This window comes from Crossiella sp. NPDC003009 (assembly GCF_053591555.1).
In genome coordinates, this window is record NZ_JBSFUA010000042.1 from 1 (window position 1) to 56743 (window position 56743).

Consider the following 56743-nt stretch of genomic DNA (forward strand, 5'->3'; position numbering starts at 1 on the left):
CACCCCCGCGGCCCAGGTCGCCCCGGCCCCCGCCGAACGGCCGGCGGCGGCTCCTGCCACCGCCGCGCCCGCCGCCGGTTTTGCCGCCACCGCGTCCGCCGCTGGTCCGGCCATCGCCGCGCCTGCCGCTGGTCCGGCCGCCACCTCGGCCCCGGGTTCGCTCGCCGCGCGCAGCTCCCGTCCCGCGGCCAAGCCGCCGGTGCGCAAGCTGGCCAAGGACCTCGACATCGACCTGGCCACCGTGGTCGGCACCGGCCCGCAGGGCACCATCACCCGCCAGGACCTGTTGTCCGCCAACACAAACGGCGTCCCCGCCGCCGCGGCCGCACCCGCCCCTGTCGCGCCCGCCGCCACCCCGGCCGCCCAGCCCGCCTTCGACCCGGCCGCCCGCGAGGACCGCATCCCGGTGCGCGGGGTCCGCAAGCTCACCGCCGAGGCCATGGTGGCCAGCGCGTTCACCGCGCCGCACGTCACCGAGTTCATCACCGTCGACGTGACCCCGACCATGGAGCTGCTGGCCGAGCTGAAGACCAGCCCCGCCTTCGCCGGGGTCAAGCTCACCCCGCTGGCGCTGATCGCCAAGGCGCTGCTGCTCGCGCTGCGCCGCAACCCCTCGCTCAACTCGCGCTGGGACGAGGCGAACCAGGAGATCGTGCTCCCCCGCTACGTCAACCTGGGCATCGCCGCGGCCACCCCGCGCGGCCTGATGGTGCCCAACATCAAGGACGCCGACCGGCTCAGCCTGATCGAGCTGGCCAAGGCCCTCGGCGAGCTCACCCTGACCGCCAAGGACGGCAAGACCCCGCCTGCCGACCTGACCGGCGGCACCATCACCATCACCAACGTCGGGGTGTTCGGAGTGGACACCGGCACGCCGATCATCAACCCCGGCGAGGCCGCGATCCTGTGCCTCGGCGCGATCCGCAAGCAGCCGTGGGTGCACCGCGACGAGCTGGCGATCCGGCAGGTCACCACGCTGTCGCTGTCCTTCGACCACCGGCTGGTCGACGGCGAGCAGGGCTCGCGGTTCCTGGCCGACCTGGCCGCGATCCTGTCCGACACCCGCAACTTCGTCGCCTTCGGCTGAGTCGCGCGGGGACGGCGGAACGAACCGCTCCGCCGTCCCCGATCGTGCGATACTGGCACTGCTCCAACCGGGTGTCATAAGGGAAGGACGAGCGGAATGCCGTTCGTAGGCGTGTTCGGGCTGCTGCTGCTGGCCCTGTGGATCTTCTGCATCATCGACGTGATCCGCACGCCCGAGGGCGAGACCAACCACCTCCCGAAGATGCTGTGGCTGCTGATCGTGATCATCATCCCCACCGTCGGCTCGATCGTGTGGCTGGTGCTGGGCCGCCCGCAGGGCCTGCTCAGCAACGACGGCGGCGCCAGGGGCGCGAGCCCGAGGGCGGGCGGCCGATCCTCCGAGTACGACCGGCCGCGACGGCGCGTCGCGCAGAACCCGGATGACGACGAGGCGTTCCTGCGCAGCCTGCGCGAGCGGGTCGAGGAACAGCGCCGCGCGGCGCAGCAGAAGGACAAGAAGGAAGACGACCAGTAGTCGTGCTGCTGGACCCGGCCGACCGAGCCCGGGACCTGGACTGCGGCCGGTTCACCCTGCGCCGCCTCGACCCGGACGCCGACCTTGACCTGCTGCACGCCTGGATGAACGACCCCGAGGTGGCCCGGTTCTGGGAGCTGGCCAAGCCCCGCCCGAAGATCGCCGCCTACCTGCGCGCCCAGTCCGGCAACGGCTGGTGCGCGCCCAGCCTCGGCCTGCTGGACGAGGTCCCGATGAGCTACTGGGAGCTCTACGACCCGCACCGCGAGGGCCTGGCCGAGCACTACCCCGCCCAGCCCGGCGACGTCGGCCTGCACCTGCTCATCGGCCCCGGCTCGGCCCGCGGCCGCGGCCTTGGCGCGCCGCTGCTGCGCACGGTCACCGACTGGCAGTTCGCCCAGGACCGGCGGGTCCGCCGGATCGTGGCCGAGCCGGACGTGCGCAACCTGGCCTCCATCCGGGTGTTCGAGCGCGCCGGTTTCACCAGGCGCGGCGAGCTGGACCTGCCCGGCAAACGCGCCGCTCTCATGATCCGCGCCACCTGCTGAAGGCGATCCGGCCCGTCTAAGCTCAATCCGGGTGATCACGACGGAGGAGACGCGGATGGCGGAGCCGGAGCGCGGTGCCGATGCGGCCGCGGTGCAGAACCTGGTGCGCTGCTGGTTGCGGGAGTTCCCGGTGGACATCGAGGGCGAGGAGCTGACGCTGGCGCTGCCCAGCCTCGGGGTCAGCGTGCTGGTCCCGCTGGAGTACACCTCCGCGGTCGGCTGGCACCGTTTCGGCCCGGTCCGCCTGCACACCGGCGCCCGGCTGGACGCCACCACACTGGCCGCGCTGCTCTCCTTCGAGGCGGCCGCCCGCCGCCCGGACACCGCGGTGGACAACGCCGGGTTCGTCGGCCGAGTGGCCGACTCGCGCAGCCGGGTCGCCCGCCACCTCGCGGTGCGCGCCGGGATCGCCGAGGACGCCGAGCCGAACCCGTTCCTGCGCGCCGAACAGGCCGCCGTGCTCGGGCACCCGCTGCACCCCACGCCGAAGAGCCGGGAGGGCCTGAGTCCGGCGGAGACCGACGCCTACTCCCCCGAGCTCCGCGGCAGCTTCCCGCTGCACTACTTCGCCGCCGACCCCTCGGTGGTGGCCGAGGACTCCGCGCTGGGCCGCCCGGCGCACGAGCTGTTCGCCGAGCTCGCCGGCCCCGGGCTGCGGCTGCCGCCCGGCACCGTCGCGGTGCCCGCGCATCCCTGGCAGGCCAAGGAGATCCGCACCCGCCCCGGCATCCGCGCACTGCTCGAGGCGGGCCTGCTGCACGACCTGGGCCCGCTCGGCCCGCACTGGACGCCGACCTCCTCGGTGCGCACCCTGTTCCGCCACGACTCCCCGGTGATGCTCAAGTTCTCCCTCGGCATCCGGATCACCAACTCCAAGCGGGAGAACCTGCGCCCGGAACTGGCCCGCGGCCTGCAGGTGCACCGCCTGCTGGCGGCCGGCCTGGCCGAGGTGATCGCGGCCGCGCACCCCGGCTTCGGCATCGTCCGCGACCCCGCCTGGCAGGCCGTCAACGCCCCCGGCGAACCCGCCGAGAGCGGCCTGGAGGTGGTGGTCCGGGACAGCCCGTTCCGCGACACCGACCGGGTGGGCGTGGTCGCCGGGCTGATCGCCGAACGCCCCGACCAGCCGACCGGCCGCTCCCAGCTGGCCACCCTGGTGCACGAGCTGGCCGAGCGCACCGGCCGCCCGGTCGAGGAGATCGCGGGCGAGTGGTTCGACCGGTACCTGGAAGCGCTGATCGTCCCGGTGCTCTGGCTCTACGCCAGCCACGGCCTCGGCCTGGAGGCCCACCAGCAGAACACCCTGCTGGTGCTGGACGAACACGGCTGGCCGGTCGGCGGCCGCTACCGGGACAACCAGGGCTACTACTACTCCCAGACCCGCAGCCAGCGGCTGTACCGGTGGTTGCCGGACGTGGGCAAGGACCTCGGCACCTACTGCCCTGACGAGCTGATCGACGAACGCCTCGGCTACTACGTCGGCATCAACAACGTGCTCGGCATGATCGGCGCCCTCGGCTCGGCAGGCCTGGCCGACGAACGCGACCTGCTGGCCACCGCCCGCCGCACCCTGGCCCGCCTCTACGCCGAACACGGCGAGGACCTCCGGCTGGCCGCCCTGCTGCTGGACTCCCCGACCTTGCCCTGCAAGGGAAACCTGCTCACGCAGGCGCACGGCATGGACGAGCTGGTCGGCCCGCTGGAGCTGCAGTCGGTGTACGTGCCGGTGCCCAACCCGCTCGCGGTGCCGGGAGCCGTGGCGTGACCGCCTGGCGGGCGGCGGGAAAGGCGTTGGTGGCCAAGGCGATCGCCGAGTTCTGCTACGAGGAGCTGCTCACCCCGGTACCCGAGGCCGACCACTACCGCCTCGACTTCCCCGCGGCCACCTACACTTTCGCCGCCACCCGCGGCGCCTTCGGCGCATGGCGGGTCGAGGAGGACTCGGTGCGCCGCGCGCCGCGCAACGGCCCGCACCAGTCCGACCTCGGCCCCAGCTCGCCCGGCGGAAGCCTTGGCACGCCCGCCGAGGACCCGCTGCTCTTCCTCACCGACGCCCGCGCCGCCCTCGGCCTGGACGGCCCGACCACCGCCGAGGCGCTGCGCGACCTCACCGCCACCTGGACCGCCGACACCCAGCTGCTGGCCACCCTGCCCACCGCCGCGGGCCTGGCCGACCTGCCCTACGCCGAGCTGGAGTCCTGGCAGTCCGGCCACCCCTGCATCGTGCTCAACAAGGGCCGCCTCGGCTTCTCCGCCGCCGACGCCCGCCGCTACGCGCCCGAGCACCGCCAGACCTTCCGCCTGCCCTGGCTCGCCGTGCACCGGGACTTGGCCGCCTTCGCCGCGGTGCCCGGCCTGACCGCGGACACCCTGCTCGCCGAGGAACTGGCCCCGGAGACCCGCGCCGAGTTCGCCGCCCGCTTGGACCACGCCCGCCAGGAACAGGCCGAGCCCGCCGACGCGGCGGACTACGTGTGGCTCCCGGTGCACCCGTTCCACCTGGAGAACGCGGTGCGCCCGCTGTTCGCCCAGCAGCTCGCCGAGGGCAGTGTGGTCGAACTGGGCGAGGCCCCTGACCGCTACCGCGCGCTGGCCTCGGTCCGCACCCTGGTCAACGTCGACCACCCGGACAAGCACAACGTCAAGCTGGCGCTGCTGATCCGCAACACCCTGGTCTGGCGCGGCCTGCCCGCGGAGTCCGCCGCCCAGGCTCCCGAGATCACCCGCTGGCTGCACCGGCTGCCGCACCGCGACCCGTACCTGGCCGGCCGGATGGACCTGCTCGGCGAGGTCGCCTCGGTCGCCGTGCGCCACCCCGGTTTCGCCGCCGTGCCGGACGCCCCGTACCGCTACCACGAGCTGCTCGGCGCGATCTGGCGCGAACCCGCGACCGGCTACCTGACCGAGGGCGAACGCGCCCGCTCCCTGGCCACCCTGCTGCTCACCGGCGCCGACGGCCGCGCCTTGGTCGCCGAGCTCGTCGAACGCTCCGGCGCCGACCCGAGGACCTGGCTGGCCGCGTTCCTGCGCGCGGTGCTGCCCGGCCTGCTGCACGCCTTGCACGGCAACGGGATCGCCTTCTGCCCGCACGGCGAGAACACCCTGGTGGTCTACGGCCCGGACGAGCTGCCGCGGCGGATCATGCTGAAGGACTTCGCCGAGGACGTGAAGCTGCGCACCGAGGACCTGCCCGGCTACGCCGACCTCGCCCAAGCGGCCAAGGCGGTGCTGCTCCGGTGGCGGCCGGACCAGCTGGCGCACTCCATCCTGTCCGCCATGTTCACCGGCCACTTCCGTTTCCTCACCCCGATCCTGGACCGCCACCTCGGGGTCGGCGAGGACGAGTTCTGGGCGATGGTGCGGGCCGAGCTGCTCGCCTACCGCGCCCGGTTCCCGGAACTGGCCACCCAGCACGAGGAGTACGGCTTCACCGCACCGGAGTTCGACCGGGTCAGCCTCAACCGCGAGCAGCTGACCGGCGGCGGATTCCACGACCGCGCGGAGAAGGACGAGAACTTCGACGTCGTCCACCGCACCGTGCGCAACCCGCTCGCCGAGGTCACCGCGCCGTCGGCGTGACCAGGTCCGACCCGGACACGTACGCCATCGCCTCGACGAACTCCGGCAGCTGCATCCGCCGGTACACCTCGTCCTCCGGCAGGTCCTCGACCCGGGTGTGCAGCCACCACAGGTTGCCGAACGGGTCCCGGACCCGGCCCACCTTGTCGCCGAAGAACAGGTAGGTCATCTCGGTGACCGACTCCGCGCCCGCGGCCACCGCCTTGGCATGCACGGCATCGGCGTCCTCGAGGTAGAGCCGCAGGTGCGCCGGGGTCGCGGGCCAGTGCGGCCGGGAGTCGAAGAGCATCACCACGGAGTCGCCGATGCGCACCTCGGCGTGCCCGATCGCGCCGGTCTCCTCATCCTGCACCCGGCCCAGCTCGACCGCGCCGAACACCTCGGCCAGCCAGTCGATCAGCTCCGCGGTGTGCGGGCCGATGATCCACGGCGTCACGGTGTGGTAGCCCTCGGGCTGAAAGCTCTTGGCGGGGAACGGAACCGTCATCGTCATCTCCCTGGTCACCGGCGCTGGTCCGCGCCGCTGAGAACCAAGTTAAGGACCAAGTAGGAACGAATCGGTCCTAGATCGAGCCGGGTCTAGGATTTTCTTCCGTGGACCTGCCGCTTTCCGCCGGAGGCCGACCCGCGCTCGCCGCGACGGCCGTCCCGCCACACATCCGGGCCGACCTGCTCGCCCGCGCCGGTGATCCACTGGCGCCGGTCAGCGGCTACGTCTACGACCCCGCGGTGGCCGCCGAGCGGGTCCGCGCGCTGCGGGCCGCGCTGCCCGGCTGGGCCAAGATCTGTTACGCGGTCAAGGCCAACACCTACCGGCCGCTGCTGGCGGCGATGGCCCCGCACCTGGACGGCTTCGAGGTGTCCTCGGCCGCCGAAGCCGACCTGGCGCGGGAGGTGTCCCCGACGGCGCTGCTCGTCTCCTCCGGCCCCGGGAAGACCGTGCCGACGTTGAACAGACTGCTGCACAACAACATCGGCGTGGTCAACGTGGAGAGCCGGTTGGAGCTGGCCCGGCTGAACCAGGCAGCCGGACTGGCCGGGCGACGGGTCGCGGTGACCATCCGGGTCAACCCGAAGCAGGTCGAGGTGGCCGGTTCGCTGACCATGGGCGGCGCCGCCACGGTCTTCGGCCTCCCGGAGGATGAGGTCCCCGCGGCCCTGGCCGCCGCTGCCGCGCTGCCGAACCTGGACGTCGTGGGTTTCCACGTCCATGCCGTCTGTCAGAACATGGACGCGGCGGCCCACGCCGCCTATGTCCGGTGGTGCCTGGAGTGGAGCGCGGCGACGGCGGCCGAGCACGGTGTTGAGCTGCGCGCCGTCGGGGTGGGTGGCGGGATCGGGGTGCCCTTCGAGGGCGGTCCCGAGTTCGACACTATGGAGTTGTGTGAGCTGCTGGGTGCGATGGCGCCTCCTTCCGGGGTGGACGTGATCTTTGAGCCGGGCCGGTGGTGTGTCACCGACGCCGGGTGGTACGCGGCCGAGGTGGTCGACGTCAAACACGCCTACGGCACCTGGTTCGCCGTGCTGCGCGGTGGCATCAACCACTTCCAGCTGCCCACCTCCTGGGACATCCGGCATCCGTTCGCGGTGCTCCCGGTGGACACCTGGCCGGTGGACTGGCCGCGGCCGGAAGCGGTGGACGTGCCGGTGACCGTGGTGGGTGAGCTGTGCACGCCGGAGGACACGCTGGCACGGGACTTCCAGGTGTCGCGGGTGCGCGCGGGTGATCTGGTGGTGTTCCCGATGGCCGGTTCGTACGGCTACGAGTTCGCGATGCCGCACTTCCTCGGCCACCCGCCCGCCGAGCGGCGGGTGGTGCGCGGTCAGGCCAGCTGAGCCGGATCCAGGCCCAGCAGGTCGGACACGGCGCGTTCGCCTGCCGGGGTCAGGCGGACCGCGCGGCCGGTGCCGACTGTCTTGAGCCAGCCGCGGTCGCGGAACCGTTGGCACACTTGGGCTCCGGCCGCACCGGCTAGGTGGGTGCGGCGTTCGGTCCAGTCCAGGCAGGCCCGGACGAGCGGCCGTCCGGTCGGCGCGGACAGGTCGGCGCCCAGCTGCTCGGTGAGCCAGGTCCGGCCTTCGACGGTGAGGCCGAGGCCGTCGGCCGTGCTGAGCAGGCCTGCGGTGGTCATGGCGTCGGTAATCGCCACGCCGAGCCGACCGGCCAGGTGGTCGTAGCAGGTGCGGCCGCGGGCCAGGGCGGCCGCAACGGTGCTGGCGCGCAGGCTGGAGGGGCGCTGCGGGGCAGGGGTGAGGTGGGCAACGAGACCTTCCAGGAGTTCGGCGGTACGGGCGTCGGCGAGCTGCACGTACCGGTGCCTGCCCTGCCGGCGTTCGGTCAGCAGGCCGCCGGACAGGAGACGGTTGAGGTGTTCGGTGGCGGTGGAGGGGGCGACCTTGGCGTGCGCGGCCAGTTCCCCGGCGGTCCAGGCCCGGCCGTCCAGCAGGGCGAGGCAGATCGCGGCCCTGGTGGGGTCGGCGAGCAGGGCGGCGAAGGCGGCCAGCTCGGTCGAGGTCATGACCTCATTGTGCGGCCGGATGTTTCGGCCGCGACCGAAACGAACCGCGCCTAGTTTTCGTGTCATGCCTCCGATCGACGGCGAGTCCACTGTGGTCACGGAGCCCGCTGTGGTGCGGGCTGTGCTGATGGACCCACGCTATTTTGTGCCAACTTGGCACCGCCACCCTCGACCAGGTGAACCCGCTGTCGAGGCGAATATGGCCTGGTTACGGGCTTCCGTGGCCCGGTTCAGCGACGGTTCGGCGCATGGACGGCGGCGTTCCCTAGCATGTGCCGAGCTGGCACACGTACACACGATGGGGTTGTTCCGCTTGGCAGCGGCGAATCCGGCCGCTGAACCGGTGCTGGTGCTGGCTGAGGCCATGGGGCTGACCGGGGTGCGGGCCGCCGCCGTCGCGGCCGTGGCCAGGGCTTATCACCCGCACACGGCGGCCGGGGCGACCCCGGAGACCGATCGCGCGGTGGCGGAGCTGGTCGAGTGCTGCGGCGGGACCGCCGATGAGCGCACCGCGGCCCGGATCTGCCTGCTGGTGCAGGCTTCCGCGGCGACCGCCGCCCTGCGCGCGGCGGTCCAGGCGCACGGCTCGGTCGAGGCCGCGCTCCGGCTGGCTCCACCGGTCCCGCACACCAGGCGGATCGGCCAGGACGGCGCGGAGCTGCTGCTCGAGCTCGGCGGCGACCTGGCCTTCGGCGCGGGCCCGCACGCCTGTCCCGGCCGCGCCCACGCGCTCGCCCTGGTGGCGGGCCAACTCGGAGAGGACTGCCCATGACCACCGCCTTCCACGCCCTGCACGCGGGCCCGGAACCCTTGCTCCTGCCCAACGCCTGGGACTTCGGCTCCGCCGCGATGCTGGCCGGGGCCGGTTTCGCCGCGGTCGGCACCACCAGCCTCGGCGTCGCGGTCGCCGCCGGGCTGCCGGACGCCCAGGGCGCCGCCCGCGCGGAAACCCTTGCCCTGGCCCGGTTGCTGACCCGGCTGCCCTGCCCGGTGACGGTGGACATCGAGGCCGGGTTCAGCGCGGACCCGGCCGAGGTCGGCGCGCTGGCCGCGGAACTGGCCGGGCTGGGGATAGCGGGCATCAACCTCGAGGACGGGCGCTATGCTGGCCTGGCTGATCCCGGACAGCAGGCCGAGTTGATCAGCGCGGTGCGGGTGGCGGCACCAGGTCTGTTCCTCAACGCGCGCACCGACACCTACTGGCTCGGCACGGGCGACCTCGCGGAGACGCTGCGGCGGGTGCGCCGCTACGTCGAGGCGGGTGCGGACGGGGTGTTCGTGCCCGGACTCACCGAGACCGCGGACATCCAGCGGCTGGTCGGCGAGACCGGGGCACCGGTGAACCTGTTGTTCGTGCCAGGGCGACACAGCCTGGCTGAGTTGGGCGAGCTCGGGGTGCGCCGGGTGAGCACCGGGTCCCTGCTGTTCCGCGCGGCGCTGCGGACGGTGGTGGACACGGCGGCCGCGGTGCGCGACGGCGGCCCGATCCCGGCGGTGCCCGGCTATGCCGAGGTCGACCGGCTCACGGCAGGGTGAGCCCGATGAGCTCCTTGGCCGCGACCGCGGTCAGCTCCCGGGTCGCCCGCTCGGCCGTAGCCGCGTCCTCGCCGGTGCTGATCATGCTGACCATGGTCGTTCCCGGACCGTTGCGGGCCAGGTAGGCGTAGCAGAACAGGTGTTTCTCGCGGTCGGAACGCCGGTTGACCGCGCAGTAGCCGAACGCGGCGTCCACCCCGGGCGGGGTGGCCAGTTCCGAGTCGTGGACGAACTGGAAGTCGCCCCGGTTCCGCTCCTGCCAGGCGCCGCAGGTCCCGGTGGCGTGCTCGCGCGCCTCGGCGATCAGCCGCTCCGCCAGTCGTCCCTGGTAGAGGTGGGTGGAGTTGACCGTCCAGCTGTTCGGCATCCGCGGATCGTTCTCGGTCACCCAGCTGCGCTGGTAGCTGACCGTGGGGCGGGTGCTGAGGTCGCGCCCGCACCCGGTCAGCGGACCGGTGTCGATGTGCTGTTCGTGGAACCGGCGCAGGCCGCCGAGGTCGTCCACGCTGTCCATGGGCGCCACCGCCTGGAAGGTCAGGTGGCGGAACTGGCTTTGCTGGTCAGGGGAAAGACTGGTGGTGACGGTGGTGGCAGCCGGTGTTGCCGGGGTGGCACAGGCAGCCAGTAGCACGGGGAACAGGATCAGGAATGGCAGCAACAGCGGATAGGCACGCACGGGTCCTCCAGGTGTCAGGGCAGGGTCGCTGAGGTCAGCCGCTCGGCGAGCTTTCGCGCGAGTTCGGTCGCCGTCCGGTCCAGATCCGGGAAGCGGGTCAACATGACCGAGCTCACCATGCCGCTGCGCGGACCATTGCGGGCGAACAAGATCCGGCATATCGGCTGGAACCCGGTCACGGACCACTCGAAGCAATAGCCGTAGGACTTGCTCACCCCGGCCGGCACCGGCACGGTGAGCTCGCGCAGCAGCCGCGGTACGCCCCGTGTTGGATCCTCTTGCTCCGGACAGACCTCCCGCGTCCGCTGCTTGATCTGCTCCAGCGCCTGGTCAGCCACCGGTTCGGCGAAGGCGAAGGCCTCGCTGCCCACCCAGCCGGTCTTCAGGCTCCACTCCCGGCCATGTCCGTCCAGCGGCGTCTGATCCAGCCGGAACCGGCAAGCGGGCATGGCGAGGTCGGCCACGGGGCGCTCGACGATCATCTGCTGGCCGAGCAGTTCGGCCCTCGGCAGGGCGTCGGGGGCCAGCACGGACTCCACCGCCTGCCCTCGCAGCAGGCGCAGCTCGGCCACAGTGAGCGGTCCGCTCGCTGGCGGCGCAGCGCTGGCACACCCGGTGAGCAGCGCGAATCCGAACAGCAACGCCGACATCCGGTGCCATCGACTCATTGTTCCTCCCCAGTTTGAGCGTTCGCTCAATATGAAAGCAGTTCTTAAGCGATTGCTCAAGTCTCAGCGAGCGTGATCGGCTGGCCGGACCGCGAGCAGAGGAGCTGGGGATGGTTGAAGTCGGGCCGCTTGGCGAGCAGGAGCGCGACGCCTGGCAGGAGTTGTTCCGCGGCTACACCGAGTTCTACCAGCGGGTGATGCCGCAGGAGGGCTACGACCGGGCCTGGCGGGAGTTCCGCGAGGGCGCCAGGATGCACGCGCTCGGCGCGCGGATCGACGGCCGGCTGGTGGGCATCACGCACTTCCTGGTGCACCCGAGCACCTCGTCAGCGGATGTCTGCTACCTCCAGGACCTGTTCACCTCCCCCGAGGCGCGTGGCCGCGGGGTGGCGCGGGCGCTGATCGAGGCGGTGGTGGACTGGGCGCGGGAACGGGAGTGCGCGCGGGTCTACTGGCACACCCAGGAGACGAACGCGACCGCGCGGCGGCTCTACGATCAGGTGGCGCTCAACAAGGGGTTCATCCAGTACCAGGTGCCGCTGGACTAACCGCTCAGAGGCGCTCGAAGCCGCGGCGCAGCTCCCAGTCGGTGACCGCGGCGGTGAAGGCCTCCAGCTCGGCCTGGGCGGCCCTGGCGTAGTGGCCGACCACCTCGGCGCCGAAGGCGGCCTCGGCGACCGGGCTGGTCCGCCACAGGTTCAGCGCGGTGGCCAGGTCCGGTGGCAGGGTACGGCGGTCGGCGCTGAAGGCGTTGCCCTGGAAGGGTTCTTCGAGCTCGAGGCGCTGTTCGATGCCGTGCAGGCCCGCGGCGATGACCGCGGCGACCGCGAGGTAGGGGTTGGCGTCGCCGCCGGGGACGCGGTGTTCCAGGCGCAGCGACTCACCCTGGCCGACCACCCGGATCGGGCAGGTGCGGTTGTCCCGGCCCCAGCCGAGCACGGTGGGCGCGAACGCGCCGGGGGCGAACCGCTTGTAGGAGTTGACGTTCGGGGCCTGGAACAGGACCAGCTCCCTTGCGCAGGCCAGCGTTCCGGCGACGAAGTGCCGCATCAGCGCGGACATCCCCGCGCCCTCGGCGAACACCGGCCGGTTGTCCGTGTCGCGCAGGGACAGGTGCAGGTGGCAGGAGTTGCCCTCGCCGGTGTCGAACTTGGCCATGAAGGTCAGCGCCTGACCGTGCGCGGCCGCGATCTGCTTGGCGCCCGTCTTGTACAGTACGGTGTTGTCGCAGGTGGTGAGCGCGTCCCGGTGGCGGAACACGATCTCGTACTGGCCTGGGTGGCATTCGCCGCGCGCGGACTCCAGGCGCAGTCCGGCGCGCACCATGTCCCGCCGGATGCGGTTGACCAGTGGGTCCACATCGGACAGTCCGGCCACCGCGTAGTCCACGTTGTGCCGGGTGGCCGGGCGCAGGTCCTGGTAACCGCGGTCCCATGCGGTCTGGTAGTCCTCGCGGAAGACCAGGAACTCCAGCTCGGCGCCGACCTGTGCGGACAGGCCGAGGGCGGCGAGCCGGTCGAGCTGGGTGCGCAGGACCTGCCGGGGGGCCACGGTCACCGGGCCGCCGCCGGGCCAGCGCGCGTCGGCGAGCACCAGCGCGGTGCCCTCGTCCCAGGGCAGCAGGCGCAGCGTGGCCGGGTCGGGGATGAGCGTGAAGTCGCCGAATCCCGTTGCGGCGGCGTCGATCGCGTAGCCGGGGCCGGTGGTCATGTCCACATCGACGGCGAGCAGGTAGGCGCAGGCCGCGGTGACTCCCGCCGTGTCCAGGTAGTGCTCGGCGTCCACCCGGCTGCCGACCAGGCGGCCGGTGAGGTCGGGCAGGGCGACGATCACGTTGTCCACCAGGCCGTCGGCCACCGCGGCCCGCAATCGTTCCGGCGACAGCGGTACCGGCTGGCGGGCGGTCACGGGGCCCCGAAGGTGGTGAAGGCGGTGCGTTCGGGCAGGCGGTGCACGGTGCGGCCGGTGACCGCGTTGAGGATGGTGGCCGAGCGCCAGGCGCCCAGGGTCAGGTCCGGCGCGCCGACGCCGTGCGTGTGCAGCTCGCCGTTCTGCACGTACAGGCCGCCGGTGACCGCCGGGTCCAGCTCGATCCGGTAGTCGGCGCCGATGCGGTGGCGGCGGCTGTCGTCCCAGTGCACGAGGTGGCCAAGGGGGTCCAGGAACGGTGGTACGCTCGCGGAGTAGCCGGTGGCGAGGACTACTCGGTCGGTGTCCACTGTGTACGGCCGGTCCTGCTGGATCTCGTGGCAGCCCAGGCGATAGCGGCCATCGACCTGTTCGACCGTGCGGATCTCGGTGTGCGGGTTCAGCTGCGCGGGCACCGCGCCGCCGCCGATGGTGCGCTCGTAGAGCAGGTCGTGGATCTCGGCCAGGGTGTCGACGCTGACCGCCTTGTACAGCTGCCACTGCGCGGGCACGAGTCTGTCCTTTGTGGACGCTGACAGGCTGCGGAAGTAGCTGGTGTAGTCCGGGGTGAAGTGTTCCAGGCCGAGCTTGGAGTACTCCATCGGCGCGAACCGGCCCCTGGTCAGCCAGCGCACCCGGCTGCCGGTCTCCGGCTGGCGGCGCAGCAGGTCGAGGAACACCTCGGCGCCGGACTGGCCGGAGCCGACCACGGTGACGTCGGCGGCCGCGGTGAGCACGGGTAAGTTCGGCAGGTAGTCGGCCGCGTGGCAGATCTCCTTGCCCAACAAGGGCCGGAACGCCTCGGGCACCCGTGGCTGGGTGCCGACGCCGAGCACCACGTTGCGAGCCAGCAGCTCTCCCGCGCTGTGGGTGACCCGGAAGGCGCCGCGGCCCGCGTCCCAGGACACCGCGGTGACCTCGGCGCCGAAGCGGCAGGAGGGCAGCGAGCCGGCGACCCAGCGGCAGTAGTGGTCGTACTCGCGGCGCGGCACGTGGAAGCGTTCGGCGAAGAAGAACGGGAACATCCGGTCGTGCTCGCGCAGGTAGTTCAGGAAGGACCAGCGGCTGGTCGGGTCGACCATGGTGACCAGGTCGGCCAGGAACGGCACCTGGAGCTGGGCGCCGTCGATGAGCAGCCCCGGGTGCCAGCTGAACTCGGCGCGCCGGTCCAGGAACACCGCGTCCAGGCCGGGCACCGCGTCGGCCAGCGCGGCCAGGCCCAGGTTGAACGGGCCCAGGCCGATCCCGGCCAGGTCGTGCACGTGCGCGCTCATCCGGTCTCCTCGGCTTCGCCCGCGGCGACCACGAGCGCCAGCAGGGCGTCCACGTCGGCGGTGCTGGCGTGCGGGTTGAGCAGGGTGAGCTTGAGCCGGATCCGGCCGTCGACCTCGGTGCGGCCGATGACCGCGCTGCCCTCGGTGAGCAGGCGGCGGCGCAGCGCGGCGTTCACCCGGTCGTCTTCCCCTTGCCGGGCACGGAAGTGGAAGACCACGGTGGACAGCGTGGGCTGGGCGGCGAGCACCAGGCGCGGGTGCGCGGAGATCACCCCGGCGGCGTGCCGGGCGAGGTTGTGGCAGGCGTCGACCAGCGCGCCGAGCCCGGCGCGGCCGAGCGCGCGGAAGGTGACCGCGAGCTTGAGCGCGTCCAAGCGGCGGGTGGTGCGTAGCGAGTAGCCGAGCAGGCTGCGGAAGCCGAGCTCCTCGTCGTCGGCCGGGTTGAGGTAGGCGACCCGGCGGGTGAGCGGGTCGAAGGAGTCCGCGCGCCGGGTCAGGAACCCGCCTGCGGCAACGGGTTGCCAGCCGAACTTGTGCAGGTCCACCGCGACCGAGTCGGCCAAGGCGAGGCCGTGCAGCAGCGGGGCGAGCCGGTCGGAGAACAGCGCGCCGCCGCCGTAGGCCGCGTCGACGTGGAACCAGGCGTCGTGCGCGGTGGCGATCGCGGCCAGTTCCGGCAGCGGGTCGATCACGCCGAAGTCGGTGGTGCCCGCGGTGCCGACCACCGCGATCGGGCGCCGCCCGTCGGCGCGGTCGGCCATGATGGTGGCCAGCAGCGCGGCCGGGTCGAGGCGCTGGTCCGGGGTAACCGGCACCGGCACCACGGCGTCCTCGCCGAGGCCGAGGATGCCCGCGTTGCGCTGCACGGAGAAGTGCGCGGCGGCGCTGCAGTACACCCGGGGCCGCTCGGCCGGTGTGTGCTCGCGGGCGAGCAGCAGGCCCATCAGGTTCGACTCGGTGCCGCCGGAGGTCAGCACTCCCCCGGCCTGGTCCGGCTGGTAGCCGACGAGCTCGGCGAGCGCGCGGACCACCCAGGGTTCCAGCTCGGTGGCGGCGGGGGCCTGGTCCCAGGAGTCCAGGGACTGGTTCATCGCCCCGGCCGCGATCTCGGCGGCCACCGCGATGGCCAGTGGCGGGCAGTGCAGGTGCCCCGCGCAGCGCGGGTCGGCCGGGTCGGCGGAACCCGCGGCGATGAGCCTGGTCAGCTCGGCGAGCGCGGGTTCGGCGCCGATGCCCTTGGCGGGTAAGGGGTTGTGGTCGACGGCGGCCGCGGCCGCGGCGGCGATGTGCGCGGGCGGTCCGGCCGGCGTGGGGCCGCCGCGTTCGGCGGTGCCCTTGGCCAGGGACTCCAGCACGATGTCGACGAGCGGGGCGAGCGCGGCGGCGCCGGCCACGCCACCGGCGAGGGCGGCGGGGTCCGGGGAGCGGAACCGGTCGCGGCCGGGAGCGGGTGGGCCAGCGGGGCCAGGCGAACCGTGGCCCGGCGCGGCGGAGCCAGCAGGGCTGGGCGCTGCGGCGGAGGTGGGGGCTGCGGCAGGACCGGGCGTTGCGGCAGGACCGGGCGTTGCGGCGGGGCTGGAGGTGCCGCTGGAGCCGGGCGCGGCGGGGCCGGTCGAGCGCTCGGGTGTTCTTGGCACGCCGTCGGTTCGGGCGCTCCACTTGGCGGTCATCGGCTCGCTCCGCGGTCCACCGCGGTCACGGCTTCGCCCAGGCGGTTGAGCACGCTGGTGGCCTCCTGGTCGGTGATGGTCAGTGGGGGCAGCAGCCGGACTACCGAGTCGCCTCGGCCGCCCAGCTCCAGGATCAGGCCGCGGTGCAGGCATTCCGCGCGGATGGCGGCGGCCAGTTCCGGGGCGGCTGGGCGGGCGCCGAGTGCGTCCGGGGTGGCGTCCGGGTTGACGATTTCCAGGCCCAGCATGAGGCCGCGGCCGCGGACCTCGCCGATGCAGGACGAGTTTCCTTGCAGGACGCGGAGTTCGGCCAGCATGCGGGCGCCCAGGTCGGCGGCGCGGGCGGGCAGGTCCTGTTCGGCGACGAAGCGCAGGGTGGCCGCGCCGGCGGCCATGGCGAGCTGGTTGCCGCGGAAGGTGCCGGTGTGCGCACCAGGCAGCCAACTGTCCAAAGTGGACTTGTAGGCGATCACCGCGAGGGGCAGGCTGCCGCCGATGGCCTTGGACAGCACCATGACGTCCGGGGTGATCCCGCTGTGCTGCACCGCCCAGAACTCGCCGGTGCGGCCGACGCCGGTCTGCACCTCGTCCACGATGAGCGGGATCCCGTGCTCTTCGGTGATCCGGCGCATGTCGCCCAGCCAGCTGTCGGGGCTGGGGATGACTCCGCCCTCGCCTTGCACCGCTTCCAGTATCATGGCGGCGGGTGGCAGGACCCCGGAGTGGCTGTCGGTGAGCAGCGACTCGACCAGGCGCGCGCCGATGTGGTGCGCCTGCGGGCCGCCGAGGCCGAACGGGCAGCGGTAGTCGTAGGGATAGGGCAGCCGGGTCACGTTGAACCCGTTGTCCGCCAACGGCTCGCGCACCGCGAGGTTGCCGCTGGTGGCGAGCGCGCCCGCGGTCATGCCGTGGTAGGCGCCGGTGAAGGCGAGCACGTTCTGCCTGCCGGTGGCGGTGCGGGCGAGCTTGAGCGCGGCCTCCACCGCGTCGGTGCCCGCCGGGCCGCAGAAGTGGATCCGGCAGTCCGCGGCCAGTTCCGGTGGCAGGGTGTCCAGCAGCGCGGTGGTGAAGTCGTCCTTCTCCGGGGTGCTGATGTCCAGCGCGTGCAGTGGCGCGCCAGAGTCGAGCACCCGGCGGATCGCGGCCAGCACCACCGGGTGGTTGTGGCCCAGCGCCAGGGTGCCGGCGCCGGCCAGGCAGTCCAGGTACTCGCGGCCGTCGGCTCCGGTGACGCGCAGGCCGTCGGCGTGCACCGGGACCACCGGGAAGCTGCGGGCGTAGGTGCGCGCGGCGGACTCGCGATCCCGTTGCCTGCCCAGCACCGCCGCGAGGTCGACCTCCGCGTGCGCGGCGTCGGTCCAGGCTGTCATCAGGCATCCCCCAGGGTCGAGTGGTTCCACGAAGGTCGTTCGGCGCCGGTGGCAACGCAACTGCAGTGGTGGGGGAGGTGCCGCCGGTCGGTGTGCAGGGCCTTCGTCCGCATCAGCCAAATCCTAATCTCGGCGTGCGTGCCTTGCGCCCGGCCGCGAGGATTTGCGATGATCGGCACATGATCAACGGAAGGGGCCTCGCCCACCGCGCATGGTGAGCGGCCACCACGGCGACCGTGAGCGCAGCTCTGGAGCCGACCAGCTGTCCGTCCTGCTGACACTGCCGCACACCGAACGCACGACCGCGATCGCGGCGTTCGCGCGGGCATTGAGCGCGCCCGGATATCGGGCGATCCGGGCCGAACTGGACATCGGCGACCAGCATCAACGTGAGTTGGGCCTGTTCCTGGCGGTGGCGCGCCGGGACCTGGAGACCCTGGTCAACGCGCTGCTGGAGCCGGAACTGCGGCCCAGGGCGCTGGCCGCCACGGTGCGGTTGCCGGTGCCGGACGACGTGCTGCACGAGGTGCTGCGCACCGCGCCGCGCCGGGACCGGCTGCTGCTGTACCGGACGCTGCGGCAGTCCCGGCGGCGCGGGCTGGCCGATGAGTTCCTGCCGGTGGTCGCGCAGCGGTTCGACCTGATCGAGGCACGCGCCCTGCTGACCGCCTGTTCGCCCAGCGTGATCGAGGTATGGCTGCCAAAGCTCGGCGCCACGCCCGCACTGCTGCGCGGCCTGGCGCGGGTGGCGCCGGAGGCGGTGCTGGCGCACCTGACCGCGGACCTGCCGGGCCTGGCCGAGTCGAACCGGTGGAACTGGCAGCGGCGGCACGCCGGTCTGCTCACCCTGCTGTTCCGGCGGATACCGGAGGCGGTGGCGCGGGCGCTGGTCAGCGCCGAGCACGCCGTGCCGATCGCGGAGGCGGACCAGACCCCTCGGCTGGCCGCGGCGATCGTGCGGGCGGCCGGGGATGACCTGCCCTCGGTGTTCGGCCGGATCGGCGCGGGCGGTCTGGGCCGGTTGTTGCTGCGCGCGCTGCCCGAGAGCGAGCGGCTGGCGCTGTTGGCACAGGTGTACCCGGGGCAGGTGGCGGCCAGGGCCGAGCCCGGCCTGCTGGCCGAGCTGGCCGAGGCGGACCGGGTGCCGCTGGCCAGGGCCGCGCTCGCGCTGGAGCGGGAGTCCAAGTTGGAGTTCGAGGCGCTGCTGCCATCGGCGGAGGCCAGTGCCGCGCTGGCCGGGGCGACCGGCAGCCACCGGGTGCTGACCAGGGCGCAGGGCTGGCGGGTGGCGCTGGCCAGGGCGGCCGGCGGCGGTGATCCGGCGGCGTTCGCCTCGGTGGCGCGGGAGGCGGTCCGGGCGCTGCACGACCAGGACCGGGTGCGCACCCAGGCCCTGGCGCAGCTCAGGGTGGCGCCGTCCCGGTTGCTGGCCGCGGTGCCGGTGCCGGTGCTGGCCGAGGCGGTCACCACCGTGGTGACGGCCAGGGACAGTTCGAAGTGGACGTTCGAGGCCCTGGATGACTGGCTGCGCCGCACCATCGCGGCCGATGCAGATCCGGACCGGCGGATCGAGCTGGTGCCGCTGCTGGCCCGCCTGCACCGGGACCGGCGGGCCCCGGCGCGCCGGCTGGCCCTGCGGCTGCCGCCGCCGGTGTGGGCGCGGCTCTGGGCGAGCATGCGGGAGCCGGTGCTGCACGAGGCGGCGGCCGGACGGTTTGACCCGGCGCTGCGGGCGGCCGAGATGTTCGGGGCCAACCTGGGTGCGGCGCCGGAGCTGGACGAGCTGATGTGGCGGATCGCCACGCGCGGCAACGACATCCGGCAGGTCGAGACGGCGATCCGGTGCTGGCTGGCCGGTTCCGGTCAGCGCGCGGAGCGGGTACGGCGGATCGTGCGGCACAACCCGGCCTGGGGCGCGCAGCCCGCGGTGTGGCGGGAGGTGAGCACGCGGCAGACCGACCTGCTGGACCTGGTGCTGCCCGCCGCCGTGCCGCCGCGCACCCCGCGGTCGGTGCCGCACCGGTGGACGGCGGCACAGCGCGAGCTGGCCGCGCGCCGGGCCGAGGCGGTCGCGCTGGACGAGCGGAACGAGCTGTGGCAGCGGGTGGACGCGGTGTCCGGGATCCGGTCGGCGGACACGCTGATCACGTTGACGGACAACGAGAACCAGCCGATCGTGGCCGCCGCGGCGACCGAGCTGGGGGCGAGCGCGCCGGTTCCGGTGGCGTTGCCGGTGCTGCTGCGGATCGCCGGTGGTCCCAGTGGACCGGCGGCCCGCGCGGCGGTACGCGCGCTGCGCCGGGCGCTGGACACCGTGCCGGACGCGGAAGCCGTTGCGGTGCTGGGGAAACTGCTGGCCGGGCCGCGGTCGGTGGGCACCGCGAAGGAGGCCGTGCGCATCCTGGGCACGGTTCGCGGTGGTGAGGCGGCCGGGGTGCTGCTGCGGCTGTGGGCGGAACCCGGGCTGCACCAGGACGTCCGGGCGGCGGCGGCCGGGGCGCTGACCGGTTTCCTCGGCGAACCCGGGGTGCGCGCGGCGCTGGCCGAGGCGGTGGCCGGGCCGCCCGCGGTGCGCGAGGCGGTGCTGCGGACTACGGTGGAGCAGGTGGCGCCGCCCCTGCGGCCGGTGTTCGCCGAACTGGTCGGCCGGGCGCTGTCCCTCGCACGCACCGACACCGTGCCAGAGTTGAACCTGGCGTTCTGGGCGTGGTGGCGCTACCTGCCGGACTGCGCGGCGGCACTGGGCGAGCTGCTGGCCCAGGATCTGCCGATGCGCGTCTACCAGCGGGTGGCGGAGAACCTGCTGCGCTCGGTGCCCGTGCCCGAGGCGTTGCCCGCGCTGCGTTCCCTGGTGGACGGGCTCGCGGTGGCGGCCAGGGACGGTGACGACTCAGCGTGGCGGCAGCTGGGGTGGCTGTTCGGCGCGCGGGCGCTGAACCACCCCGACCCGGCCGGGCAGGCCGGGCTGGACCGGGTGCTCGTGGACGGCTTCCGGACCGCCGGGATGCTGCGCGAGGCGGCACACCTGCTCGATGTGATGGCGCGGGAGTCGCTGGCACGCGGGGTGCGGGTCGGCCTGTGGGACGAGCTGGTCACCACCATCGACGAACGAGCGTTCCGGCTGCCCCGGGAGGCTCGGTACGGCGGGCTGTACGAGGAGGGGGTGCCCGCGGAGACGGTGCTGGCGGTGGTTGACCACCTCGGCGGGCTGGGCGGAGTGGTGCCGGGGCTGCTGGCGGCGCGGTTGGTGCGGTTCGGGGGGAAGCGGGCGCGGTGGTCGGGGCCGTGGGTGGCTCGGCGGGAGTTGTTGCTGGGGCATGCGGATGCGGATGTGCGGGCGGCATCCGAAGCCGGTGGCGGCGAGCGCGCGAGGTGGGGCGGCGGAGGCGTCGGCGGGGGCGTCGGCGGGGGCGGAACTTGCCGGGCCGGATGCCGCGCAGCCCGAGGTTGCCGCGCAGCCCGAGGCCGCGCCGCAGCCCGAGCCCGAACGCGAGCCCGAATCCGAGCCCGAGCCCGCGACGCAGGCCGAGCTCGCGTCGCGGGGTGCGGCCCGGCGCGACGCCGGGCTGGCTGCCGCGCCACCGGAGCCCGCTCAACCTGAAACCGTGGCGGTCGAGCCTGCCGCGCCATCGGAGGCGGCGGAGGCACACCAGTCGCCCGACCGGGCCGGCGGCGGATTTCCGCTGGTCACCGTGCTCAGCGTGGTGCTCGTGCTGGCCACCGGCCTCGCCGTCTGGGCCGGGATCGCCGCCTCAGCCCTGCGCCCCAGCGACAACTCCGCCCTGGTCGACAACGCCACCACCGACCTCGTGCTCCGCCAGGTCACCGACGCCGTGCGGGACACCTTCAGCTACGACCACGCCGACACCGGCCGCACCGAACAGGCCGCGAACCGGGTCCTGACCGACCGGGCGATCGAGCAGTACCGCGAACTGTTCGCCGAGGTGCGCAAGGTCGCCCCCGAACAGAAGCTCGTGCTGACCACCACCATCCGGGCCGCCGGGGTGCGGGAGCTCCGGGGTGACCGGGCCACCGTGCTGGTCTTCGTCGACCAGCAGATGCTGCGGACCAGGGACAACGCGCAGAACTCCGGGGCGGCACAGCTGGAGGTGGGCGTGCGGCGGGAGGGTGAGGCGTGGCGGATCGTGGAGCTTCGGGTGCTCTGATTGCAGAACGCGTAACCGATGGGTTACGCTTCCGGCGTGGATGAGGTAGCGGGGGCGATCGCCGACCCGGTGCGCCGGGAGATCCTGGTGATGCTGCGGGACGGGCGGCTCTCCGCCGGCGAGATCGCCGGGCGGTTCGAGATCAGCAGGCCCGCGGTGAGCCGTCACCTGCGGGTGCTGCGGGAGAGCGGGCTGGTCCGGGACGAGCTCCTTGGCAGGCAGCGGCTGTACGCGCTTGATCCACACCGCTTCCGTGAGCTGGCCGAATGGCTGGCCCAGTTCGACCGGCCTGCCGGGTGGGAACACCGCCTGGACGCGCTGGAAACCGAGGTCTACCGCACCCGTCGGGAGCGCCGCGTGGCGCCCGCGACGGAGCAGAACAAGGAGAACACGGCATGACACCGTTGCCCACCGGCCGGTTGTTCGGCACCGACACCGGGGCTGACCTGGTGCTGACGCGCAGCTTCCGGGCCCCGGCCGAGGACGTCTGGGCCAGTCTGACCGAGTCCGAGCGCACCGCGCGCTGGTTCGGGCCCTGGAAGGGAGAGCCCGGCTCCGGCCGGACCGTGCAGGTGCAGATGCTCTTCGAGGAGGGTCAGGCGTGGATGGACCTCTGCATCGAGGAGTGCGCGCCGCCTCGGCTGTTGAAGGTCAACACCGTGGACGAGGTCGGGGTCTGGCGGCTGACCGTCGAGCTGTCCGAAGTGGACGGTGTCACCGAGCTGAAGCTGGTGCACCACCGGGACACCCTGGAAGGCGCGGGGGAGATCGGGCCGGGCTGGGAGTACTACCTGGACATGCTGGTCGCGGCGCGCGAGGACAAGCCGCTGCCCAGCTTCGACGACTACTACCCCGCGCAGAAGGAGTACTTCGAGAAACTGTCCATTGAGGACTGAGATGGGAACCGGGGTGGCTCCGCGTGGAGCCACCCCGGATCGCCGGTGCTGACTAGCTGATGCCGCCCTTGACCGCGGTGATCAGCTCGCCGTTGGTGGTGTCACCGGAGAGCTCCCAGAAGAACGCGCCGCCCAGGTTCTGGGTCTTGGCGTAGGAGCCCTTGCCGCGGATGGTGGCCGGGGTGTCGTAGCTCCACCACTGGTTGCCGCAGTGCGCGTACGCGGTGCCCGCCACCGTGCCGTTGCTGGGGCACTTGGTCTTGAGCACCTTGTAGTCCTCGATGCCGGCCTCGTAGGTGCCGGGCGCGGCGCCGGTGGCGGTGCCGCCCGGCTCCTTCTTGGTCACGCCGGTCCAGCCGCGACCGTAGAAACCGATGCCCAGCAACAGTTTGCTGGCCGGGATGCCCTTGCTCTTCAGCTTCTGGATCGCCGCGTCGGAGTTGAAGCCCTGCTGCGGGATGCCGGGGTAGGAGGTCAGCGGCGAGTGCGGGGCGGTCGGCCCCTGGGCGTTGAACGCGCCGAAGTAGTCGTAGGTCATCGGCAGATACCAGTCCAGGTACTGCGCCGCGCCGCCGTAGTCCGCGGCGTCGATCTTGCCGCCGTTGGAGCCGTCCGCGGTGATCGCGGCGGTGACCAGGTTGTTGCCGCCGAAGCGCTGGCGCAGGGCCTGGATCAGCGTCTTGAACGAGCCGAAACCGCTGGTGTCACAGGAAAGCCCGCAGGCGTTCGGGTACTCCCAGTCGATGTCGATGCCGTCGAAGACATCCGCCCAGCGCGGGTCCTCCACCAGCTTGTAGCAGGACTCGGCGAAGGCCGTGGCGTTCTTCGACGCCTGGCCGAAACCGCCGGACCAGGTCCAGCCACCGAAGGACCACAGCACCTTGATGTGCGGGAACTGCTTCTTCAGCTTGCGCAGCTGGCCGAAGCTGCCGCGCAGCACACCCGGGTCCCAGGTGTCGGCCTTGCCGTCCACGCTGAGGTCGGCGGTGTAGGCCCGGTCGTAGTCGGCGTAGGCGTCACCGATGGCGCACTGGCCGTTGGTGACATTGCCGAAGGCGTAGTTGATGTGGGTCAGCTTGGCCGCGGAACCACTCGTGACGATGTTCTTCACGTGGTAGTTGCGGGCGTAGGTGCCCCACTGGGCGAAGTAGCCGATCACCTTGTTCGGGGCGGCGGCGGCCATCGGTTCGGCGGCTGGTGAGGCCGCGGGAGCCGCGATGGAGGCTGGCGCCAGGGAAGCGAGCAGGGCGGCCGCGGTCGCGATGACGGCCGCGACGGTTCCGGCCATGGTGCGCCGACGTGTTCTTCTCATCTGTATCTCCGCAGGGGACGAGGTACAGGGGGCACGCTGGCGGCGTGCGTCACACGCTAGGTGGTATAGACCACTGCGTCAACGGTTGCCGAAGAAGAAGTGGGGTTGTGGCCGGTCCGGCGCGTGCGTACAGTGTGCGCAAGACGAGAACGATGTGCGCGGACTGGGGAGTGGGCATGAACGAGGCGGGGCTGCGGCGGATGCGAGCGGTGCTGGCGGCGCGGGTGGAGTCCGGGGAGGTGCCGGGGCTGGTCGCGCTGCTCGGGCACGGCGAGGCGGTCCACGTGGAAGTGCTGGGCAGCTTGCACGACGGCGGTGGCGCGGCGATGCGGGAGGACGCGATCTTCCGGCTGGCCTCGGCCACCAAGCCGATCACCGCGGCCGGGGTGATGGCGCTGGTGGAGGACTGCCGGCTGCGCCTGGACGACCCGGTCGACGAATGGCTGCCGGAACTGGCCAACCGCCGGGTGCTGGCCCGCCCGGACGCCGAGCTGGACGACACCGTGCCCGCGCGCCGGGCGGTCACCGTGCGGGACCTGCTGACCTTCACCTGGGGCTACGGGATCGACCTGACCGGCGCGGAAACCCCGGTGCAGAAGCAGATCGTCGAGCTGGGGCTGCACGTGCCGCCGTCGGAGCTCGACCCGGACGAGTGGGCACGGCGGCTCGGCTCGTTGCCGCTGCTGCGCCAGCCGGGGGAGCGATGGCTCTACCACACCGGCTCGGATGTGCTGGGGCTGCTGGTCTCCCGGGTGAGCGGGCAGTCCTTCGAGGTGTTCCTGCGGGAGCGGCTGTTCGCGCCACTGGGCATGGTGGACACCGGGTTCCACGTACCGGCCGAACAGCTGCACCGGCTGCCGACCAGCTACGCGCACGACCAGCGGACCGGGGACCTGGTGGTGTGGGACCCGGCCGAGGGCGGCAAGCACAGCAAGGCGCCCGCGTTCGCCTCCGGTGGCGACGGGCTGGTGTCCACGGCCGCGGACTACCACGCGTTCCAGCGGATGTTGTTGCAGGGCGGGAAGTTCCGGGGTGAGCGGGTGCTGTCCCCGGCCTCGGTGGCGCTGATGACCTCCGACCAGCTGACGCCGGAGCAGAAGGTGGACAAGGACCGGCTGACCGAGTACTTCGGCGACCACGGTGGTTTTGGCTTCGGCATGGGCGTGCGCACGGTGCGCAGGGGCTTCGCCAACGTCGGGCAGTTCGGTTGGGACGGTGGGCTGGGCACCTCGGCCCAGGCGGATCCGGTGGCCGGGCTGAACGGGGTGCTGCTGACCCAGGTGGCGCAGGACTCGCCGGTGACGCCCCGGCTGATCAAGGACTTCTGGACCACGGCGTACCAGGCGATCGACGACTGAGCCCGGACAGCCGGAAGGCCCCTCCCGAGCCGCAGGAGGGGCCTTCCGGTGTTCAGCGCTTCACAGCTCCGAGCACTGGCCGGTCCGCGGACCCTCGCCGGTGTTGTCGAAGCCGTTGTCCACCGGCGCGGGATTGTTGCCCGCGCAGGTGATCGGCCCCTGGACCCCGCTGGCCGAGAGCACCGGGGCCTGCTCGGCGGTGTTGCCGACCAGGGTCACCGGGCCCTCGATCCGGGTGGTCTCGATGCTCAGCTCGCCGGTGGCGCCGGTGACGCTGAGCGGGCCGGAGACCTTGCTGCCGAACAGGATCACCCCACCCGCGCCGGTCGCGGTGAGCGGGCCGCTGATCGTGCTGCCGTAGGCGCGCAGGGTCGCGCCGGGGGCCACCGTCACCGGGCCGGTGACCTCGGCGTCCCGCAGCTCCGTGACGCCCTCGGTGACCGTCAGCGGACCCTCGTGCTTGCCGGTGATCTCCTTGTCCGCCTTGGCCGAGGGCTTGCCGAGGAACTCGACCTCGGCCACCGAGAAGCCCGCGGTTCCGGTCAGCTCCAGGCGGTACTGGCTGTACCGGCCCGGCTTGGCCACCTTGAACGCCTTGGTGTGCTGGCGCCACGCGAACTTCTCGTTCTTGCGCTCGTCCACCACGGCCCAGTTCTTGCCGTCGTAGGAGCCCTTGAGCACCCAGCCAGCCGGGTCACCGGCGGCCTTGCCGGAGGTGAGGGTGTAGAAGCTGACCGGCTCGGTCGGCGTCTTCGGCTGGAACTGCACCCAGCCACTGCCGTTGAACGCGGTCTCGGTCGCGGAACTGTTGTCCACCAACGCGTCCAGGCCGGTCGAGGCGGTGCGGGCGCCTTCGGCGTCGCGCAGCGGGGCCGGGGGCGCGCTGCCCTCGGTGATCGACGGCGGGGCGGCGTCCTTGCCGGTGCCCCACCTGGACGGCTTGTCGCCCAGGTCGAACTCGAGGGTGCCGCCGCCCGCGATCAGCTCGTGCGGCAGGTGGGTCTTGCGGTAGTCGCGGCCGTTGACCTTCAGGCCCTGCACGTAGACGTTGCGCAGGCTGTTCTTCGGCGCCTTCACCACCAGCTTCCTGCCGTTCTCCAGGTTCACCGTGGCCTTGGTGAACAGCGGGGAACCGATGGCGTAGCTGGGGTTGCCCATCTGCAGCGGGTAGAAGCCGAGCGCGCTGAACAGCCACCAGGCGGACAGCTCGCCGTTGTCCTCGTCACCGCCGTAGCCCTGGCCGATGGTGGAGCCGGTGTACTGCCGGGACAGCACCTCGCGCACCTTCTCCTGCGTCTTCCACGGCTGGCCGACGTAGTCGTACATGTAGGTGATGTGGTGCGAGGGCTGGTTGCTGTGCCCGTACTGGCCCATCCGCACATCGCGGGCCTCGATCATCTCGTGGATGATGCCGCCGTAGGAGCCGGGGAACTCCGCGGTCTCCGGGGTGCTGAAGAACTGGTCCAGCTTGGCCGCCAGCTTGTCCCGGCCACCGTAGAGGTTGGCCAGGCCCTGACCGTCCTGCGGGGCGTGGAAGGCCATGTTCCAGCCGTTGGTCTCGGTGTAGTCGTGGCCCCACTCGCGCGGCTCGTACTTCGTCGGCTCGACCCGCCAGCTGCCGTCGGGCTTGCGGCCCTGGAAGAAGCCGACCCGGGAGTCGAACATGTTGACGTAGTTCTGCGCCCGGTTCAGGAAGTACTCGTAGCTCTCCTTGAACTCCTTGCGGCGCGGGTCGTTCGGCTTGGCCTCGTCGTAGAGGGTCTTGGCCAGCACCGCGATGCCGTAGTCGTTGATGTAGCCGTCCAGGGCCCAGGACATGCCCTCACCGGTGGCGGTGGAGGTGTAGCCCAGGAACACCGAGGTGTCCAGGCCCTTGCGGCCCACGCCGGGGTTCGGCGGGGCGACGGTGGCGTTCTTCACCGCGGCGTCGTAGGCGGCGCGCACGTCGAAGTTGGTCACGCCCTTGCGGTAGGCGTCGGCGAAGGCCACGTCCGAGCTGGTGCCCACCATCAGGTTCGCATAGCCGGGGGAGGACCAGCGGGAGACCCAGCCGCCCTCCTTGTACTGCTGCACGAAGCCCTCGGCCAGCTCGCCGGCCTTCTTCGGCGTGAACAGCGAGTAGGCGGGCCAGGTGGTGCGGTAGGTGTCCCAGAACCCGTTGTTGACGTAGATCTTGCCGTCCACGATCTTCGCGCCGGTCCGCTCCGGGGTGTCCTGGCCGGTCGGCGCGGCCACCGGCGAGGCGTGCTTGTACACCGGCTTGGCCGCGGTGCCGACGTTCTCGTGCCCGGAGTTCGGGTACAGGAACAGCCGGTACAGGTTGGAGTACAGGGTGTGCAGCTGGTCCTGGGTGGCGCCTTCGACCTCGATCACCCGCAGCTGCTTGTCCCACTCTGCCTGCGCGCGTTCCTTCACCGAGTCGAAGGTGTCCGAAGTGGACACTTCCAGGGCCAGGTTCTTCTTGGCCTGCTCCACGCTCAGCAGCGAGGTGGCGATCCGCATGGTCACGGTCCGCTTGTCCGCCGGGGTGTCGAAGCGCAGGAACCCGGTGACGTTGTCCCGCCCGGCCCCGGTGAGCTTGCCGCCGGCGACCGCGGGACGGTCGAAGGTGGCGTGCACGAACAGGCGGGTGGCGCCGGTGGACAGGCCGCTCTTGATGTCGGAGAAGCCGGAGACCGTGCCGGTGGCCGGGTCCAGGGTGAGGCCACCGTTGTTGTTGACGTTGTCGAAGAGCAGGCTGGAGGTGTCACCGGTGAAGGTGAACCGGAACAGCGCCGCGTGGTCGGTCGGCGCGATCTCGGTCTTCATCCCGTTCTCGAAGGTCACGCCGTAGTAGTGCGCCCGCGCGGTCTCGTTGACGTGCTTGAACGGCAGCGCCCGCTCGGCCCGGTCCAGCTTCGGCGTGCCCTCGGCCGAGGGCATCACCTGGAAGGTCTGCCTGTCGCCCATCCACGGGCTCGGCTGGTGGCTGGCGGTGAAGGCCTGCAACGTGGGCAGGTTCTGCGGGTTGTTGGCCTTGGCGTACTCGTAGAGCCAGCTGGTGGTGCCCGCGTTGGTCATCGGGGACCAGAAGTTGAAGCCGTGCGGCACCGCGGTGGCCGGGAAGTTGTTGCCCCGGGAGAACGAGCTGCTGGAGTTGGTGCCCCTGGTGGTGATCACGTGGTCCGACGGCCGGGAAGCGCTGATCTTCGGCGCGGTGCCGATCCGGATGTCGTCCACCCAGCCGGAGAAGCTGGCCGGACCGTTGGGGTTGTCGTAGGCGAGCAGGATCCGCTTGACCGTCTTGCCCGCGGCGACCTTGCCGATCACCGACTGCTGCAGGTTCCACTGGTTGGTGTAGAGCACCTTCGAGGCGCCCTGGCCGCGCGGGGACAGCTCGAACCCGTGCTGGTCGGTGGCCTTGAGGTCGCTGAGGTAGGTGCCGTCGGCGAAGGCCAGGTCGATCGCGGCGTGCGTGCTCGGGTAGTTCAGGTCACCCGAGACGAACTCCGGGAAGATCAGGTACGACAGCTCGGTGTCCCGGCCGACCTGGATGTCGACGTCGAAGACCTTGTTGTAGGAGTAGCCGCGGCCCTTGGCCTCGTGCGTGCCCAGGTAGCGGAAGGCGCGCACGCCGGTGAACCCGCTGTTGTTGCGCACGTTGTAGCCACCGGCCGGACCCTTGCCCGGCACGGTGCGCATGTGCGGCGGGAACTCGCCGGTGCTCGGCCCGGCCAGCTGCAGCTCGGCCAGCTGGATGATCGGCGCGCCGTTGTTGGCGGTGATGTCCAGCCGGTAGTGCCGGTACGCCGTGGTGTTGTCCAGGGTGAAGGTCTTGGTCTCGTGCCGCTTGGCGAAGGCCTGCCCGGTCCGACTGTCCACAGTGGTCCAGTTGGCGCCGTCGTTCGAGCCCTTGAGGGTCCAGTCCTTCGGGTCCCGCTCGGCCGCGTCGTTGGCCGAGGAGACCGCGTACTTCTTGACCGCGACCGCCTCGGACAGGGTCAGCGAGACCCAGCCGGTGCGCTCGAAGGCCAGCCACTTCGAGGACAGGCTGCCGTCGAACAGGTTGTCCCTGACCTCGCCGCCGGAGGTGTTCTCCGCGCTGGCCGCGGTCGCGGTGATCTTGTCGTTGACGCTGCCCGGGATGCTCACCGAGTCCGCGCCGGTCACGCCGGCTGCCTTGGGCCTGCCGTCCGGCCCGGTCTCCGGCGTGTCGGTCCACGTCGGCTGGATGTCGCCCGCCTCGAACGAGGTGGCGAACGAGGTGCCCTCCACTGGCTGCCCCTGGTCTGTCTCCGGTGGCGCCGCCAGTGCGACCGGGGAACCGGCCAGGCTCAGCGCCACGATGCTCGCGCAGACCAGCATCATCGGTGATCGTGCCGCTCGCACTTTGGTTCTCACGCTTCGAGTCCTCCGCCTGGGATGTCGGGGGTCAGACGGCTGTGCTGGACTCGACCCGGCACAACCCGGACGAAAGCGAAACTTGGTTGTGACATCGATGTCAAGAAACTCGTCCGGTCTTGTCACCTCTCCGCCGGGTGAAGACGCCGGACGGCTCAACCCTCAGCGGCTGTCCGCGACCACGATCAGCCGCCGCGACTCGGCGGTCAGCGGCTCGCCCTCCGGCCCGAACCCGGCGACCTCGGCGAAGCCGGCGGCGCGCAACCAGTCGGCCAGCTCCGGGTAGGCGAAGAGCCGGATGAAGTAGCTGACCACCCGGTCCTGACCGTTCCTGGACACGGTGCGCCTCCCGACCGACCGGGCGGTAGGAGCGTCCAGACGGTGCTCGTCCAGGACCACGGTGCCGTCCGGCAGCTCCCGGCGCACCGACTCGCGGAAGTTTCGCAGCAGCCAGATCAGGTGCATGGTCTCCAGCGCGAACCGCCCGCCCGGCCGCAGCACCCGGCGCACCTCGGCGAGCACCCGCCGGTTGTCCGCGTCGGCGAAGTAGCCGAAGGAGCTGAACCAGTTGACCACCCGGTCGAACTCACCCGTCCAGGGCAGCTCACGCATGTCGCCGAGCACGTAGCCGACCTCGAGTCCGGATCCGGCCGCCTCCGCCCTGGCGCGCTTCAGGAACACCGGGGTGATGTCCAGTCCGGTGACCCGGCAGCCGCGCGCGGCCAACCGGTTGCTCAGGCGGCCGTGCCCGCAGGCCAGGTCCAGCACGGTCATGCCGGGGCGCAGGTCGAGCAGCCGCCAGAGCAGGTCGGCCTCGGCGTCGGCGCGGGCGTCCAGGTCGGCGCCGTAGAGGTCGAGGTAGTCCTGGTCGAACAGGCCGGTGGCGTCGAACTCGGCCATCAGGGCCGCTCCAGCACCCCGGGCCGGAACGGTTCCACGCCGACCGTGCGGCGGACCTTGACCGGCTCGATCACCAGGATCACCCGCCGCTCACCGGGCACCCGCCACTCGAAGCGCTCGGTGCCCACATACTTGCGCGCCAGCCGGTCCATCCCCGCCTCCGCGGTCTCGCCGGTCACGAACGCCACCACGGTGCCACGGATCTCCACCCGGTCGTACGGGTTTTCCGGCGAGGTCGCCGACAGCGAGACCCGCGGATCGCGCCGCAGGTTCTCCTCCTTCACCCGGCCCAGCGCGGTGTTCACCAGCACCCTGTCCCCGTCCGCCTCCGCCCACATCGGCGTGACCTGCGGCGATCCGTCCGCGTTGAGGGTGGCCAGGTGCCAGAACAGCGGCCTGGCCAGCCACTCCCGCACTTGCGGGCTCAGCTCCATGCTCACCAGTACATCAACCCGACGCCGCCGAAGCCCCACGAGTAGTACAGCCGCAGCCGCACCAGATAACGCCTGCCCTGCAGCAGCTTCGCCTCGATCAGCGCGTTCAGGTCGGTGCCGCTGTCGTCGTCACCGGCCAGGTAGACCGGCTGCCCGTCGACCTCCTCGAAGAGCACCAGCACCGAGTCGCTGCCGCCGAAGGTGCCGATCTGGTACTTGGCGGTGGCCGGCGGAGTGATCACGAAGTCAGCCTGCTGGCCCGCGGTCAGCTCCAGCTGCACGGTCTTGAGGTGCTCCAGCGCGGCGGGCTCGCCGGTGGGCGCCGGGTACCACTTGCGCACGAACTCCTTGTCCACCGGGGAAAGCACGCCCGGTGGCCGGATCCCGCCCGCGTACTGGGCGGGCTGGCGGATCAGGCCGGGGCCGAAGCCGTAGTGCATGATCGAGTCCGGGTCCCAGGCCGAGCCGGTGACCTCGTCGGTGGCCAGCTTGCGCAGGATGTTGTGGAAGATGGTCTGCCGGTCCCAGAAGTTCGGCGGGCCGGACAGCGACTGGTAGACCTTGGCCTCGTCCCACTCGATGCCGGCGAACGGGTTCTGGTGCTCGTGCGGCATGCCGATGGTGTGGCCGATCTCGTGCAGCGCGGTGGTCATGCCGTAGTCGTCGGCGGTGAGGTCCCAGCCGAAGTTCATCGTCCGGTCGTTCACCCCGGCGTGCAGCACCACGTCCCGGCCCACGTAGGACCAGGAGCCGTCGCCGTCCATGAACCCGATCCGCAGCTCCGACTGGGCGCGGTCGGGCACCTCCTCGAACCGCAGCCCGATGCCCAGCTCCTGCCAGCCGGCGAAGGCCCGCCGCACCACCTCGCGCTGCTCCTGCGCGCCGACCCAGGAGACGAACCGGGTGCTGCCGTCGCTCAGGCGCACCTGCTCGCCGTCGGTGTCCCGGTCGAAGAAGTAGTAGTGCAGCACGGTTCCGTTGGCCCACTTGGACCTGGTCCGCACGATCGCGCGCACCCGTTCCAGGTTCAGCCCCTCCGGCATCGCGGGCGCGGGCTGGGGGCGCAGGCCGCAGTAGCGGAACTCGATGGCGTCGTCCTCTTCGGGCATGTCAGCGCCCTCCCTCGCGATGGCGGCCGTACCTCCATGGTCAGCGCGGAGGCGTGAATCCGGTGCCCGCCATCGGAGTGAGCGGCGCGGAGCTTGGTCGGTACAGTGACCGGGCAGCCTCAGCCGGAGGAGGGTCATGGGCGCGGGACCGCTCGCCCGACGGGACTACGCCGGACGTTCGGCGGCCGACCGCCGCGCCGAGCGCAGGGAGCGCATGCTCGCCGCCGGGCTGGAACTCTTCGGCACCGAGGGCTACGCCGCCGCCTCCATCGAGCGGCTGTGCGCGCTGGCCGCGGTGTCCACCCGCAACTTCTACGAGGAGTTCGGCAGCCGGGAGGCCCTGCTGATGGCCTTGCACGACCGGGTCAACACGACCGCGATCGGCGCGGTGCGGGAAGCCTTTTCCGCGCTGCCGGCGGCCGGGCTGGTGGAGCGGGTCCGGCTGGCCGTGCGCACCTACCTCGACGTCACCGCGCAGGACCCCAGGCTGGCCAGGGTCGCCTACGTGGAGGTGGTCGGGGTCAGCGCCGAGGTGGAGCGGTACCGGGCCGGCTGGCGGGAGCGCTGGATCGAGCTGCTGGTGGCCGAGGCCGAGCGCGCGGTGGCACGCGGTGAGGCCACCCGCCGGGACTTCCGGCTGACCGCGATCGCGTTGATGGGCGCGGTGAACGAGCTGGTGCACCACTGGTCGATGCTGGGCGGCATTACTCCAATCGAGGACATCACTAGGGAAATCGCGCGTATTGCCACTGCGTCCGTGGCGGACTGACTCTCCACTTCCGGATGAATTGCATGGCAAATTGCCGCGATGTTGTTGTGTGCGTTCACAGATGCTGAATGCTCGTGCGTATGAAGCTGTGTCCTGAATGCCACGGATCCGGCACCATCCCCGATGCCGACTACTCGGCCTGCAGGAGGTGTGGCGGAGTTGGCGACGTTCCCGGCCACCACTGAGGGCCAGTGCACCCTGTGCCGGGGCACCGGCTACTTCGAGTGGACCCAGCCCGAACCGGGGCCGGGCGGATCGTTGGTGCTGCGGCAGCTGCGGCATCCGTGCGTGCACGGCTGCTCGGGCTGGTGGCGGCAGCCCGCGGCCGAGCGTGACCGGGTGGTCGAGGGCACGCTCGGCACCTCTCTGCCAGGGGACGGTCAGGTGTCCTGGTAGAGCGCGTCCAGCTCGGCCGCGTACCGGGCCGCCACCACCGCGCGGCGCAGCTTCAGCGTTGGCGTCAGCTCGCCGGTCTCCACGCTGAAGTCGTTGTCCAGCAGGGCGAACCGGCGGATCCGCTCCGGTGGCGCATAGTTGGAGTTGGCCTGCTCGACCACCTGCTCGATCACCGCGCGCACCTTGGGGTGGGCCGCCAGCTCGGCCGGGTCACCGGTGAGGTCCAGCTCGCGGGCCAGGTGCGGTAGCTCCTCCGGGTCCAGGGTGATCAGCGCGACCGGGTAGGGGCGGCGGTCGCCGTGCATGACCGCCTGGGAGATCCAGCGGCAGCCGCGCAGGTCGTTCTCCAGGTTCGCCGGAGTCAGGTTCTTGCCGCCCGCGGTGATGATGATGTCCTTCTTGCGCCCGGTGATCCGCAGGAACCCGTCCTCGTCCAGCGCGCCGAGGTCGCCGGTGTGCAGCCAGCCGTCGACCACGGTCTCCGTGGTGGCGGCCGGGTTGTTGTGGTAGCCGGGGAAGACGTTCTCGCCGCGGGCCAGCACCTCGCCGTCCTCGGCGATGCGCACCTCGATGCCGGGGAACGGCCGGCCCACCGTGCCGAACTTCCACGCCCCCGGGTGGTTGCCGCTGATCAGCGCAGTGGACTCGGTCATCCCGTAGGCCTCGTACACCGGGATTCCGCAGTCGGCGAAGAACTCCAGCACCGCGGGCGCGATCGGCGCGGCCCCGGAGAGCCCCTCGCGCAGCCGCCCGCCGAGGGCCGCGCGCACCATCTCCGGCACCTGCTCGGGCGGCAGGCCGAGGCCTTGCACGGTGCTGTGCACCTTCTCGAAAAGCCTGGGCACCGAAGGGAGAACGGTCGGGCGCAGGGCGGCCAGGTCGGGCAGCAGCTGCCGGATGTCGCCGCGGAAGAAGCCCAGGGTCGCGCCGTGGCACAGGGTCAGGAACTGCACGATGCGGGCGAACAGGTGCGCCTGCGGCAGGTACAGGAACATCACGTCCTCCGGCCCGACCCGCACCAGTGGGCCGATCGCGGTCAGCGAGGCCCGCCAGTTCCGCTCGGTCAGCAGGCAGCCCTTGGGCGGGCCGGTGGTGCCGGAGGTGTAGATGATCGTGTTGAGCTCGGGCTCGGCCGGAGCCGCGCGCACCCCTCGCGCGCGCAGCTCCGCCAGCGACACCGCGCCCGGCGTCTCGGTGAAGGCGACGATCTGCTGGAGCTGGGGGAGTTCCGGGCGGAGCGCGGCCACCCGGTCCACCTGCTCCGCGCTGCCGCAGAGCACCAGCTTCGCGCCGGAGTCACCCAGCACCCAGGCGCATTCCGGCGCGGAGTTGGTCGGGTACACCGGCACCAGCACCGCGCCCACACTGGCGATGGCCAGGTCGACCACCGTCCACTCCGGACACGTCTCGGCCAGCACCGCGACCCGGTCGCCGGGCCCGATGCCGATGCCGGTCAAGCCGTCCGCCGTGGCGCGGACCGCTCCCGCGAGCTCCGCGTAGGACAGGTCCTGCCAGTCGCCGTCCCGGTGGAACCGTAGGGCGGGCGCGTCGCCGTAGGTCGCACCGGCCCAGGCGGCCAGCGCGGCGATCGCGGGATAGGTCCGCGTCACGTCGGTCTCCCTTCAGCAGTTGCTCGGCGCCGGCCGGTTGGCGAACCGGTCGGCCAGCCAGGACACCGCGCCGGGCGCGCCGGTCACGGCCAGGCTGATGTGCTCGCTGAGCAGGCTTTCCCGCAGCTGCACCCGGACGCCGCGGGAACACCAGGCGCGCACCAGCTGCTTGGCGTCGTTGATCGGCATGAACTCGTCGTTCACCGACTGGTAGACATAGGCCGGGACCGCCGGGGTGCCGGTGCCCAACCTGTTGCGCTCCAGCACCTTCTGGAACTGCGGCAGCTGGATCGGGTCGGGCACCTCGGTGAACTCGCTGATCCGGTGGAAGGCGTACGGCGGGGTCCACTGTGCGTGGCACATGTCGCGGACCTCGGCGAAAGCCTTGCGCCCCTTGGCGTTGAGCACCGACTCCAGCTTCATCTCCGGGTGCGAGTGGTCCAGCCCGATCGCCGCGGCCAGGAAGAAGCCGAAGAACGGGCCGCCGTCGATCTTGTACCCGACGTTGCCGATGTCCCTGGGCACCCCGCCCGCGGCCGCCCCGCGCACGTTGAGCTCCGGCGCGTACCCGGGTTGCAGCTCGGCCGCCCAGGAGGTGGCCAGGCCGCCTTCGGAGTAGCCCCAGATGCCGACCGGTCCCTTCGGATCCAGTCCCGCTTCCGGAAGTCGTTGTGCGGCACGGATTCCGTCCAGTACCGCGTGTCCGGTGGGGCGTCCGGCGGTGTAGGTGTGCGGGCCGGTGGTGGCCGAGCCCTCGTAGTCGCTGACCACCACCGCCCAGCCCTTGAGCAGGGCCATGGTCATCAGCGCCAGCTCGTACTCGATCCCGGCGCGGAACCAGAACGAGGGCGCGCAGTTCGAGGACAGGCCGTGGGTGCCGATGTTGTAGGCCACCAACGGTCGTGGCCCGTTCGTCCAGGGCGAGTGCGGCACCAGCACGGTGGCCACCACCGCGTTCGGGTTGCCCTGGTTGCCGGTGGAGCGGTGCAGCACCTGCCAGGCGCGCACCGGGAAGGGGAGCACCAGCGCCTTGGCCGTGATCGGGCGGGAGCGCAGGACGTCACCGGCGGCCACCGGCGGCAGCGGGGCCGGTGGGCGGTAGAAGGGGTCAGCGGAGGGGAGCGGGATTCCCGCGGTCGCGGCGGTCGCCGGAATGGCGGTGACCGTGGCGGCGAGGGTCAGGACGGTGGTGAACAGGGTGATCAGCAGCGCACGACGACGGGAACTACTGGACATGTTCGCCCCTTTTCTCCGGGCGTCTGATAAGGGCTGTTGCCAGATGAACGGACCGTACCTACTGGCGCGTTAACTGACAAGAGCGCTGACCGGATGTGCCGGAAAAGGAGTATTTGTCCGATTTAGCGAGTCGAAAAAGTCGCATCTGAGGCATCACAGCCTCATTCGATCTTCGTGTAGACCGGGCGGGTGCGTTGGAAGACGCGGCAGGCGAGTCCGGGACGAGGCGGGCGCATCGGAGAATGAGGCGGGCGCGCGAAAGGGGAATTGCCCGGCAGTCGCCGCCAACGGCGTCGCGGAGCGGGCTCGGTCAGTCCTTGGCCAGCAGGCTGGTCAGGTGGCGGTGCAGGGTGGCGCGCAGGCGTTCTGGCGGCATCAGGTCCGGGGCGGTGACCGCGTGCAGCACCATGCCGTCCATCAGCATGTGCAGCCGGTCCACCTCCAGCCGCAGGTCGAGTCCGTCGGCGAGCAGGTCGTTGGCGGCGAGGTCGTCCAGCAGCCTGCGGCAGGTGCGGGCCAGGTGCTCGTGGCCGCCCCGGTTGATCCGGCGGGCCTCGTCGTCGACCAGGGTGCGGGACAGGAACGCCACCCAGACCTCGGCCACCGCGCGCATCTCGGCGTCCATTGGCAGCATGCGTTCCAGGGTTTCCTGGGCCGCGTCCCTGGGGTCTGGCGGCAGGGTGCGGCGGGTGGGCGCGCGGCGGAGCACCTCGGAGATCATCCGCATGGCGAAGGAGACCAGCTCGGCCTGGGTGGTGAAGTAGTACTGCACCGAGCTCGGCGACCAGCCCGCCTCGCGGGCCACGCTGCGCACCGAGGCGCCGTCGATGCCGTGCTGCCGGATCACCTGCCACAGCGCGCGGCCCAGTTCGCGGCGCCGCTGTTCGTGATCGACGACCTTGGGCACCGGCTGACCCCTCCTGTTGGTTACCGAACGAATACACCAGTGTCCGGTACCAGTGCGAGTGTACTGAATAAACTGTATGCCGAGACTGCCGGTCGGGCGTGGCGAGGCGGACTGGCCCCGATCGCTTTACCGTAGACGCCAGAGCCACCGGATGGCCGCTACAGCCCAGCCGTCTGGCTACCTACCATGGTCCGACAGGCGGCACGCCCGACCAAAGGGGGGTTGGCGATGCGCACTCGACGTTCGCGCTTGATCGCGGCACTGGGAACCATCCTGCTGGCCCTCGGCCTCGCGCCGCTGCCCTCGGCGGGCGCGCAGGCGGATCAGGCCCCGGCGCACGTGTCGTTGCGGGCCTTCAACATCCCGAACGGCTACATCCGGCACGCGCACTACTTGGGCCGGGTGGACGACATCTACCCCAACAGCCCGGAGTGGGCGCGGGCGGATGCCACCTGGACCGTGGTGCCAGGACTGGCCGGTGACTGCGTGTCCCTGGAGTCGCGCAACTACAAGCGGCATTACCTGCGGCACCAGAACGGCCGGGCCAAGCTGGCCGCCTTCGAGGACAACCGGGGCTTCCGCGAGGACGCCACCTTCTGCCAGGTGCCGGGGCTGGCCAACGGAAACGCGATCTCGCTGCGGGCCTTCCAATTCGGCAACGCCTACCTGCGGCACGCCTTCGGCGAGCTGTACCTGGCCGATAACGACAACAGCGCGCTGTTCAAGGCGGACGCGACCTTCGAGCGCGGCTCGCCGCTGATCTCCGGCGTCTTCTACAACCCGTTGCTGGAGCCCGGCGCCGACCCGGCCATGGTGCGGCACAACGGGACCTACTACCTGTTGCAGGGCGACCAGTACAACAACCACGACCTGGTGATCCGCAAGTCCACCTCGGTGGAGGGCCTGCGCGACGCCCAGCCGACCACGCTGTGGCGGCACCCGCCGTGCCCCGGCGCGGCCTGCACCGAGGTGTGGGCGCCGGAGCTGCAACGGATCCGCGGCCAGTGGTGGATCTTCTTCACCGGCGCCTCCGACGTCGGCAACGGCCGCAGCCACCGGATGTTCGCGCTGCGCGGTCGCACCGACGATCCTTCGGGCCCGTACGACTACCTGGGCGAGCAGCCGCTGCCGGACGGGCAGTGGGCCATCGACGGCGCGTGGTTCGAGAAGGACGGTCAGGGCTACTACACCTGGTCCGGCTGGGACCGCGACTACGGCAACGCCAACGAGGTCCAGCACATCTACGTGGCCAAGATGCACGACCCGATGACCCCGGCCGGGCCGCGGGTCAAGATCTCCTCGCCGACGCAGGGCTGGGAGACCAAGCCCAACCACGCCAACGTGCTGCTCAACGAAGGCCCGCAACCGATCTTCGGCCCGCGCGGCCAGCTGTTCATGTCCATCTCCGCCAACGCCAGCTGGACCGACGACTACTGCCTGGGCCTGCTCACCCTCAACGGCGACCCGGTCGAGCCGAGCGCCTGGTCCAAGTCCGGCGACTGCGTCTTCGCCGGCCAGGCCACCTCGATCGCCCCAGGGCACAACGGGTTCCTCGAGGTGAACGGCAGCTGGTGGCTGACCTATCACGCCAGGCTGCAGCCGGGCACCGGGTGGCCGGGCCGCAGCATCCGGTTGCAGCCGCTGTCGTTCAACTCCGCGGGCCAGCCGGTCTTCGGCACCGCGGTCGGCGCGCACGACCCGGTGCCCTTGCCGTGACCGTGCTGTTCGACGCGGACGTGTCCGTGCACTACGGGCAGCTGTACCTGGTGAACCGGGACAGCCCCGTGGGCCTGGACCTGGGTGAGCACTTCCGCGGCCAGGCCAACGGGCTGTGCGGGGCGGCGGTGCCGGAGTCGCTGTTCCTGATCACCGACCGGCACACCGGGACGGTGGCACTGCGGATCGAGCTGCACGAGCAGGAGCCGCCGGTGGCCGCGGACTGGGCCGAGGTGGTCGAGGCCGCCGGCACGCTGACCGGCGAGCAGCCAGTGCTCAGCGAGTGGGGCGGGCGCTGGTACCCGCTGGAGCTGCCGCCGGGGGAGTACCGGGTGCGCTACTGCGGCGGCCAGGACCGGTACCTGCTCCAGTTCTGGTCGGCGGCACCGGCCCCGGACGCGGTGCTCAGAGTCACCAAGGGCGCCTACTGGCACGAGTTCGCCCGCTCGTTGCCACCGCCGCCCACGCCGGAGCAGGTGGCCGCGGCGCGACTGCGGCAGACCGCCGAGGAACGGGTGGCGGCCGCCGTGCGGGCCCGTCAGGAGGAGCTGCGGCGGTGGGGCGGGGAGCCGCCCAGCGCCGCGCTGCTCGGGATGAAGGGCAACGCGCGCAAGGTGGTCCGCGAGCACCGGGCGGTGGCCGAGGCCATCGCGGCGGATCCGGCGGGGCAGCGCGAGCTGGCGGTGCGGCTGGCGCGCCGGGCCTGCGTGGCCGCCGGGCTGGCCGAGATCGGATGGATCGCCTCGGCGTTGGAGACTCTGGCACGGGGCGCGGAGCCGTTCGAGGACTGGCGGGCGGCCGGGCAACGTCTGCTCGCCGATCCGGCGGTGCCCAGCACCGTGGTCCCCGGTGTGGAGACGCCGACCAGGCAGCAGACCGCCGCCTTCGCCACCCTCCGCACCGCAGCCCTGCCCGACCCGCTGACCGCGGCTCTGGAGACCCTCTCCGCCACCCTTGGCACCCTCGGCCCCGACCAGTGCGCGGACCTGCTCGTCAAGCCCGTTAGCCGGGATTTCACCTGACGGGGTCAAGCCTCCGACCTGCGGCGACATGACCGGCAGCCCAGCCGAAGCGGCCGGGGCGGCGTGGCCTATGTTCTGCCCATGAGCACCGAGACCGCGCCGCGGTACATCCGGCTGAACGTTGAGCTGATCGTGGAGCTCACCGACGAGGGTGAGCTGAAGGCGGCTGCGCTGGAGCAGCTGAAGGCCGACACCGAGGTGTCGGAGGAGGCCCGGGTGGAGGCCATCGCCGCGCTGGAGTCCGACCCGGCGGACGCCCTGTCGTACTTCATCGACCCCTTCGCCGTGGTCAACGAGGCCCCGGGCATCGAGCTGGTCGAGGTCGGCTGGGACGGCGAGGTCACCGAGTACGACCCCGAGGCCGAAGAGGACGAAGAGGCCTGACTCGCGCCCTGGCTGGATGTGGCGACCCCTACGATGACCGGTATGTCACATCCAGCCCAGGTTGCCACCACCGGCGCCCGCGGCATCCTCACCGGCCTCGCCTTCCTCGGCCGCGGCGTGGGTATCGCCTTCCGCAACCCGAAGCTGCTGCTCCTGGGCGCCATCCCGGCGGTGCTGACCACGGCGCTGATGCTCGGCGGCCTGATCACCCTTGGCTACTGGGCCGGTGACCTGGCCACCTGGCTCACCCCGTTCGCGGACAACTGGTCCGAATGGCTGCGCAAGGCCACCAGGTTCGTCGCCGGGCTGGCCGTGGTGCTGGGCGCGATCGCGATCAGCGTGGTCGCCTTCACCGCCATCACCCTGGTCGTCGGCGGCCCGTTCTACGAGCACATCTCCGAGACCGTCGAGGACAGCCTCGGCGGCGTCCCGGACGCGGAGAAGGCCTCCTTCGGCCGCATGCTGTTCCTGGGCATCCGCGACTCGATCCTGCTGGTCGCGGTGGCCATCCTGCTGAACCTGCCGCTGCTGTTCGCCGGGTTCATCCCGGTGGTGGGCCAGACCGTCATCCCGGTCATCGTGGCCTGCGTCGGCGGCTGGATCCTGGCGCTGGAGCTGTCCGCGGTGCCGTTCACCCGCCGCGGCCTGACCCTCAAGCAGCGCCACCGCATCCTGCGTCAGCACCGGGGCATGGTGCTGGGGCTGGGCGTGCCGGCCTACCTGCTGTGCGCGATCCCGTTCGTGTCCATCCTGGCCATGCCGATCGTGTTCATCAGCGCGACCCTGCTGGCCCGCGAGGCCCTGTCCCGCCGCCAGGACATGGCCAGGAGCTAGAACGCGGTGGTGGGCCGCCAGCGGCCGTGCACCTCGCGCAACCGGTCCACGATCTCGCCAACGGTCGCGTAGGCCTCCACCGCCGTCACGCAGGCCGGGACCACGTTCGCCCCGGCCTTGGCTGCGGCGCTCAGCTCGTCCAGGGCCCGCTCGACCGCCTCGGCGTCGCGTTTGTCGCGGACCCGGCGCACCGCCGCGACCTGTTCGGCCTCCGCGCCGGGATCCACCGCGAACACCTCCAGGGGCTCGGCGGCGGAGGGGAACAGGTTCACCCCGACCACGGGGCGTTCGCCGCTCTCCACCTCCACCGAGTGCCGGTAGGCGGCGTCGGAGAGCTCGCGCTGGAACCAGCCCGAGCCGATGCAGGCCAGCGCGCCGCCTCTGGCCTCGATATCGCCCATCAGCGCCCAGATCCGCTGTTCCAGCTCGTCGGTCAGCGTCTCCACCGCGAAGGAGCCGGCCAGGGGGTCCACCGTCTCGGTCAGGCCGGTCTCGAAGGCCACCACCTGCTGGGTGCGCAGGGCCAGCGTCGCGGCGGCCTCGGTGGGCACGCCAAGGGCCTCGTCGTAGGCGCACACGTGCAGGGTCTGCACCCCGGCCAGCGCGGCCGCGGTGGCCTCGACGGTGGTGCGGGCGACGTTGTTCAGCGGTTGCTGCGCGGTCAGTGACGATCCCGCGGTGAAGGCGAAGATCCGCAGCTGGTGCGAGCGCGGGTCCTTGGCCCCGTAGACGTCGCGGGTCAGCCGGGCCCACACCCGCCGCGCCGCGCGGAACTTGGCCACCTCGCGCAGCAGGTCGATGTTGCTGGAGAGGAAGGTGAACAGCGAGGGGGCCACCGCGTCCACGCTGAGCCCGCGCCGCACGCACTCGTCCAGGTAGGCGCGCGCGTTGGCGAAGGTGAAGGCGATCTCCTGCACGGCGTCGGCGCCGGCCTCGCGGATGTGGTAGCCGCTCATCGCCAGCGGCACCCAGCGCGCGGCGTGCCGGGACAGGTGTTCGATCACGTCCACCGCGAGCTGCAAGGAGGCTTCGGGCGGGAAGATCTGGGTGCCGCGCGCGATGAACTCCTTGAGCACGTCGTTCTGGATGAACAGCCCGAAGGAGCTCGGGTCGACCCCGCGTCGTTTGGCCAGGGCCAGGAACATCGCGGCCCACGCGTAGCCGATGGAGTTGGCGGTGGTGCGCACCTGGCTGATGCGTTCCAGGGGGATCCCGTCCATCAGCGTCTCGACGTCGGCCAGCGAGTCGATGGCCACCCCGACCCGCCCGACCTCGCCGGCGGCCAGCGGATGGTCGGAGTCCAGGCCCAGCTGGGTGGGCAGGTCCAGGGCCACGCTGAACCCGGTGACCCCCGCGGTCAGCAGCTGCTGGAACCGGCGGTTGCTCGCCGCGGGCGTGCCGAACCCGGCGTACTGGCCCATGATCCACGGTTTGGGTTCGGCGGAAACCCCTCGGGTGTAAGGGAACTCGCCGGGTCGTTCGGCGCCCTCCGGCGCGTAGTCCGGGCGCAGGCGCTCCACCACGGCTCAGCCCTCCCGCTCGGCGAGTGTGCGCCGCAGCACCTGTTTGGCGATCTTCCCGGTGGAGTTCAGCGGGAAGCTGGTGACGCGGTGCAGCTCCTTGGGTTTCTTGTAGGCGGCCAGCCGGTCCCGGCAGTGCGCCAGCAGCGCGGCCTCGTCCACCGACGCTCCACTGTGGACGGAGTAGGCGGCGACCACGCGCTGCCCCCAGTCCGGATCGGCCACGCCGACCACCGCGACCTCGTGCACGCCGGGCACTTCGGCGAGCACGTCCTCCACCTCGCGCGGGTAGATGTTGTACCCACCGGAGATGATCATGTCGCCCTTGCGGTCCACCAGCCACAACCGTTCGGTCTCATCCAGCCGCCCGAGGTCGCCGGTGTGCAGCCAGCCGTCCCGCACGCTCTTGCCGAGGTCGGTGCGCCGCCCGGACTGCCAGTACCCGTGCATCACGTGCTCGCCCCTGGTGACCACCTCGCCGATCTCCCCAGGCGGCACATCGCGCCCGTCCTCGTCGACCACCCGCACCTCCACCCCGAACGCGGGCCGCCCGGCCGAGGTCAGCAGGTCCGGCTGCCTGCCGAGTCCGGCGGCGTGGTCGGCGGCGTCGAGCACGGTGACCGGCGGGATGGCCTCCACCAGGCCGTAGTACTGCACCAGGTTCGGCGTGATCCGGTCGTGCGCCTGCCGGATCTGCTCCGGCGGCATCGGCGCGCCGGCGTAGCCGAGCATCTTCAGCCCGCGCATGGTCTTCCGGTCGCACTCGGGCATGGCGAGCAGGCGGGCGATCATCGTGGGCACCAGCGCGGTGTGCGTGACCCCGCGCCGGGACACCGCCTCCAGCACCGCGGCCGGGTCCCACTGCGGCAGGATCAGCTGCGCCGCGCCGGAGACCAGGAAGGGCAGCACGAACAGGCCGCTGGTGTGCGTGATCGGCCCGGCGTGCAGGTAGGTGTCCGCGCCGCCGGGGATCTCGCCGAGCACGTCCGCGGTCATGTTCAGCACACTGGCCAGCCGGTTCCGGTGCGTGCGCTGAGCGCCCTTGGGCCGACCGGTCGTTCCCGAGGAATAGTTCAACGACACCAAGGCATCCGCGTCGAGAACAGTGGACGGCCAGCTCGCGGACGCCCCGGCGATCAGCTTCTGGTAGCCCAGTCCCGGCCCGTCGCCGATCACCACCACCCGTCCGGCCAGCCCGTCCCGCATTGCCTCGGTGGACTCGGCGAACCGGGCGTCGTAGATCAGCGCGGCGGCTCCGCAGTCCTCGGCGATGTGCTCCCAGTCCCTGGGGTGCAGCCGGTAGTTCAGCGCCACCCGCACCAGCCCGGCCGCGGCCAGTGCCAGATCCGTTTCCACGTAGGTGTTCTGGTTGGTCTGGAGGTCCAGCACCCGGTCCCCGGCGGCCAGGCCGAGTGCGCGCAACCCGTTGGCCAGCCGCGCCACCCGGTCGCCGAGCTGGGCGAAGCTCTGCCGCCCCTGCGGTCCGTCCAGCGCCGTGCGCGCGCCGAACCGCCGCGCGGCCCTGGCCACCACCCGTCCGACATCCACCTCAGTCAGCTCCTTCGGCCAGGTACACCGCGTCCAGCACCCGCACCCCGCGCGGCAGCACCGCCACCGGGTTGAGATCCACCTGCCCGCCCCAGCCCGCGACCAGCGCCGCCACCCGCACGACCAGGTCCACCAGAGCGTCCACATCGGACGGAGCCCGCCCGCGCACCCCGTGCAGCAGCGCGGCTCCCCGCAGCTCGCCGAGCATCCGCCGCACCTCGGCCGCGTCCACCGGCAGCGGGGCGAGCACCACGTCGTCGAACACCTCGGCGAAGATCCCGCCCAGCCCCAGCGCCAGCATCGGCCCGCACGGCCCCGGCGCGACCCCGACCAGCATCTCCACCGCACCGGTGACGAACTCCTCGACCAGCACCGTCCCGCCGAGCGCGACCAGGCGCTGGTACTCGGCGGCCGCGGTCTCGGGCGTGACGTCCAGGACAACGCCACCGGCCTCGGTCTTGTGCACCAGGCCGGGCACCACGGCTTTGAGGACCGCGCGCCCGCCGACCTCGTGCACCGCGGCGATGGCGTCCTCGGCGGAGGTCGCCAGGCGGCCGGTCGGGACCGGGATGCCGTGGGCGCGGAGCAGCGCTTTGAACTCGGCTTCGCTGGTGCCGCGGGGAGGGGAGGGGCCGTCGCCGGGGGCAGAGGTCTCGCCCCGACCAGCCGCCGTGGCCGGTTCGGTCCGGGCTGCGGCGATCGCGGTTGGTGCCACCGCCGTGGCCGGTTCGGTCCGGGCTGCCGTGACCGTGTTCGATGCCGCCGCCGTGGCCGGTTCGGTCCGGGCTGCCGTGACCGTGGTCGATGCCGCCGCCGATGCCGGTTGGGTCCGGGTTCCCGCGGCCGTGGTCGCTGCGGCCCCGGCCGCCACTACCGCCGCCGCTGCCGCCACCGCCCGCCCCGGCGTCGCGTAGACCGGAATCCCCGCCCGCCGCAACTCCGCACCGGCCCCCGGCGCCAGGTGCTCGGCCCCGGTTCGCGCGACCAGCACCGCCTTCCCGGTCGCCCGCCGCACCCGCGCCAGCCCGTCCGCGATCCCGGCCACATCCGACCCGGTCAGCACGCAGAAACACGCCAGCACCACGTCCACCGCCGGATCCGCGGCCACCACGTCCAGGCACCGCTGGAACAACTCCGGCCGGGCCATCACCGCCGCCGTCACATCCACCGGGTTGTCCACCGACCCGTACGCGGGCACGACCTCCGCCAGCTCCGCGGTCGTGCTCGCACTCAGCTCGGCCAGCCGCAACCCGCGCTGCGCCAACGCATCCGCGGCCAGGATCCCGGACCCGCCCGAGGTCGTCACCACCGCCACCCGGTCACCACTGGCGCGCGTCCCGGCGGCGAAGGCCTCACCCACGTCCAGGAGTTCGTCCACATCGGACACCCGGACGATCCCGTACCGGCGCAGCACCGCGTCGGTCACCCGGTCGTCGGTGGCCAGCGCCCCGGTGTGTGAGGCCACCGCCCGCGCGCCCGCCGTCGAGCTACCGGCCTTGAGCAGCGCCACCGGTTTGCCCGACTTGGCCAAGCGGCGCAACGAGTCCACGTCGGCCAGTGACTCGACATAGCCCAGCAGGCCGGTGCACTCCGGTTCCTCGGCCAGGGTCGCCAGCACCTCCAGCGCGGTCAGCTCGGCCTCGTTGCCGGTGCTCACCGCCCAGCCCAGGCCGAGCCCGCGCTCGAAAGCCAGGCTCACCGCGCCAAAACCCAAAGCCCCGCTCTGGCTGACCAGGGCCAGCGACCCCGGCACCAGTCGCGTGGTCGGGGCCTCGAACAGTGGGCTGAACGAGGTGACCTGCCCCGTCGCCACCCCGACCGAGCCGATGCAGTTCGGTCCCAAGATCCGCAGGCCACCGGCTTTCGCCTGCGCCACCAGGGCTTCCTGGCGGCGGACGCCCTCCGCGCCGGTCTCGGCGAAGCCGGAGGAGCACACGATCGCCGCCTGGACCCCGGCGGTCAGGCAGTCCTCGATCGCGGCGGGCACCCGGTCCGCGGCCACCAGGATCATCGCCAGGTTGACCGGGCCGGGGCAGGCGGCGACCGTGGGGTAGGCGGGCAGGCCGAACAGTTCGGCGTGCTGGGGGTGCACGGGCAGGATGCGGCCCTGGTAGCCGTAGCGGCGCAGGAACTGCACCGGACGGCCGCCCAGCGCGCCGGGCCGTTCGCTGGCGCCGACCACGGCGACCGAGCGGGCCGACCACAGCGCGGACAGCGGGCCGGCCATCACGGGCCGTCCGGGGTCCAGCGGGCGTGCTGGGTGCCTTGCGGGCCTTCGCGCACCAGGTCCAGCCGGGGTCGCGGTCCGTCGCTCCGGCCGGTCTGCGGCCGGCGGCGTCCGGCCCGGAACGGCAGCGGCCAGTCCGCGGCGGGTCCGGCGTACTCCTGTTCAGCCGCCGCGTGCAGTGTCCACTGTGGATCGTAGAGGTGCACGCGGCCCAGTGCGCACAGGTCGGCGCGGCCCGCCAGCAGGATCGAGTTGACGTCGTCGGCGGAGGAGATCGCGCCGACCGCGATCACCGCGATGTCGTGCTCGCGGCCGACCTCGTTGCGGATGCGGTCGGCGAACGGGGTCTGGAAGCTGCGGCCGTAGGCGGGTTGCTCGGTGGAGACGACCTGGCCGGTGGAGACGTCGATGCCGGCCGCGCCGTGCCGGGCGAAGGCGTCCGCGATGAGCAGCGCCTCCTCGATGTGCACGCCGCCGTCGGCCCAGTCGGTGGCCGAGATGCGCACCGTCATCGGCCGTTCCACCGGCCAGGCCGCGCGCACCGCGTCGAAGACCTCCAGCGGGAAGCGCAGCCGGTTCGCCAGGCTGCCGCCGTAGTCGTCGGTGCGCTGGTTGGTCAGCGGGGACAGGAAGGAGGACAGCAGGTAGCCGTGCGCGCAGTGCAGCTCCAGCAGGTCGAACCCGGCCCTGGCGGCCGAGCGGGCGGCGTCGGCGAACTGTTCCCTGATCAGCATCAGCTCGGCCCGGTCCAGCTCGCGCGGCACCTGGCTGCCGGGCGCGTACCGCAGTGGCGAGGGACCGCAGACCGGCCAGTTGCCCTCGGGCAGCGGCTGGTCCATGCCCTCCCACATCAGCCGGGTGGAGCCCTTGCGGCCGGAGTGTCCTATTTGGATACCGATCCGGGCGGTGCTGTTGGCGTGCACGAAGTCCACCACCCGCCGCCACCCGGCCTCGTGCTCGGGCCGGTACAGGCCCGCGCAGCCGGGGGTGATCCGGCCGGAGGCGGACACGCACACCATCTCGGTCATCACCAGCCCGGCCCCGCCGAGCGCCTTGCCGCCCAGGTGCACCAGGTGGAAGTCGTTCGGAGTGCCGTCGACCGCGGAGTAGGTGTCCATGGGGGAGACCACGATCCGGTTCTTCAGCTCCAGCCCGCCGAGCCGGAACGGCTGGAACATCGGCGGCCGGACCTCGCCGCCGCCGGCGAACCAGGCGTCGGCACCGGCCACGAACTCCGGGTCACGCAGCCGCAGGTTGTCGTAGGTGACCCGGCGGCTGCGGGTGAGGATGTTGAAGGCGAACTGGGCCGGGTCCTGGTGGGTGTAGCAGCCCAGGTTCTCGAACCACTCCAGGCTGGCCTGCGCGGCCCGCTGGGTGGAGAGCACCACCGGCCGCCGCTCCGCCTCGTAGGCGGTCAGCGCGGAGTCCACTGTGGACTCCTCGTGCAGGCAGGCGGCCAGCGCGAGCGCGTCCTCCATGGCCAGCTTGGTGCCGGAGCCGATGGAGAAGTGCGCGGTGTGCGCGGCGTCGCCGAGCAGCACGATGTTGCCGTTGCGCCAGGTCTGGTTGCGCACGGTGCCGAAGGTGACCCAGCGGGAGTTGTTGGCGTAGAGCTCGTGCCCGTCCAGCACGTGCGCGAACATCTCGCGCAGCAGGGCGATCGAGCCCTCGTCGCTCTCCCCTGGAGCCAGGCCCTCGCGGTGGTGCTCGGCAAAACCGGCCCGCTGCCACACGTCCTCGTGCATCTCCACGATGAACGTGCTGCCCTTGGCGTCGTAGGGATAGCCGTGGATCTGCATCACCCCGTGCGGGGTGTCCTGCACGTGGAACAGGAACGCGGCGAACACCAGGTCGGTGCCCAGCCACATGTACCGGCAGCGCCGGGACTCCACGCTGGGCTGGAACACCTCGGCGTAGCGGGCGCGCACCGCGGAGTTCACCCCGTCCGCGGCGATCACCAGATCGTGGGTGGCGGCCAGTTCGGCCACATCCGGCGCGGCGGTGGACAGGTGCAGGCGCACGCCGACCTCGGCGCAGCGCTGGTGCAGCACCTGCAACAGGCGACGGCGGCTCATCGCGGCGAACCCGTGGCCGCCGGAGGTGATCACCTGGCCGCGGTAGTGCACGTCGATGTCGTCCCAGCGCGCGAACTCCCGCTGCATGGCCTGGTGGATCACCGGATCGGCGTGCTCGATGCCGCCGAGGGTCTCATCGGAGAACACCACGCCGAAGCCGAAGGTGTCATCGGCGGCGTTGCGCTCCCACACGGTGATGTCGTGCTGACCTAGCTGACGGGCGAGCGCGGCGAAGTAGAGCCCGCCTGGCCCACCACCGATAACCGCGATTCGCACCCGGTCAGGGTATGCTGCAATCCTGACGACCGTCAACAGAACGAAATGAGGCCGGGATGCGTTTCGCTCATCGGACGGTGGTGGTGACCGGCGGCGCCGGTGGGCTGGGCCGCGCGGTGTGCGCGGGGTTCGCCGCCGAGGGCGCCGCGGTCGCGGTGCTGGACCTGGCCGGTGCGGACGAGGTCGCGGCCGAGCTGACCGAGGGCGGCGCGGTGGCGGCCGGGTTCACCGTGGACGTCCGCGAGCGGGACCAGGTGGCCGGGGCGATGGCCGCGGTGCACCGGGAGCTGGACGGCCCGCACGTGCTCATCGCGCTGGCTGGCGGCTCACTCGGCACGCCACGGGACCTGGCCGACATCGAGCCGGCGCACCTGGACCTGGTGGTCGACGTGAACCTCAAGGGCACCTTCTACTGCTGCCAGGCCGCGCTGCCCTACCTGGCCGCGGCCGGCGACGGCGCGATCGTCACCACCTCCTCCATCGGCGGCCGCCAGCCCAGCCCGGTCACCGGCGTGCCCTACGCCGCCAGCAAGGCCGCCCTGGTCGGACTGACCAAGCGGTTGGCCAAGGAGGCCGGGCCGGACGGGGTGCGGGTGAACGCGATCGCGCCGGGCCTGTTCCTCACCGACCGGTTGCAGGGCATGTTCGACGACCTCAGCCAGGCCGAGCGGGACGAGGTGCTGGACGCGATCCCGTTGCGCCGCATGCCGGAGCTGCGCGAGGCGGTGGACCCGATCCTGTTCCTGGCCTCGGCGCAGGCCTCCTACATCACCGGGGTGGTGCTGGACGTCAACGGCGGCCGGTTCATGCCCCTGTGAGGTTGCGCGCCACCGGCCAGCGGTGCAGCGCGGGCGGCAGCTCGAAGCCGTGCGGCTGTTCGGGGAAGTCGTGCACCGCGATCACCGCGCTGACCGGGATGGTGCCGAAGACGTGCGGGAACCACGGCGCGGCCGGGTTGTCCGGATCGCTGGAGGCGCGTTCCCACACCAGGTCCACGTCCAGCAGGTCCGGGTCGATCACCAGCAGCACCAGGTCGTCCCGGCCGCGGAAGAGCCGGTTCGCCGGCAGGTGCACCAGGCCGAAGTCGGAGCAGTGCACAAAACCCTCGGCGGCGTACCCGGCGGGCTCGTGGCGGCCGGTTTCCTGAGCGGTGGCCCACTCGGCGCGGGAGCAGATGTGCAGGATCACCCGCCGATGATCCCAGAGTCCTGGGCGGCGCGTTCGCGGAGCCGGAAACGTTGCAGCTTGCCGGTGGTGGTGCGGGGCAGCTCGGGCAGGAACTCGATCACCCTGGGGTACTTGTACGGCGCGATCACGCTCTTCACGAACTCCTGCAGCTCGGCGGCCTTGGCCGCGTCCCCGGTCACGCCGGGGGTGAGCACCACGTAGGCGTGCACGACCATGCCACGCTGTTCATCCGGCGCGCCGACCACCCCGCACTCCACCACCTCGGTGTGGCTGAGCAGCGCGTTCTCCACCTCCGGCCCGGCGATGTTGTAGCCGGAGGAGATGATCATGTCGTCGGTGCGGGCCTGGTACCAGAAGTAGCCGTCGGCATCGCGCAGGTAGGCGTCGCCGGTGAGGTTCCAGCCGTCCTGGACGTAGCTGAGCTGCCGGTCGTCGTCCAGGTAGCGGCAGCCGGTCGGCCCGCGCACGGCCAGCCGTCCGACCTCGCCGTCGGGCAGCGGCCTGCCGTCGGAGTCGAGGATCTCGGCGCGGAAGCCGGGCACGGGTTTGCCGGTGGCGCCGGGCCGGATCTGCTCGTCGGCGGCGGAGATGAAGATGTGCAGCAGTTCGGTGGCGCCGATGCCCTCGATGATCCGCAGCCCGGTGCTGCGCTGGAACTCGTGCCACACCGCGCTGGGCAGCGCCTCCCCGGCCGAGACGCACCGCCGCAGCCCGCGTAATCGGTCCGCGTGCCCGGCGGCCAGGATGGCCCGGTAGGCGGTGGGCGCGGTGAACAGCACGGTCACCCCGTGCTCCCGAACCGCCTCGGCGAGCTGGGCCGGGGTGGCCCGTTCCAGCAGCAGGGTGGCCGCGCCGACGTGCAGCGGGAAGACCACCAGGCCGCCGAGGCCGAAGGTGAAGCCCAGCGGGGGAGTGCCGGTGAAGACGTCCTCGGCGGTGGGGCGCAGCACGTGCCGGGCGAAGGTGTCGGAGTTGGCCAGCACGTCCCGGTGGAAGTGCAGGGTGGCCTTGGGGCGGCCGGTGGTGCCCGAGGTGAAGGCCAGCAGCGCCACATCGTCGGCCGCCGTCGGCACCGGTTCGAAGTCCACGGGTTTGGCCGCCGCCCGCGCGGTGAGGTCCGCCGGCCCGTCGCCGCCGTAGCCGAGGGCCGGGATGTCCGCCTCCGCCAGGGCGTCCAGGAACCGGTTGTCGCACAGCGCGATCGCGGGTTTGCTGATCTCTGCCAGTGCTCGCAGCTCACCGGCCCGCAGCAGCGGCATGGTGGTCACCGCGACCCCGCCCGCGCGCAGCACCGCGAACCAGCAGGCCACCAGCCACGGGTTGTTGGGTCCGCGCAGCAGCACCCGGTTGCCCGGCACCAGTCCCAGGTCCTCCACCAGCACCCTGGCCACCTGGTTCGCCCGGTCCCGCAGCTGCCCGTAGGTCCAGGTCTCGCCGCCGGGGGTGAGCAGGCACGGCCGGTCCGCGCCGTGCCGGGCGATGGTGTCCTCCAGCAGGGCGACCGCGCAGTTCAGGCGGTCCGGGTAGACCAGTTCGGGCAGGGTGAACTCCAGCTCCGGCCACTGTTCGCGCGGCGGCAGGTGGTCGCGGCAGAACGTGTCGACGTGTGCTGAGCGGGAGAGATCCACTGGCACGCACCTCGTCTCGGCGTCGGCGGGCTGCCCGGCCAGTATTCACCGTTCATGACGACAGTCAATAGGCCGACATACGCATCGACACGATATCGTTTGCTGGTGACCACCCTGGTTGACCTGTCCGAAGTGGACGGGGGAGCGGCGGACGCGCAGTCCGCGCAACCCCGGCAGCTGATCGTCACCGTGTACGGCCTGTACGCCCGCGAGGTCGGCGGCTGGCTGTCGGTGGCCGCCCTGATCCGCCTGCTGGGCGAGCTGGGCGTGGACGAACCGGCGGTCCGCTCCTCCATCTCCCGCCTCAAGCGCCGCGGCATCCTGGACGCCTCCCGGGTCGGCGGCGCGGCCGGTTACGCCCTGTCCGAGCAGGCCAGACTCATCCTCCGCGAGGGCGACCACCGCATCTTCGAACGCCCCCGGCCCACCCTGGCGGACGGCTGGGTGCTGGCGGTCTTCTCCGTCCCGGAGTCCGAACGCCAGAAGCGCCACACCCTGCGCTCCCAGCTCACCCGCCTGGGCTTCGGCAACACCGCCCCCGGCGTCTGGATCGCCCCCGCGCACCTCCAGGACGAGACCGCCGAGGTCCTCACCCGCCTCGGCCTGTCCGCCTACGTCGACCTCTTCCGCGCCGACCACCTCGGCTTCGCCACCCTGCGGGACAAGGTCACCACCTGGTGGGACCTCCCCACCCTGCAAGCCCTCTACACGGAGTTCCTCACCGCCCACGGCCCCCTGGCTGCCCGCTGGCGCCGCCGCCGCACCGTCCCCCCGGCCGAGGCCTTCACCGACTACGTCCGCCTGCTCACCGCCTGGCGCCGCCTCCCCTACCTGGACCCCGGCCTGCCCGCCGAACTCCTCCCCACCGACTGGCCCGGCACGGAGGCAGCGGACCTGTTCGCCACCCTGCAAGCCAAACTGGCCCCAGCAGCCCACGAACACGCCCAGTCCCGCCTCAGCCGCTGACCCCCCATGACGCCCGCGCTCAGTGCCCGGTCACACCATCCGTCCGCTCCCGCAACAGGTCCGCGTGCCCGCAGTGCCGCGCGTACTCCGCGATCATGTGCACCAGCACCCGCCGCAACACCAACGGCCGCCCGGTAGCCAGGTGCACCCCCGTGTCGTCCAGCGCATGCGCCGCCACGATCTCCCGGGACACCGCCACCTCCGCCCGCCACCGCGCGAACGCCTCGTCCACATCCCCGTCCAGGCGCTCAAAATCCTGGCTGGGATCATCATCCGAGTAGTGCAGGTGCGGCACGTCCCGTTGCGCGAACTGCATCTGGAACCACCACCGCTCCACCCCGGCCAGATGCCGCAGAATCCCGTGCAGGGTCAGCGTCGAGGGCGGGATCTGGGCGTGCGAAAGGGCTTCCGGGCGAACACTCTGGCATTTCAGCTCGAAGGTGGCGCGGTGCCAGTCGAGGTAGGCGGTGAGGATCTCGCGTTCGGACCCGTCGAGCGGGAGCGGGGCGCGGGGGTCGTCTGGCCACTTGGGGGAGACGTGCGCGGGCTGGGTGAGTGCCATGCCCAGGAGCGTGCCACGCCCCACTGACACCGGTCGCCCAGCGAACTCAAGCCCGCAGGGCGAGCGCAGGGCGATGCCCGCGAACTCGCGACCCAACATCGACCGCACGGGCGAAGCTCGGCGAACCAAGCGAGGGGCTGGCTTTTCAAACGTCCACCGAGTCTTGAGGTTCCCCATGCCCGTCAACCTGGAGACATCGAACCACATCCCAGCGAGCAGCCGCGCACGGCAACCGCCGCCAAACCCAAGCAGCGCAACGGCGGCTGCTCGCTGGGAGGTGGTTCGCTTTCGGAAGCTTGACGGGCATGGGGAACCTCAAGACCAAGCCTGCGTCCTTTGCCTTTCCCCCATGCTTCGCTCTTGCCCCTACGGCAAAACAGCAACCCCTTGCAGCTCAACCACAGCCTCCCGATCCCACAACCGAGAAACCCCAACAGCCGCCATCGCCGGATAACTCCCACCCACAAGCTCGCGCCACACCGCCCCGATCTCCTTGGCACGACTCTTGTAGTCATCGACATCCGTCAAATACACCGTCAACGAAGCCAACTGATCCGCCGACCCACCCGCAGCCCGCAACGCCACCAGCAGATTCCCCAAAGCCTGCCTGAACTGCCCCACCACGTCCCCGCCAACAACTTTCCCGTCGGCATCAAGCGCGGTCTGGCCAGCCAGGTGAACCACGCGGCTCCCGGTGGTCACCACCGCGTGGCTGAACCCCGACGGCTTGGCAAGCTCGACCGGATTGACGCGTTCCTGGCTCACGACTGCACCGTCCCACCGTCGATGTTCAACCCCTGCCCGGTAAACCCGGCACTGGCCACGCAGAACGCCACCGCATCCGCAACCTCATCCGGCGTGATCATCCGCCCGATCGGCTGCTTCGCCCCCAGTTGCGCCCGGACCTCATCCTCCGCCCGCCCGGTCCGCGCCGCCACCGCCGCCACCGTCCGATCCGTCATCGGCGTGTCCACATAAGCGGGACAGATCGCGTTCACCGTAACCCCGGTCTTCGCCAACTCGGCCGCCGCCGACCGAACCAGCCCCAGCACCCCGTGCTTGGCCGCCGTGTAAGCAGCGATGTGCGACTCACCCTGCTTCGCCGCAGTACTCGCGATCGCGACCAACCGCCCCCACCCCGCCGACCGCATCGCCGGCACGGCCCGCCGGAAACACTGAAACGGCGCAGTCAGGTTCAAAGCAAGAGTGGTCGACCACTCACTGTCCGAGATCCGGTGCAACGGCGCGGCAGTGCCCGACCCCGCGTTCGCCACCAGGATCTCCACCGGCGACCACGCCGCCTCCACCGCGTCGAACAGGGAGTCCACCGCGCCCGGCTCAGTCAGGTCCGCGGGCAGCACCAGCGACTCCCCGGGCAACGACGACGCCACCGCCCGCAGCTCAGCCTCGTTGCGCGCGGTCAGTGCCACCCGATGCCCGTCAGCCGACAACCGGCGGGCCACGGCCGCGCCAATGCCCCGGCCGGCCCCGGTGACCAGGGCGATACGTGCGATCACCGGCAAAGCTTGTCAAACGTTGGTGACGACCGTCAAGATAACGACATATGGACGCCTACCTGCTCGATGCCGTGCGCACCCCGTTCGGCCGCCACCGCGGCGGGCTGGCCGGTGTCCGGGTCGACGACCTGGCCGCCCTGCCCATCGCCGAGCTCCTCCGCCGCAACCCGGCCCTGGAGCCGGCGCTGGTGGACGAGGTGGTCTACGGCAACACCAACGGCGCCGGCGAGGAGAACCGCAACATCGGGCGGATGGCCGCGCTGCTGGCCGGACTGCCGGTGACCGTGCCCGGCGTGACCGTCAACCGGCTCTGCGCCTCGGGCGGCGAAGCGATGGTGCAGGCCGCGCGGCTGCTCGCCGTCGGCGCGGGCCGGGTGGTCATCGCCGGGGGCGTGGAGGGCATGTCCCGGGCCCCGTTCGTGGTGCCGCGGCCCGATGAGGTCCTGCCGCAGCGGATGGAGATGGTGTCCACCGCGCTCGGCTGGCGGCTGGTCAACCCCAGGTTCCCCGCCGAGTGGACCGCGAGCCTGGGCGCCTGCGCCGAACAGGTCGCCGCGGAGCTCGGCATCGGCCGTGCGGCCCAGGACGACTGGGCCCTGCGCTCCCACCAGCTCGCCGCCACCGCCTGGGACAAGGGCTGGCACGACTGGGTCATGGCGGTGGAGACCGTCACCAGGGACGAGGCGCTGCGACCGGACACCTCGGCCGCCGCGCTCGCCCGCCTGCGCCCGGCGTTCAGCCCCGAGGGCGCGGTCACCGCGGGCAACTCCTCCCCGCTCTCCGACGGCGCGCTGGCCACCCTGATGGGCACCCGCGAGGCCGCCGCCGAACTCGGACTGACCCCGCTGGCCCGGATCAGGGACAGCGCCACCGCGGCCACCGACCCGCACCGCTTCGCCGTCGCCCCGGTCCCGGCCATCCTCACCCTGCTGCGCCGCAACGGCTTGTCCGCCAAGGACATCGCCCGCTGGGAGATCAACGAGGCGTTCGCCGCCATGGTTCTGTCCACAATGGACCAACTGGCGGCCGAGGGCTGTCCGCTGGAGGCTGGGCTGGTCAACCCGGACGGCGGCGCGATCGCCTTGGGTCATCCGCTGGGCGCCTCGATGCCGCGCGCGATCGTGGACTGCGCGCGTGGCCTGCGGCGGCGCGGCGGCGGCCTCGGCGTGGTCGCGGCCTGCATCGGAGTCGGGCAGGGCATGGCCGTGCTCGTCGAGACGGACTGAGAGGACGAGTCGTGCGCATCGAGGACTTCACCGACATCGGCTACACCGTGGAAGAGGACAACCACGCGGTGATCACCATCAACCGGCCGGAGCGGATGAACTCCTTCCGCGGCCGCACGGTGGACGAGCTGATCGCGGCGTTCAAGCACGCCTGGGCGGACAAGCGGGTGGCCGCGATCATCCTCACCGGCGCGGGGGAGAAGGCCTTCTGCGCCGGCGGCGACGTCAAGGAACGCGCCGAGACCGGCGGCTACGGCGAGACCGAGTGGGGCACCTTCGAGATCGAGCGGCTGCACCGGATCATCCGGGACGTGCCGAAGCCGGTGATCGCCGCGGTCAACGGCGTCGCGGTCGGCGGCGGCCACGTGCTGCACGTGCTCTGCGACCTGACCGTGGCCGCCGAGCACGCCCGCTTCGGCCAGTCCGGGCCCAGGGTCGGCTCCTTCGACGCCGGGTTCGGCTCGGCCTACCTGGCCAGGGTGGTGGGGGAGAAGCGGGCCCGCCAGATCTGGTTCCTGCTGGACCTCTTCGACGCGCACACCGCCGAGCGCTGGAACCTGGTCAACCAGGTCGTCCCGGCCGCCGAGCTGTTGGACACCGCCCGCGCCTGGGCGCGCAAGATCGGCTCCTACTCGCCGACCGCGCTGCGCTTCCTCAAGCACTCCTTCAACGCCGACACCGACCACATCGGCGGCATCTCGCACCTGGCCTTCGACGGGCTTGAGCTGTTCACCGAGACGCCGGAGGGCCGGGAGGGCGCGGCCGCGTTCGCGGAGAAGCGGAGCCCGGACTTCAAGCCGTACCGTTGAGCCGCGCGGCCAGGCCGTCCAGCAGCACCTGCACGCCCAGCTCGAACAGCGCCTCCCCGGTCAGCTCCCGGTAGGCCGGGGCCACCCGCGCCAGGTGCGGAAAGCCTTCCGGCGGGCTGAGTCCGGCGCGCGGAGCCGTGCCCGCCCTGCGGTCGTCCTCGGCGGCGGAGGCGAGCACGTGGTCGGCCAGCAGCACCGAGATCGCGGCCGTGTCGGCGGGGGAGAAGCCCGCGTCCAGCAGGATCCGGGTGGTGGTCTCGATGTGCCCCAGCCGGTGCGGGCCGCGCGGCGGGCGGGCGCGCAGCAGCTGCGCGGCGTCCCGGTGCGAGCGCAGCAGCGCCCGGAACTGGCGCAGCCCGGTGGCCAGCTGCTCCCGCCAGGGCAGCGACTCGTCGATGTCGAAGGCCTCCGCGCAGATTGCCTCGGCCACCAGGTCGAGGAGCTCGTCCTTGTCGCGCACGTG

General features: G+C 71.9%; 50 protein-coding genes (1 of these 50 cut by a window edge). 24 read left to right on the plus strand and 26 right to left on the minus strand.

Going from position 1 to position 56743, the window contains the following annotated elements:
* From ACWDY5_RS32025 to ACWDY5_RS32045, 5 genes are all read left to right on the plus strand, one after another.
* Positions 1–1087 (plus strand): dihydrolipoamide acetyltransferase family protein (locus tag ACWDY5_RS32025; RefSeq protein WP_449725878.1); only part of this gene is annotated, 1087 nt, incomplete at its 5' end.
* 96 nt (positions 1088–1183) lie between these two features.
* On the plus strand, positions 1184–1561 hold the full coding sequence (locus ACWDY5_RS32030) for a PLD nuclease N-terminal domain-containing protein (RefSeq protein ID WP_449725879.1): 378 nt from the start codon (positions 1184–1186) through the stop codon (positions 1559–1561).
* Between the two features lie 2 nt (positions 1562–1563).
* A complete protein-coding gene (locus ACWDY5_RS32035) occupies positions 1564–2109 on the plus strand; it encodes a GNAT family N-acetyltransferase (RefSeq protein WP_449725880.1) in 546 nt (181 codons plus the stop codon).
* A gap of 31 nt (positions 2110–2140) precedes the next feature.
* Positions 2141–3874: an IucA/IucC family protein gene (locus ACWDY5_RS32040; RefSeq protein ID WP_449725881.1), complete on the plus strand. Its 1734-nt coding sequence runs from the start codon at positions 2141–2143 to the stop codon at positions 3872–3874.
* Positions 3871–5688, plus strand: coding sequence for an IucA/IucC family protein (locus ACWDY5_RS32045; protein WP_449725882.1), 1818 nt, complete (start codon positions 3871–3873; stop codon positions 5686–5688). The genes ACWDY5_RS32040 and ACWDY5_RS32045 overlap by 4 nt, the downstream gene beginning before the upstream one ends.
* Here ACWDY5_RS32045 and ACWDY5_RS32050 read toward each other — a convergent pair.
* Positions 5669–6175 (minus strand): VOC family protein, encoded by a 507-nt coding sequence (locus ACWDY5_RS32050; protein ID WP_449725883.1) that lies wholly within the window; start codon positions 6173–6175, stop codon positions 5669–5671. The two genes, ACWDY5_RS32045 and ACWDY5_RS32050, sit on opposite strands and share 20 nt — an antisense overlap.
* 107 nt (positions 6176–6282) lie before the next feature.
* Between ACWDY5_RS32050 and ACWDY5_RS32055 the strand changes: the two genes are divergently transcribed.
* The gene (locus ACWDY5_RS32055; RefSeq protein ID WP_449725884.1) at positions 6283–7524 is read left to right on the plus strand and encodes an alanine racemase; all 1242 of its coding nucleotides are present in this window, start codon (positions 6283–6285) and stop codon (positions 7522–7524) included.
* Here ACWDY5_RS32055 and ACWDY5_RS32060 read toward each other — a convergent pair.
* A complete protein-coding gene (locus ACWDY5_RS32060) occupies positions 7512–8207 on the minus strand; it encodes an ArsR/SmtB family transcription factor (RefSeq protein ID WP_449725885.1) in 696 nt (231 codons plus the stop codon). The two genes, ACWDY5_RS32055 and ACWDY5_RS32060, sit on opposite strands and share 13 nt — an antisense overlap.
* Before the next feature lie 298 nt (positions 8208–8505).
* On the opposite strand from ACWDY5_RS32060, the gene ACWDY5_RS32065 reads away from it, so the two are divergent.
* Both ACWDY5_RS32065 and ACWDY5_RS32070 read left to right on the plus strand, forming a co-directional pair.
* Positions 8506–8979, plus strand: coding sequence for a hypothetical protein (locus ACWDY5_RS32065; RefSeq protein WP_449725886.1), 474 nt, complete (start codon positions 8506–8508; stop codon positions 8977–8979).
* Entirely contained in the window at positions 8976–9743 is a 768-nt protein-coding gene (locus ACWDY5_RS32070; protein WP_449725887.1) for an isocitrate lyase/PEP mutase family protein, read from the plus strand. The genes ACWDY5_RS32065 and ACWDY5_RS32070 overlap by 4 nt, the downstream gene beginning before the upstream one ends.
* Here ACWDY5_RS32070 and ACWDY5_RS32075 read toward each other — a convergent pair.
* Together ACWDY5_RS32075 and ACWDY5_RS32080 are read right to left on the minus strand one after the other, a co-directional pair.
* Positions 9730–10419, minus strand: a complete 690-nt coding sequence (locus ACWDY5_RS32075; protein WP_449725888.1) for a hypothetical protein — start codon at positions 10417–10419, stop codon at positions 9730–9732. The genes ACWDY5_RS32070 and ACWDY5_RS32075 overlap by 14 nt on opposite strands.
* A gap of 14 nt (positions 10420–10433) precedes the next feature.
* On the minus strand, positions 10434–11087 hold the full coding sequence (locus tag ACWDY5_RS32080) for a hypothetical protein (RefSeq protein WP_449725889.1): 654 nt from the start codon (positions 11085–11087) through the stop codon (positions 10434–10436).
* A 110-nt stretch (positions 11088–11197) separates the two neighbouring features.
* On the opposite strand from ACWDY5_RS32080, the gene ACWDY5_RS32085 reads away from it, so the two are divergent.
* Entirely contained in the window at positions 11198–11635 is a 438-nt protein-coding gene (locus ACWDY5_RS32085; protein WP_449725890.1) for a GNAT family N-acetyltransferase, read from the plus strand.
* Positions 11636–11639: 4 nt separating this feature from the next.
* Here ACWDY5_RS32085 and ACWDY5_RS32090 read toward each other — a convergent pair whose 3' ends face one another.
* The 4 genes from ACWDY5_RS32090 to ACWDY5_RS32105 all read right to left on the minus strand — a co-directional run bounded on the left by ACWDY5_RS32090 (position 11640) and on the right by ACWDY5_RS32105 (position 17309).
* On the minus strand, positions 11640–12995 hold the full coding sequence (locus ACWDY5_RS32090) for a glutamine synthetase family protein (protein WP_449725891.1): 1356 nt from the start codon (positions 12993–12995) through the stop codon (positions 11640–11642).
* On the minus strand, positions 12992–14269 hold the full coding sequence (locus tag ACWDY5_RS32095; protein WP_449725892.1) for a lysine N(6)-hydroxylase/L-ornithine N(5)-oxygenase family protein: 1278 nt from the start codon (positions 14267–14269) through the stop codon (positions 12992–12994). The genes ACWDY5_RS32090 and ACWDY5_RS32095 overlap by 4 nt, the downstream gene beginning before the upstream one ends.
* Positions 14266–15663: a pyridoxal phosphate-dependent decarboxylase family protein gene (locus tag ACWDY5_RS32100; protein ID WP_449725893.1), complete on the minus strand. Its 1398-nt coding sequence runs from the start codon at positions 15661–15663 to the stop codon at positions 14266–14268. The genes ACWDY5_RS32095 and ACWDY5_RS32100 overlap by 4 nt, the downstream gene beginning before the upstream one ends.
* Before the next feature lie 272 nt (positions 15664–15935).
* Positions 15936–17309: a diaminobutyrate--2-oxoglutarate transaminase family protein gene (locus tag ACWDY5_RS32105; protein ID WP_449725894.1), complete on the minus strand. Its 1374-nt coding sequence runs from the start codon at positions 17307–17309 to the stop codon at positions 15936–15938.
* Positions 17310–17520: 211 nt separating this feature from the next.
* On the opposite strand from ACWDY5_RS32105, the gene ACWDY5_RS32110 reads away from it, so the two are divergent.
* Genes ACWDY5_RS32110 through ACWDY5_RS32125 form a run of 4 tightly spaced genes read left to right on the plus strand, consistent with a single transcriptional unit; the run spans position 17521 to position 22371 of the window.
* Positions 17521–20910: a hypothetical protein gene (locus ACWDY5_RS32110; RefSeq protein ID WP_449725895.1), complete on the plus strand. Its 3390-nt coding sequence runs from the start codon at positions 17521–17523 to the stop codon at positions 20908–20910.
* Positions 20911–20914: 4 nt separating this feature from the next.
* A complete protein-coding gene (locus tag ACWDY5_RS32115) occupies positions 20915–21475 on the plus strand; it encodes a hypothetical protein (RefSeq protein WP_449725896.1) in 561 nt (186 codons plus the stop codon).
* A gap of 36 nt (positions 21476–21511) precedes the next feature.
* On the plus strand, positions 21512–21874 hold the full coding sequence (locus tag ACWDY5_RS32120) for a metalloregulator ArsR/SmtB family transcription factor (RefSeq protein ID WP_449725897.1): 363 nt from the start codon (positions 21512–21514) through the stop codon (positions 21872–21874).
* Positions 21871–22371 carry an SRPBCC family protein gene (locus ACWDY5_RS32125; protein WP_449725898.1) on the plus strand — a complete coding sequence of 167 codons (501 nt, stop codon included), beginning with the start codon at positions 21871–21873 and terminating at the stop codon, positions 22369–22371. Before ACWDY5_RS32120 ends, ACWDY5_RS32125 begins: the two co-directional genes overlap by 4 nt.
* Positions 22372–22423: 52 nt before the next feature.
* Here the strand turns inward: ACWDY5_RS32125 and ACWDY5_RS32130 are convergent, their stop codons facing one another.
* Positions 22424–23683 carry a glycoside hydrolase family 18 protein gene (locus ACWDY5_RS32130; RefSeq protein ID WP_449725899.1) on the minus strand — a complete coding sequence of 420 codons (1260 nt, stop codon included), beginning with the start codon at positions 23681–23683 and terminating at the stop codon, positions 22424–22426.
* Between the two features lie 176 nt (positions 23684–23859).
* Here ACWDY5_RS32130 and ACWDY5_RS32135 point away from each other — a divergent pair, with 176 nt between their 5' ends.
* On the plus strand, positions 23860–25041 hold the full coding sequence (locus tag ACWDY5_RS32135; protein ID WP_449725900.1) for a serine hydrolase domain-containing protein: 1182 nt from the start codon (positions 23860–23862) through the stop codon (positions 25039–25041).
* A 60-nt stretch (positions 25042–25101) separates the two neighbouring features.
* Here ACWDY5_RS32135 and ACWDY5_RS32140 read toward each other — a convergent pair whose 3' ends face one another.
* From ACWDY5_RS32140 to ACWDY5_RS32155, 4 genes are all read right to left on the minus strand, one after another.
* Positions 25102–29385, minus strand: coding sequence for a GH92 family glycosyl hydrolase (locus tag ACWDY5_RS32140; RefSeq protein ID WP_449725901.1), 4284 nt, complete (start codon positions 29383–29385; stop codon positions 25102–25104).
* 198 nt (positions 29386–29583) lie between these two features.
* Positions 29584–30321 carry a class I SAM-dependent methyltransferase gene (locus ACWDY5_RS32145; RefSeq protein WP_449725902.1) on the minus strand — a complete coding sequence of 246 codons (738 nt, stop codon included), beginning with the start codon at positions 30319–30321 and terminating at the stop codon, positions 29584–29586.
* Positions 30321–30755, minus strand: a complete 435-nt coding sequence (locus tag ACWDY5_RS32150) for a PPOX class F420-dependent oxidoreductase (protein WP_449725947.1) — start codon at positions 30753–30755, stop codon at positions 30321–30323. Before ACWDY5_RS32150 ends, ACWDY5_RS32145 begins: the two co-directional genes overlap by 1 nt.
* 2 nt (positions 30756–30757) lie before the next feature.
* The gene (locus ACWDY5_RS32155) at positions 30758–31864 is read right to left on the minus strand and encodes a M12 family metallopeptidase (protein ID WP_449725903.1); all 1107 of its coding nucleotides are present in this window, start codon (positions 31862–31864) and stop codon (positions 30758–30760) included.
* 136 nt (positions 31865–32000) lie between these two features.
* Between ACWDY5_RS32155 and ACWDY5_RS32160 the strand changes: the two genes are divergently transcribed.
* A complete protein-coding gene (locus ACWDY5_RS32160) occupies positions 32001–32633 on the plus strand; it encodes a TetR/AcrR family transcriptional regulator (protein WP_449725904.1) in 633 nt (210 codons plus the stop codon).
* 159 nt (positions 32634–32792) lie between these two features.
* Positions 32793–33029 carry a hypothetical protein gene (locus ACWDY5_RS32165; RefSeq protein ID WP_449725905.1) on the plus strand — a complete coding sequence of 79 codons (237 nt, stop codon included), beginning with the start codon at positions 32793–32795 and terminating at the stop codon, positions 33027–33029.
* Here the strand turns inward: ACWDY5_RS32165 and ACWDY5_RS32170 are convergent.
* From ACWDY5_RS32170 to ACWDY5_RS32180, 3 genes are all read right to left on the minus strand, one after another.
* Positions 33014–34639, minus strand: a complete 1626-nt coding sequence (locus ACWDY5_RS32170) for an AMP-dependent synthetase/ligase (protein WP_449725906.1) — start codon at positions 34637–34639, stop codon at positions 33014–33016. The genes ACWDY5_RS32165 and ACWDY5_RS32170 overlap by 16 nt on opposite strands.
* Before the next feature lie 12 nt (positions 34640–34651).
* The gene (locus tag ACWDY5_RS32175; RefSeq protein WP_449725907.1) at positions 34652–35875 is read right to left on the minus strand and encodes a lipase family protein; all 1224 of its coding nucleotides are present in this window, start codon (positions 35873–35875) and stop codon (positions 34652–34654) included.
* Between the two features lie 310 nt (positions 35876–36185).
* Positions 36186–36782, minus strand: coding sequence for a TetR/AcrR family transcriptional regulator (locus tag ACWDY5_RS32180; protein ID WP_283664665.1), 597 nt, complete (start codon positions 36780–36782; stop codon positions 36186–36188).
* Between the two features lie 228 nt (positions 36783–37010).
* On the opposite strand from ACWDY5_RS32180, the gene ACWDY5_RS32185 reads away from it, so the two are divergent.
* The 4 genes from ACWDY5_RS32185 to ACWDY5_RS32200 all read left to right on the plus strand — a co-directional run bounded on the left by ACWDY5_RS32185 (position 37011) and on the right by ACWDY5_RS32200 (position 40738).
* Positions 37011–38498 (plus strand): family 43 glycosylhydrolase, encoded by a 1488-nt coding sequence (locus tag ACWDY5_RS32185; protein ID WP_449725908.1) that lies wholly within the window; start codon positions 37011–37013, stop codon positions 38496–38498.
* Positions 38495–39520, plus strand: a complete 1026-nt coding sequence (locus ACWDY5_RS32190) for a hypothetical protein (RefSeq protein WP_449725909.1) — start codon at positions 38495–38497, stop codon at positions 39518–39520. Before ACWDY5_RS32185 ends, ACWDY5_RS32190 begins: the two co-directional genes overlap by 4 nt.
* Positions 39521–39601: 81 nt before the next feature.
* A complete protein-coding gene (locus tag ACWDY5_RS32195; protein ID WP_449725910.1) occupies positions 39602–39904 on the plus strand; it encodes a hypothetical protein in 303 nt (100 codons plus the stop codon).
* A gap of 42 nt (positions 39905–39946) precedes the next feature.
* Positions 39947–40738 carry an EI24 domain-containing protein gene (locus ACWDY5_RS32200; RefSeq protein WP_449725911.1) on the plus strand — a complete coding sequence of 264 codons (792 nt, stop codon included), beginning with the start codon at positions 39947–39949 and terminating at the stop codon, positions 40736–40738.
* Here ACWDY5_RS32200 and ACWDY5_RS32205 read toward each other — a convergent pair.
* The 4 genes from ACWDY5_RS32205 to ACWDY5_RS32220 are packed head-to-tail and all read right to left on the minus strand — an operon-like array spanning position 40735 to position 48384.
* The gene (locus ACWDY5_RS32205) at positions 40735–42258 is read right to left on the minus strand and encodes an acyl-CoA mutase large subunit family protein (RefSeq protein WP_449725912.1); all 1524 of its coding nucleotides are present in this window, start codon (positions 42256–42258) and stop codon (positions 40735–40737) included. The two genes, ACWDY5_RS32200 and ACWDY5_RS32205, sit on opposite strands and share 4 nt — an antisense overlap.
* A 6-nt stretch (positions 42259–42264) precedes the next feature.
* Positions 42265–43806: a class I adenylate-forming enzyme family protein gene (locus tag ACWDY5_RS32210; protein WP_449725913.1), complete on the minus strand. Its 1542-nt coding sequence runs from the start codon at positions 43804–43806 to the stop codon at positions 42265–42267.
* A gap of 1 nt (position 43807) precedes the next feature.
* The gene (locus ACWDY5_RS32215) at positions 43808–46033 is read right to left on the minus strand and encodes an acetate--CoA ligase family protein (protein ID WP_449725914.1); all 2226 of its coding nucleotides are present in this window, start codon (positions 46031–46033) and stop codon (positions 43808–43810) included.
* Positions 46033–48384 carry a bifunctional salicylyl-CoA 5-hydroxylase/oxidoreductase gene (locus ACWDY5_RS32220; RefSeq protein ID WP_449725915.1) on the minus strand — a complete coding sequence of 784 codons (2352 nt, stop codon included), beginning with the start codon at positions 48382–48384 and terminating at the stop codon, positions 46033–46035. The genes ACWDY5_RS32215 and ACWDY5_RS32220 overlap by 1 nt, the downstream gene beginning before the upstream one ends.
* Positions 48385–48440: 56 nt before the next feature.
* Here ACWDY5_RS32220 and ACWDY5_RS32225 point away from each other — a divergent pair, with 56 nt between their 5' ends.
* The gene (locus tag ACWDY5_RS32225; protein WP_449725916.1) at positions 48441–49202 is read left to right on the plus strand and encodes an SDR family NAD(P)-dependent oxidoreductase; all 762 of its coding nucleotides are present in this window, start codon (positions 48441–48443) and stop codon (positions 49200–49202) included.
* Here the strand turns inward: ACWDY5_RS32225 and ACWDY5_RS32230 are convergent.
* Both ACWDY5_RS32230 and ACWDY5_RS32235 read right to left on the minus strand, forming a co-directional pair.
* The gene (locus tag ACWDY5_RS32230) at positions 49189–49572 is read right to left on the minus strand and encodes a DUF952 domain-containing protein (RefSeq protein ID WP_449725917.1); all 384 of its coding nucleotides are present in this window, start codon (positions 49570–49572) and stop codon (positions 49189–49191) included. The genes ACWDY5_RS32225 and ACWDY5_RS32230 overlap by 14 nt on opposite strands.
* Complete coding sequence (locus ACWDY5_RS32235; RefSeq protein WP_449725918.1) at positions 49569–51200, minus strand: AMP-binding protein; 1632 nt, start codon at positions 51198–51200, stop codon at positions 49569–49571. The genes ACWDY5_RS32230 and ACWDY5_RS32235 overlap by 4 nt, the downstream gene beginning before the upstream one ends.
* A 105-nt stretch (positions 51201–51305) precedes the next feature.
* On the opposite strand from ACWDY5_RS32235, the gene ACWDY5_RS32240 reads away from it, so the two are divergent.
* Positions 51306–52166: a PaaX family transcriptional regulator gene (locus ACWDY5_RS32240; protein ID WP_449725919.1), complete on the plus strand. Its 861-nt coding sequence runs from the start codon at positions 51306–51308 to the stop codon at positions 52164–52166.
* Positions 52167–52185: 19 nt separating this feature from the next.
* On the opposite strand, the gene ACWDY5_RS32245 is transcribed toward ACWDY5_RS32240, so the two are convergent.
* From ACWDY5_RS32245 to ACWDY5_RS32255, 3 genes are all read right to left on the minus strand, one after another.
* Positions 52186–52728 (minus strand): DinB family protein, encoded by a 543-nt coding sequence (locus ACWDY5_RS32245; protein ID WP_449725920.1) that lies wholly within the window; start codon positions 52726–52728, stop codon positions 52186–52188.
* 366 nt (positions 52729–53094) lie between these two features.
* The gene (locus tag ACWDY5_RS32250) at positions 53095–53493 is read right to left on the minus strand and encodes a RidA family protein (protein WP_449725921.1); all 399 of its coding nucleotides are present in this window, start codon (positions 53491–53493) and stop codon (positions 53095–53097) included.
* Positions 53490–54245, minus strand: a complete 756-nt coding sequence (locus ACWDY5_RS32255; protein WP_449725922.1) for an SDR family NAD(P)-dependent oxidoreductase — start codon at positions 54243–54245, stop codon at positions 53490–53492. Before ACWDY5_RS32255 ends, ACWDY5_RS32250 begins: the two co-directional genes overlap by 4 nt.
* 47 nt (positions 54246–54292) lie before the next feature.
* Here ACWDY5_RS32255 and ACWDY5_RS32260 point away from each other — a divergent pair, with 47 nt between their 5' ends.
* Complete coding sequence (locus ACWDY5_RS32260; RefSeq protein ID WP_449725923.1) at positions 54293–55471, plus strand: thiolase family protein; 1179 nt, start codon at positions 54293–54295, stop codon at positions 55469–55471.
* Between the two features lie 11 nt (positions 55472–55482).
* Positions 55483–56280, plus strand: coding sequence for an enoyl-CoA hydratase-related protein (locus ACWDY5_RS32265; RefSeq protein ID WP_449725924.1), 798 nt, complete (start codon positions 55483–55485; stop codon positions 56278–56280).
* Here the strand turns inward: ACWDY5_RS32265 and ACWDY5_RS32270 are convergent.
* Positions 56264–56743: the 3' portion of a TetR/AcrR family transcriptional regulator C-terminal domain-containing protein gene (locus ACWDY5_RS32270; protein WP_449725925.1), read on the minus strand. Its footprint extends 126 nt past the window's final position; the window shows 480 of its 606 coding nt (coding positions 127–606); its start codon lies off the right edge, out of view; its stop codon occupies positions 56264–56266. The two genes, ACWDY5_RS32265 and ACWDY5_RS32270, sit on opposite strands and share 17 nt — an antisense overlap.

Coding starts and splice junctions, on each gene's coding strand:
- ACWDY5_RS32225 (WP_449725916.1), top strand. CDS start 48,441: ATGCGTTTCGCTCATCGGACGGTGGTGGTGACCGGCGGCGCCGGTGGG.
- ACWDY5_RS32200 (WP_449725911.1), top strand. CDS start 39,947: ATGTCACATCCAGCCCAGGTTGCCACCACCGGCGCCCGCGGCATCCTC.
- ACWDY5_RS32260 (WP_449725923.1), top strand. CDS start 54,293: ATGGACGCCTACCTGCTCGATGCCGTGCGCACCCCGTTCGGCCGCCAC.
- ACWDY5_RS32130 (WP_449725899.1), bottom strand. CDS start 23,683: ATGAGAAGAACACGTCGGCGCACCATGGCCGGAACCGTCGCGGCCGTC.
- ACWDY5_RS32155 (WP_449725903.1), bottom strand. CDS start 31,864: ATGCCCGAAGAGGACGACGCCATCGAGTTCCGCTACTGCGGCCTGCGC.
- ACWDY5_RS32105 (WP_449725894.1), bottom strand. CDS start 17,309: ATGACAGCCTGGACCGACGCCGCGCACGCGGAGGTCGACCTCGCGGCG.
- ACWDY5_RS32150 (WP_449725947.1), bottom strand. CDS start 30,755: ATGGAGCTGAGCCCGCAAGTGCGGGAGTGGCTGGCCAGGCCGCTGTTC.
- ACWDY5_RS32065 (WP_449725886.1), top strand. CDS start 8,506: ATGGGGTTGTTCCGCTTGGCAGCGGCGAATCCGGCCGCTGAACCGGTG.
- ACWDY5_RS32140 (WP_449725901.1), bottom strand. CDS start 29,385: ATGCTGGTCTGCGCGAGCATCGTGGCGCTGAGCCTGGCCGGTTCCCCG.
- ACWDY5_RS32160 (WP_449725904.1), top strand. CDS start 32,001: ATGGGCGCGGGACCGCTCGCCCGACGGGACTACGCCGGACGTTCGGCG.
- ACWDY5_RS32095 (WP_449725892.1), bottom strand. CDS start 14,269: ATGAGCGCGCACGTGCACGACCTGGCCGGGATCGGCCTGGGCCCGTTC.
- ACWDY5_RS32145 (WP_449725902.1), bottom strand. CDS start 30,321: ATGGCCGAGTTCGACGCCACCGGCCTGTTCGACCAGGACTACCTCGAC.
- ACWDY5_RS32185 (WP_449725908.1), top strand. CDS start 37,011: ATGCGCACTCGACGTTCGCGCTTGATCGCGGCACTGGGAACCATCCTG.
- ACWDY5_RS32215 (WP_449725914.1), bottom strand. CDS start 46,033: ATGGCCGGCCCGCTGTCCGCGCTGTGGTCGGCCCGCTCGGTCGCCGTG.
- ACWDY5_RS32070 (WP_449725887.1), top strand. CDS start 8,976: ATGACCACCGCCTTCCACGCCCTGCACGCGGGCCCGGAACCCTTGCTC.
- ACWDY5_RS32030 (WP_449725879.1), top strand. CDS start 1,184: ATGCCGTTCGTAGGCGTGTTCGGGCTGCTGCTGCTGGCCCTGTGGATC.
- ACWDY5_RS32110 (WP_449725895.1), top strand. CDS start 17,521: ATGGTGAGCGGCCACCACGGCGACCGTGAGCGCAGCTCTGGAGCCGAC.
- ACWDY5_RS32175 (WP_449725907.1), bottom strand. CDS start 35,875: ATGTCCAGTAGTTCCCGTCGTCGTGCGCTGCTGATCACCCTGTTCACC.
- ACWDY5_RS32080 (WP_449725889.1), bottom strand. CDS start 11,087: ATGAGTCGATGGCACCGGATGTCGGCGTTGCTGTTCGGATTCGCGCTG.
- ACWDY5_RS32050 (WP_449725883.1), bottom strand. CDS start 6,175: ATGACGGTTCCGTTCCCCGCCAAGAGCTTTCAGCCCGAGGGCTACCAC.
- ACWDY5_RS32135 (WP_449725900.1), top strand. CDS start 23,860: ATGAACGAGGCGGGGCTGCGGCGGATGCGAGCGGTGCTGGCGGCGCGG.
- ACWDY5_RS32125 (WP_449725898.1), top strand. CDS start 21,871: ATGACACCGTTGCCCACCGGCCGGTTGTTCGGCACCGACACCGGGGCT.
- ACWDY5_RS32085 (WP_449725890.1), top strand. CDS start 11,198: ATGGTTGAAGTCGGGCCGCTTGGCGAGCAGGAGCGCGACGCCTGGCAG.
- ACWDY5_RS32195 (WP_449725910.1), top strand. CDS start 39,602: ATGAGCACCGAGACCGCGCCGCGGTACATCCGGCTGAACGTTGAGCTG.
- ACWDY5_RS32245 (WP_449725920.1), bottom strand. CDS start 52,728: ATGGCACTCACCCAGCCCGCGCACGTCTCCCCCAAGTGGCCAGACGAC.
- ACWDY5_RS32060 (WP_449725885.1), bottom strand. CDS start 8,207: ATGACCTCGACCGAGCTGGCCGCCTTCGCCGCCCTGCTCGCCGACCCC.